A 56,350-nucleotide genomic window follows, 5' to 3' on the forward strand; every position below is an offset into this window, starting at 1 on the left:
CTACTTACCATGCGACCACTAAATGAAGATACAACATGGGGAGCAAAATCAAAAAAGGAATATATCCTTGATGAAAACGGAGAAAAAGTAAAACTCAAAAACGGCAATTACAAAACAAGGAAAATAAATGCAGTAGATTGGAACGAACAAGACAAAGCAGAGCATTGGCGAAAAGCATGGGCAGATATTACAAACAAATATCTTGAAGAAAACAGCATACAGGAAAAAGTAGATCACCGTTCTTATCAAAGACAGGGCATAGAACAAATACCGACCATTCATTTAGGCGTATCAGCCACCCAAATGGAAAAGAAAGGCATAACTACCGACAGGGGAAATATCAACCGAGAAATCAAACATCAGAATAAGATATTAAAAGAGATTGCAAGAAGAATAAAAGCCTTACTAAATTGGATAAGAGGAATAGGAAAAGAAGAAAAGACAGAAACTGATAATCTCAAATCTACCCTCCCATCCAAAGAAAATTTGCTATCCGTTTTTAAAAATCTTATCCGTAAAAATGCAGATAACCATAATACAGATTTAGAAAAATACATCGAAAGCTATCAATTCTTAAAAGAGAAAAACATTATTTCCTTATCTGGACTGAAAGAAAGTATAGTTACTTTAAGAGATAAGAATTACAAGACCACAAGAGCCATTAAAGATACTGAAAAGAAAATAGATGGTAAAGTACAGCTTATCGACCACGCCGAAAATTATTTGAAGTATAAAGACACCTATAAAGCCTATATCAAGCTGAAGAAAAACAAACAAGATATTTTCTACAACGAACATACGGCAGAGATTATTTTATTTGAAAGTGCCAAGAAATATCTCAAAAAGCATTTAGGAGAAAGCAAGACCTTAAATGTATCCAAATGGAAATCGGAAGTTGCCAATATGAAGAAAGAGAAAAATAGCCTATACAATCAAATACTAAAGATACGAGAGAAAGTGGAACAGGCTGAAAAAGTTAAGACCTGTATAGAGCAGTTACAGGAACAAGAAAAGCAACTAACACAGGTAAAGAGGAATGAGTTAGAAATATAATTTGCGTAAAGGAAACTTGACAACGAGGGTGGTAGTGGATATAATGATAATGTAAAGGAAACTTGACGAAAGGAGAGCGGTGCGTTTGAAAAACAAATTAGATGAATTAAGAAAGCTTAACGGCATAACTCAAGAAGAATTTGCAAAAGAATTAAGAGTTTCAAGGCAGACTATTAGTGCTATAGAAAATGGTAAATATAATCCGTCTTTAGACTTAGCATTTGAGATAGCACTATATTTCAACATGACAATAGAAGAAGTCTTTATTTATGAAAAGGAGGAAAATTATGAAAAAAAGTAATCTAATTTATGGTCTGATTTATACTATCTTGGCTGGAATATTTTTGTATTTGGCTATTACATTTGATAATAAAATATCGGGTATATTTTATGGAATGACAGGCGCTTTAGGAGCCAACGGTATCTTTATAATAATTCGATATTTTTATTGGCAAAAGAATAAGGAAAAGTATCAAGAAAAATTAGAAAGTGAAGAAATTGAACAGAATGATGAATTAAAACAAAAACTAAGAGATAAAGCAGGAAAATATACTTATTGGATTGGAATGCTGATTATAGCTCTATCAATTATGGTTTATTCTGTGCTTGGTGTTTTGAATATTATGGATACAGAACATATTGTAATTTATTTAGGAGCATATTTGATTAGCCAAGTGTTTATCGGAGTAATAGTTTTCAATCATCTATTAAAAAAATACGACTGATAAATCCCTATATTAAAATTATCTTTTATAAACAGTAAATCGAAAAAGGTTTGCTGTTTTTTCTTTGTCTAAAAGTGGAAAGGAGGACTTATGGAAGAAGAAAAAAGAGTAAGAGAAGAACCACAACATAAACAGTTAATAATGGATATTGGAAAGACAAAATATACTGTAAACCTGCATTTCAAGCAAGGTACAGGGGAAACATACAAGGATAAAATACTAAAGCTAATCAAAAGAGAAACAGAAAAGATATAAATTTATCAAAGAAATTTTGTTTATGTCCTTGACAAATCTTTCCAAATGGGTCGAGCAGGTTGTAGTGTTCAAGGTCATCAGGGAACAGCTCGATGCTGAAACTCGTGGTCTTCTGTTCGATATGGTCTCTGATACTTTGCAAAATTGGTAAAGTGGCACTCATCGATGCGCTCCTTAATAGCCCGACAAATCCAATTTCTGTGGCGCACGGGCTTTAAACTTTAAGGCGGACGGCAAACTGTCGTCTGCTTTTTCGCCAACTTCGAGCAAGCCCAAATGCAATTTGCCATCAGCAATACGTTCTAAATCTTTTAACGCTTGGGCGTGGGCATCTTTCACATTGGGCGGAAAGCCTTTGCCGTCAGGACGGCGTGAATAGAGCCAGTAGCGAGCCAACTGTAAGCAGATGTTGCGAACTAAGGTCGGCACTTGATTTAACGGCAGCCGATAACGCGAGCGAAGATAGCCATCCACGGTTTCGGTGGCGTATTCGCACGCTTTGGCAATCACAGCTTGGTTCGCTTCTGTTGCTCTGCTGTTATCGGTTGAAAGTTGTCTTAACGTGATTTCGTCCATCACGTCCGTTAAATCTTGTGCCTGAATGTACATTATTCTTTGCCTTCGCCTTTGTCGTTTTTATTCGCTTTTTCCGCTTCTTTACGGGCTTTTTCTTCAGCAGCTAAACGTGCTTTTTCTTCCGCTTCAAGACGAGTTTTTTCCGCTTCAGCTTCTGCTTGTTTGCGTTTTTCATCGTCTTCATCTAACTGCACATAAAGTGCAATGCGTTCGGCTTCTTCGTCGGTCAGTTCTAGCTTGTCGCCTTGCTCATAGCGTTGGTTGTTGTGGTAAATTGCCATTGCGCTAATAACAGCATAGAGTTTGGTCTTGTCCATTACTTTCTCCTAGTGAAACGGTGTTACATCTTTAACAAATCTCCCCTAACCCCTCTTTACTAAAGAGGGGGATTTTCAGGGATTACAAGCAGCCTTTGATTAAGTAACCTGCGGCACTGCCAACAAGGTGTGGTTTGTGAATGTCGGTGGTGCGAATGACTTCGAGTTTGCCGCCGTTTTCTTTGTAGGTGTCCACAAATAAACCGTTATGGCGACGCACGGTGTAGCCGTAAGATGGCTCGTAAACTGTGCCTTTGCGTTCTGCTGAACGTGGGGCAACGTAAGCAAGTACAATGGCATCGCTCCAAATGTCTTTGAGTTGTGAGCTTTCTTCATACACCGCCTCACCGATTTTCACGGTATCGATACCAATCAATTTAGCTAAGACTTCAGGTGTTACAATCGCTACCTGTGAGTATTTGAGTTTTTCAACCACCGCAGGGTGTTCTTTCAGTGCTGCCCACACATCGCTTGCAATCACGCATACATTCGGCTTGCGACCAATCGCACGTTTTACCGCACGAATGCCTGTGTCGAACATGGCAAAAATGTCTGCTTGTTTGCTAGTAATTTTCGATGTACCGCTTAAGGTCACTTTGTTGCCTGCATCGTATTTGCTTTCATCAAGGGCAAGGGTTGCCACTTCTTTTTCACGCCCTAATGCAATCACATCTTGGGTAGTATTTAAGGCAAATTGACGGAGCGAGAAAATCGCTTCGTTTTCTTCTCGGTAGTCGATGGCGTATTCCACATCGTGCTCTTCCAACGCCACGTCGATTGCCGTGATGTCTTCAGGGTCTAAGCGGTTTGAGGTGCCGCGTAAGTTACGCACCGTGCTAGGCAAGCGGAACGCAAGACGACCGAATTTTGGAATTTTGCCCGCTTCTTTGTCGATTTCGACAGTTGGCATTAAGACTTCACTCACTAATTCAAGGTTGTGATAGCCCTGAGCCAAGTTGGTTAAAACAGGATCTTGCACGCGAAGTGCTTGAAGATTGTGTGCGGTCATAAGTTTTCCTTATATTGATAAATAGCATTAAATGCAGCTTTGTAGCTCACATTGTGTTCTTTGGCATAGGCACGGATTTTTTGGTCTGCTTCGATGCTGGCTGGGTTTGTGCCTTCGGCATATTCCACTGTGTCATTTTGTGCGGTTGCCGCTTTTTCTTTGGTTGCCACCTCAGAGAAATTTACGACTTGAGGTTGAGCATCCAAAAAGGCTTTGAGTTTGCTGTGTAGGCTTTCGCCTTCGCCAAACTCAACCACACCGCCTTGCATTGTGGTGGAAGCGTAGTTCAACAAATCCACTGCTTGCTGTTTGGCAATCGGGGCGAGTTTGCCTGCTTTCACTAAACCTTCAGCAAAGTCGGCATTTTCGGCTTTGGCTTGGTTGAGCGCGGTTTCAGCTTTTTCGGCTTTCAATTTTTCGTTTTCTGCCTTGAGCTGTTCAATTTCTTCAGGTGTCATTTCAAGTTCTCCTTCGGTTGATTGAGCTGGGTCTGAAGTTGGGTTATTCGGTTCATTAAAATTCGGCACCGGAAAATCTGCTTCATCTTGTTGATACCGTTTCAAATCATTGCGGATAGATTCTTCTACCACGCTATTGACTAAATAATCAGGCAATGCTTTGTCGGCTTCATCTTGTCCGTGTTTGCCAATCAGCCATTCACGCAAACGTCGCCACAAACCTGCTTCCGCCCAGTCGGAAAAATCCACTACGCCTTGTTCGTTTTCGGCAAATTCAGGGTTACGCAAGCCTTTTACGGCGGGTGGCATTGCCCCTAAGAAACCGACGTGGCGTAAGTACAAACTGCCCGGGCAAGGATTGTTTGGGCTATCGGCAAGATAGAACGAAGACGACACTTTCTTAAATCGTCCTTTTTCCACCATTTCGGCAAATTCAGGATCCACTTGGTCGAACTCGGCTTTGAGTACATCACCGTCCAACTCAAGGCGTTTTACCCAGCCATAGGCAGGTGCATTGTGTTTTGGGTGTCCAACTACCGCGGGGGATTCGTGAAAGTTTACGTCGTAGGCATTGACGGCTTGTTGCAAATCATCGATGGTAATTTCCACTTCTACGCCATTTGCATCTAGTCGTTTGCCGGCTTTAAAAATTTCAATCAGGGTCATTTGGTTCTCCTTGTGTTGGCAAACATCATAGAAAAAACGACCGCTTGTTACTTTTAAACTGGTTTAAGGAATGAAAATGGGAAAGAGAAAACGAAAAGGGAGTGAATGGGGTGTTTTGGCGTGTTTATCGGTGTTTATAAACACGCTCAAGGTGATTTAGGCGATAATTTATCGAATGGGATTTAAAACGCCACAATGGGCGTTTTATGCGTTATTTTTGAAAATTGGGCGATACTATAGATTTTGGTCGATTTGGCGTTGTAAAACAGCCTTTGCTTTCTCTAATAATTTTTGCTCATTTTGTGAATTAACACCTAACCACGGACGAGCAGGAATTTTTGACTGTTTAGCGAAGACGGCATTGTCGCCTTTACCAAATTTTAATCGCTTGCCTTTCTTCGGTTTAATTACACCACCGAATTGGTGCAATCTGGCATACTTGGCATCTGAACCAAATTCAACGCCGTTGTCATCGTAGTTGTAAGCCGTTCTCTCAGATAAATAGCCTCGATGTTTTAAGATTTTGTCGTTGCCTTTTATCTCTTGGGTGATTGGTGAAAGAGGTTTCCATTTGTTACCATCAGGATCAACTTCCTGCTTAAAGCGTTCTGCGTGGATTTTCTTCAAGGTTTCGCCCAGCACGCCATAGAGTTTACGAGGCTGTTTGAGTTGGCTTGCAATACGGTGGAGTTTTTCCACCGCTTGCGTGTCGTTAAGACTGATTTTAATCATAGCTAAAAGCCAGCGAGTTTATTTTTCAATACATAGCCTTCAAGTTGCCATAATTTATTGAAGGCATTTTCAAAAGCAATACGTTCACCAATTTCTTGGTTATAGGTTGCTGGTGAAACGCAAGCAGACTCGCCTGTTACTGTGAACCCATTGCGTAAGGTTAAAACACAGATGGTGAGGGTTTCAGTTAAGCGGTGGAATTTTTTATCGGTAATAATAGATTCCAAATGTTCTTGGGTAACACGTTCAGTCATATTTATTCTCCTATTGATTAAAAAATAAGTTGGGCGTATAGTATTTCTAACGGTGGGGGTTTCCTACTGGAAAGGTTGCGGTTCCGCCCGTATTATCCTGTTCGAATCAGGCAAACCACCGTTAGTCTAAGCTCCCCCATAAAAGCTCATACGCATTTTTTAAATTTCCCCATTCTTTTGTCGGTTCAATTAAACTTGCCGTTCTTACTAAATTGATTTTGTGTGTCAGTTTTTTCTTGCTTAATTCGTCTTTGAGCTTTACTTCGTAATCCATTTTGATTGCTACTTTACCTTGCTCGATTTCATACACAAAAATCAGCGTAGGTAATTTCTGATCACGTTCCAACAAGATTGCCTTTGGATTTCTCAACTTCTCTGGCAACTGCTCCCAAAACTCAATCGGCAGGTTAATGCCTTTAGCTTGCTTGGTATCACGGAGGGCATGCAGTACATCTTCATCACGTACAGCAATCACGGCAGATTGTGGGGCTTTCTCAAGATCGTTTAATTTATCAATCACTTTGGCAGGAATTACGCCTACGTTTTTGATTTGCCCACGAGCCAGTTTTTCGCTGGCGACGGTATCAACCATCGACTTCATCGCCCCATTTAGCAACATCATCGCACGCGGATTTTGTAACACGTTTTCAATTAAGAGGCTTGCCAGTTTCGGTTCAGCGGTGACGGCTTTGTTGAAAAGTAGCTGATCTACGTTGGCATTTCGCCCTGCCGTCAAACGCTCAAAATTGTGCGGCTGAAACCCCACGTCATAGCCTTTCGGCACACGCACCATTCTTGGATTGCCTGAACGTGTGCCGACTAATTTTTCTTCCCACTCAATTTCAGGCGAGGGGCTGACGGTTCTACCCATTTCCTTGAGGTCATCCTCATCGTGGGCGGTCACGGTGCAGTGGCAGCCATAGGCTTTAATGGGGTAGTAATAACGCCAAAATGGATCGCTGGCGGGCAAAATCGTGCAGTCCAAATCAATATGTTCTTGACGTGGGTGGGCGTTGTCGTGGTGATGGTATTCCCAATAAGGCATTACATCAGCCAAATCTAAATGCTGCTGTAACCGTCCGCGATTGTAAGCCGCATAAACGTTGGTGTCGTAAATAATACGCGTTCGCCAATTTCTGCCGCCTTTGTAATCCCAGCCTGTGTGAGCCACAATTTCATCAAACTGCTTGCGAAAGCCCTCCAGCGTTTCGCCGTTGTTAATCGCTTCATCTACCGCTTCGCGAAAGGCAAGTAGCACTTCGTTGCGGTTAGCTCCTGCGACCATAAAAAAGTAGTCGTGTTCTTCGCCTAATACATCCAAATAGCTGTTAGTCGATAGGTTGAGTTTTTTCTCAAAGTATTTGACTTGATTTTCAAAAGTGAATTTCATTGACAAATCTCCCCTAACCCCTCTTTACGAAAGAGGGGGACTTGGCACGCTCATCTTCTACAGATTGTTGCCCTGCAAACTGTGCCGCAGTTGAACCCCACGCCAGCAGTTCGCCATATTCCGCATAGCTCAATTCAGGGATAAGGCTATCAAGCTGGTTGCGGAAATCTTCCAAACTCTCCGCTTGACCTAAACGGTCGCGAATATCTTGTAGCCAATGTTCAACGTGGGCTTCGCCTTCCATTTCTAACTGTTCGCCAATGGTTTCAATCACGCTTTTCGGGATATGTTCGGCAAAATCGACTTTATCCGTCCCCCTCTTTTGTAAAGAGGGGTTAGGGGAGATTTCTTGCATCACAATATCACCGTCTTCAAAACCATAAGTGCGGTGGATATATTGCTCGGTAAAACTCACGCCGATTTCGGTCAAAATCTTGTCGCGTTCAGCTTGCAGCTTATCAATGCTTTCTTGCTCGAATAGCTCAAAGGCTGGCAAGGTTTCTACGTTGAAATTCAGCTCACAAATCCACGCCAGCAACTGATTGAACACGCCTTCCACAAGGCTGGCATCGTCGTTGCGAATATCACGCGTGACTTCTAGCCCTGCGGTCGCACTGGCTCGGTTGGCTTCCGCTTCGGTGGTTTGGTTTTGTCCGAGTAATGCGATGGCAATTTCAGATTTGCAGTACTTGATAAAGTTATCAAAGGCTTCTGATGAGCCGCTTTTATCAGCACCTTCCACCAAGCCGATTGAGCTGTCGTCAGGAATGGCGGCAACAGCCGTGCCAAGCATTGCTTCCATACTGTCGAGCAAGTCTTCCACTTCATGAATTTGCGCTTGTCGCGGATGTTTCCCCACTAGCCAAGGCGAGCCGTATTTTTCGGTAAATTCCAACCAATACTTAAAGCCTGCTTTCTTAAAAGTCGCTGCCCAAAAGCAGAGCGAGAGATCGCCCAAGCCATACGGGTTGATGTAAGTCGCATTTTGGGTGGCAAGCAACATTCGATAAGGCGGCAGTTCTTCGCCGTTGAAGTTCTCTTTGGTACGAAGTTTAAGCTGGTTTTCTTCATCGAAGATGAACCACTCTTGCGGTTTGCCTACGATTGCCGTTGGCAACAGTAAGCCGTTTTCGCTTTCCCACATCACTTCTAACGCTTGATAACCAAACAGTGTGGCATCAAGTATTTCACTGATGATTTGGCTCATCGGCAAGCGGTCGAAAAGTGCGGTTAAAATCTCGTCCGTTTTTTCATTGCCTGTGGGCGTAATTCGCCATTCCAGCCCTTTAATGGCTGCTTTTCTACGGCGAACACAGCCCCCAACGTGGCTGTCGGATAAAATTTCACGGTAAGCCGAAATATCCTTGCCCATTTTCTTTAGCACAGGATCAGGGTTCGGCAGGTAGTGCATAAACGCCCAATAGTCAATGGCGTTGGCACGGCTGGCGATGACGCGGATTAGGTCTTGTTTTTTTGGTGTCATTGGCTTTCCTTATTTTTCATAATCCACAAAGGCGGCAAGCAATAAAAATACCCACCAAAACGGTTTGTCGTAAAAAATCAGCACAGCGACAGAAATGGTTAAAGTTACAAATGCGATCATGGTTAATATCCTTGCGTTAATTTTCGGCTGGCTCTTGGTTTGCGACTGTGGGCTTTAACCGGCAACTGCACCAACTGACGGCTAGCATAATGAGCAAGCAATAAAGAAATTGCGGTGTCGCCGTGGCGTTTGTTTTTGCCGTCTGCACTTTTGGTTCGTTTATCGGGAATGCGTGGCACGCCTTTCACCACTTGGAACGAACGCAAATCGGCAAGAATATCGGCATCTTTGGGAATGCTGTCGAGTTCACCATCTTCGAGTGCGGCTTTAAATGGGGCGGTGTGTTCGCGATACCATTTTTCCGATAACTGCACGCAATCCACCAATGAGCCGAAGGCATCACGAGCAGCTTCAGCTAAATAGCCCCCATTCCCACGCGCATCAAAAGCTGCACCGGCGAAGCGTGGCAAATGCTTGAAAATAAACAGCACAATTTGTTCTTGTTGCTTGTAAGGCATATTGCCCAGCTCCACAATCAACCGAACGCTTTTGGTTAAGTTTTGCTGTTGTGCTAACACCACAAAGGACGTCATATCGCCACTGCGTGCAAAGTCTTCGCCTAAAAAATGTAATTGCGTTTCATCTAAGGTTTGCAAAATCGGCTGAAGCGTGGTTTCACACCAATCCTGCATTTCCTGATAGCGTGTCGGTTCAGGCACAAGGCTAAAGCCATCTTTTGCCGTCATTCGGATTACGGGCGTGCTTTCGCTCATTTGACGTTCAATCAACGCACGCGAGAGCCATAAGCCTGTGCCGTTTTTCGGCACGCAATAGTATTCTTCTTCCGCATCTTCTTTGGTTGCCGTGTCATTGAGTAGGTTTTCTTTCCACTCTGCTTCTTTTTCGGCTGTCCATTCTTGCTTGCTGACTTGGCAAATACGTTGGTATAACCCTTCAGCACAGGCATCATCAAGGGTAATCGTATGCACTGAGTAGCGTTTTCTGCCTGCCCGACTGTCTAAGATCAGCTCATTGAAAAGGTTGTCCGCGCCGTTGTGGGTAGAAATCAACCGCACTTTCGCACCCCACATTGTCAGCGCGAGCGCGGCTTTCAATACTTCAGCAAGGTATTCATGGAAGGCTGCTTCATCAATCACCACCACGCCTTGCATACCACGCAAGTTTTTCGGGTTGCTGGAAAGGGCTTTCACTTTGAAGCCTGATGCAAAATAGATCACATAGGTCAGAATGTCCTTGTCTTCATCTTGCAATACTTCTTCTTGAATTTCGCCTGCTGCATAGTTAAACGCCCTTGCCCACATTGCCACCGCGTCAATAAATTCGCGTGCCATTTCCTTGTTTGACCCAATGTAGAACACATCAGAGCCACCGTCTTTTTTGGCAAGGCTAGCAATCAAAGCATCATCAGCAGCTTCTGCCCACGTCAAACCTGTTCGACGAGATTTTTCAGCGATTTTGAGTTGGGATTTATCGGCTATCCAACGTTTTTGGTAGCCCAACAGTAGCTCGTTTGGGTCAAAGGGAATGATATCTTTCACTATGCAATACCTAAAATTTGCTGTTTGATTTTGTCTGCGGTTTCTGCCGATAAGCCCGCCTGAATAACAATTTTTTCCGTTTCTTCTGCGGCAAGTTCCGCTCGTCTTTTCACGTCCGCTTGATAGACTTTCAGCTTGGTGCTGGCTTGGATAAGCGACGCCACGTTTTTGCCTGCAAAACTCAAGGCTTGGAATTTCTCCATCGGGGTCATCTCATCATCTTTGGCTTCTTCAATATCGACCAACGCATCAAACAAAGACGACTGCAACATCCCCATTAAGGCTTCACTACGTTTGTCTTCCTTATCTTCTGCTCCTTCGGCAATAATGCGAGCCGCTTCAGTACTGTCCTTGATTGCCTTAAAACGGCGTTCAATCTTCTGCCCATAGCGATGAATCGCCGATTTGCTGATGGAATAGCCTTTCTCACGTAATAGTGTTTCCAATTCCACATAGCCCGAAAAGCCATTCTCAGTTAAGGCACGCTCCAACCAGCGGCGGACATCTTCGGGCAGTTTTTCGATACTTGAACGGGGAGCCATACCAGTTCCCCCCTACGCCCAATACTTTTCAGGGCGGGCGATACCAGCTTGGCAGTCGATGGTGTATTCCACAATGTCCACGCCTAGGCGGTTAATATCGGCAAACCACACGCCGTGCGGTTGTTTGGTCAGTTCCACCAGTTTGCGGTCGGAAAGATATTCCAACTGCTGACGGATTTCATGCGGTGTTACATTTGGGTAAATGCCTGCCATCACATCACGCAAAAATTGTTCGCTGGTGGTGTATGGCATAGCTTTGTGTAAAGTATTGAGCAAGTGCCAACGCATACCTTCTCGGCGGGCTTTTTCCATCATTTTGCACTCTCCATTTTGTATAAATCACTTAAGGTTTTGTGTAGGGCATCCATTTTGGCTTCCAGCACTGTTTGTCCGCGAATGTAGTCATCACGCAGGACATAAACGAGCGGCAGGCTCGACTGCATTTGGTTGAATTGCTTTTCCAATTCTTCCACTTTGTCGTTTACTTTGAGCTGGTTTTGGTGGCGTTCACTCAAACTGTTTTGAAACTGCGATACTAAAATCTTGGCAAAGCCAAAACAGCAACCAAGAAACGACAACAACAACCCGACCAAATGCCAAAATTCCACGTTAATGGTCATCGTTCGTCTCCTTGCAAATCTCCCGATAGGTCGCGTTATGCACCGCAATTTGACGGAGCGTTTCGGTGGTGTCTTGACGGCTTGCCTTGATTACACCAAAGCCTGAACAGCTCGGGTTAATCACGGAGATCACCTTGCTGTTGCAGGCGGTCAATAAGCCCATTACGATTAGAAGTGCGGTTGTTTTCTTCATTCTTTTTTCTTGTTTCAAAATGTTGGACTTGGGTTTGAGCTACTGCTTTTTCGTTTTGCAGTTGCTCATTTTGCTTAGACAAGCGGTCGATTTCTTGTCGAGATTTGCGGATTTTATAGCCAGCCATCATTGCTCCTACCAGACCCACTACAACAAAGCCTAAAATCAGATAAAAAATCATTCTTCACGCCCCCGATTATTTAATGCATTAGCAAAGCCTTTTGTAGCTGCGCCACCTGCAGCAAAAATGGCGAAGGTCATAAAGAGTTCTGGCACATAAGGGCGGTCTAAATACACACAAAAGCATAAGATGCCCGCCATCAATAAAGCCCCGAAAAATTGGATAAAGGCGGTAGTGCTGAGCCTGCCGTTATCGTTGGTGATGAGTTCTTTGATTGCCATTAGTAACTCCAACGTAAATAAAACCATTGAGCAACCGTGCGACCCTTGTTGATTGCACGGTTAATTTGAGCGTTATTGCTTAATTTTTTCATTGTGTTCTCCGTATTCTTCAAATCTCCCCCAGCTCATCTTTTCTAAAGAGGGGGCTGTTTTTTTCCGTTTTACCGTTCCCCTCTTTTGTAAAGAGGGGTTAGGGGAGATTTATTTAAATAAATGCTCAACATTCACGACTTCTTCGCTATCCAGCCAGCTCCACACATCAAAGCACGGGCAGTCTTTAATCCATTCATTAGGCGTGATTGTTCCATCGCCATTTAGGTCTGGGCTTAAATCACGATGTCCACAAATGCGAGCGCTGGGATATTTGGCTTCTAATTGGCGAAGCAAGCGGTGCAGGGCTTTCCATTGGGCTTCCGTATATTCGCCGTGATTGCGTTTGTCTTTAGTAATACCGCCGACTAAGCAGATGCCAAGGCTGTTTAAGTTATGCCCTTTAACGTGTGCGCCCGTTTCGCCTTCAGCACGTCCCGTTTCGACTGTGCCATCGGTGTCAATCACAAAATGGTAGCCAATATGTTGTAAGTGCAGATTGAATTGCTTGTAATTGCCTGCTAAACGTTGAAAACCACGTTGTTTGTGCCAATCGTCGATACGTTGTGCCGCGGTTTGGGTGGTAGTGTGTAACTGCTTGCCGTTTTGAGTAGCTGAGCAGTGGATCACGATTTTGGTGATGGTGGGATTAGCCATAAAAAAACTCCAGTTATTAGGTTTGACTGATAACTGGAGTTTACTTAATGCTTGTAGGAACTGATTTTAAACTGGTTTAATGATTAATCAACAGTCTTGTCTAATTGAATATATTCTAAGACTAATTTTTGTTTTTCTTCTAAAAATTTTTCTTTTTGTTCTTTTGAGTATTGTTCATTATTTATCTGTAAATCAAGAAGATCCATTCTATCTTTCATCTTCTCCTTTACTGCTATTTGTGCCGCAGATTGTCGTTTTTTATTTAGAAAACTAAATATCCAAACGCCCAATATTGGGCTTATAGCCGCAGAAATAGTCAAAGAATTTTCAATATATTCCGCGGGTACAAACATTCTAATGAGTGCTGCCAATATTGCTGCAAAAGCACCTGCATAAGTAGCAGGGTTATTAGAAAAAGATGACTGTTCGGTCGGTTGTTTATCGCTCATTTCCTTTCCTTGTTTTTAGTTCTGCATCAATACGTTCTAATTGAGCGATAATGGGTTCTGGAGACGTCAAATCTAATTCCCCATATCCAATAATTTGTTCATTGTGCCAACGACGAATTTTTACTTTTTTTATAGGAAATAGCATTAAACGAATTTTTTGCCCTAACATTTCCCCAATACGAACAAACATAGGGATAGCCATCACTAACCCTATAATCAATATTGTATATGTTAAAATATCAGCATTATTCATCTTCGTTCTTAACTAATTGCCGGTCTTCGGTGACCAAATGTTCTAAAACCTCGGTTATTATATAGGACGTTTTTGTCGAATTACCAAAAGTTTTTACAATATCTAACTTAACTTTTAACCAATCACCTTTACGGAAACTAGCTTGATTTGCATTAATTTCTTCAATAAATGCCTCGTCTTGCAGCTCAACCGCTCGCTCTTTACCATCATAACGCATTTTCCACCCTGTTTTGCCAGAGTAGAAATTTAGCTGGGTAATCATAATCATTGCTTCTGGTTCAGTTTTCTTTTCAGGTTCTTGTGCAATGGTTTCGGATAATCGAGTAAGGGTATCAATCTCTTTCAGACTTTCAATTTTAACCGTTGTCTGTTCTTGTACCTCAACTTTACCGTCTGTATTTTCGACTTTTTCAGTACGTTGAATTTTAAATACAGCATCTTTTTTATTTGCCAAAGGTGTTACAGTCAATTTTTTAATTGCTTGGCGAATTTGATCATCTTGCATCAGAATAGCGGTTTCTTTTGTTGTAGTGACTTTGGTGTTTTCTGTCAAAACCTCTACTTTATCAGACCCATCTTGAGTCTTTACGTCAATTACAGGTTCGCCTTTGGTAAGCAAAATATCTTTAAATACGCCATAACTGACGGCACCGGTCGGAATACTAATACCCAATGTAGCCATTACATCTTTGGTGTCTATGGTTGTGACCACATCTTTGACAGTACAAATATAATCAAAGATTTCCATAGCAAATGGAAAGGCAATTGATCCCTCTTTTACAATGGCATTTCCATTTGGAGCTTGAACGTATAGCTCAACAGTTTTTTGTTTACCATTGAGTAGTTTATCACTTCTTTCAACCAAATCTATCATGTCTTTCACCACTTCAACCAAATTACGTGCGTTTATTTTGTGGTGAGCATATTCTTCATCTGTGGCATCATAAGAAACCGTAAAATGCTCTACAGTTCTAAGTTTTCGTTCAATTTGTTTTTTTACTTTTGTTTTCTTTTCAGTTGTCATCTTAATTCCTTAATTCCTTAGTTCCTCAATTATTTATTTTTCTTCCCACCACAAATACTTTCACAAGGTACGCCGTCTTTATCGCGGTTGAAACTGCTCATATCGCATTGTTGTAACTTTACTCATATTGTCTGAAATAATCCAAGTTAAACATTGGACACCAGTCAACATTGTTTTCAACAGCCAATGCCTGAATTTGTTCTTTCCAAGAACCAAAGTGTTCTCCTCGCTCTATTGGGTGATTTTCTAATTTTTTGCAAGGAATGACATATTGAGTTTCTTTCTGCTTTGTTTTTTCATCAGAGAAAATAGATAAGGATAATCCTTGAGAATAGTAAACATCTCTGAACAATCTGTTAGTTAAAGATAAACAATGTGACTTTGCATTTAAGCATTGGCAGGCATTTTGATAGCATTCTAATATAGAGCCTAAGCTATAATAGCCAGAACCAGTATATAGTTTTCCAGCAACAAAAATTTGTTTTGTTGTCCAACCATCAACGTAACGTAGTAATAAAAGAGCTCTAGCCGCTTGTTCAGGCGTTTTATCGAAAGTACAAGTGTAAATTATATCTTTGTCTAACTCATAAGATGAGAATTTAAAAGCTCCTGTGGCAATAGATAATGCCATTTTAAAATAAGGACTTTTAGTCTTGGCAAAAACGATTACAAGTAAATTATTTTTTGATAATTCAATAGGATCATCATATTGCTCACTTTGATTTTTTAATTCCGTAATTTCGGATTTCTTTTGTTGTTCAGTTGTCATTTTAATTCCTCGGTTCCAATCTCTTTAATTTCTTTTTCCACGTGTTGCCCAGCTTTGTTAAAGCCCAACGCCAAAGAACCTGCGACAAAAAACACGAAATAACCCACAGGGTGCAGGCTGCCTAAATACAGCCCCAGCAAGCAAATTACAAAGCCTACGAGCGTGAATATCACTAATCTTTGGCTTTTCTTTTGCAATAAGGCTTTGCGGTGTTGTTCTTTTTCGTACCATTCTTGATAGTCAAAATACTGCTTAATCCCAAAGGTGCATTTGCCGTTGTAGCAGTATTCATTGAAGCGGTAGCTTTCGCCGCCGCACTGTGGGCAAATGACGATGTGTGGGCTGTTTTTATCAATTACTTTTTCTGGCTGATGAAAGTGAGCTTCATTGATGTTGTTAAGCTGCTCAACATTGTCAATTTTAAAATCCATTTATTTCCCTTTCTTAAAATGAATACCACCTTCAAGGTGTTCGATGTTGTTTTGTTGCTCTACGTTGCCAATGTGCATTTTTGTAGCGAAATTGCCTTGTGTTGTGTTAGCCTTTGCCGCCATTTTGGCAACATTCAAAATCATTTCTTTGCCTTCCTTACCAGCGGTGCGGAAATACTGCAAAAGCAGGTTCTCGGCTGGCATTAAATTTTCCATTTCTCGGTTTGGGTCAAAGCGTGGCTCATCAGTCTTAGGCATATCTTTTAACATTTCCTGTTCTATCGCTTCATAGGTTTCACGGCGATGTCCAAGCAAGATGTAATCCATATCAAGGTTTAATTCTGGACATTTGGCTTTTAGGGCGAAAAGCTCTTTTTCGGGGAAGCTGTTTCGGCTTTTTCTTGCACTAAAAGCTTTAACACCAAAGCCCAACATTTCAGCAATATCTTTATCGTCTTTTATTTTTAGTTCATTTTTTAAGCGAAATAGCTTTTCTTGAAAAGAATCCATAAAATTCCCCTTGTAATTCTACAAATATAGATTATTCTACAAATGTAGATTAAGTTATATCAATTTACCGAAATTATACCACAACAACAGGAGCTAAATAATGAACAATGAAGCAAAAACACCCGATCAAATTCGATTGGAGTTTTATCGAAATGGGCAAACTTTTCAGCAATGGGCGATTGAAAATGGCTATCACCCTGTGTTGGTAAGTAAGGTGCTAAATGGTGCAGTGAAAGCCAATCGCGGAAAAGGTTTGGAAGTTGCCGTGAAATTGGGCTTAAAAGCCGCTTAAAACTTCTTTTGCTCTTTAACAATTTGGAAAAAACAGCGAAAAATCGACCACTCTTTAACGGACGAAAGTCCACTATTTATAGGAGAGAAAAATGAATGAAAAAGAACTGATTGAATTATTGAAAAAGCCGCAGGTAAGAGCGGCTTTGAAAGAGATTACACTTCCGTTTCAGGCGGTGAATATACCGACCAGAAAAAACGCCCTTCAAATTCACGAAACGTTTGTAGATACGCTACGCCGCGATAATCAGCTGTATCAAGAAGTGTTGGATGAGTGGCGTGAAAATCCGTCAAGCTTTTCACCATTTCATAAATACTCATACGGGCTTCATCGGGCAGCTTTGTGGCTATATAGTCAATTAAATTCAGACAAGCTTCATAACGACCATTGAGTTCTTCAATGTGTTGCTCAAGCTGAGCAATTTTATCTTCTAAATCAGCCAAGCGTTTTGCTGGCAATTTAATTACCGTCATAGGGTTTCCTTTTGGAAGTTGAGAGAGCCAATAGGATACCACAGGGAGAAAAATCAAATGAAAATGTTAGAAAAATTATGCTTATGGTATTTGAAAAAATACTGGAACAGTCAAGGTTATAAAAAAGTGGTTGCGCTTGAGCAACAAAAACAGGCGGAAAACTTACCGCAGTTTATGAAATCAGGGCAAGCCAAATGAAAGAAAAAATTAACAGCACGCAGCGTGCGTTGCGGATTTTAAAAGCCCTGAAAGGGCGAACGATGGACGGCTTAAGCAATAAGGATTTGTGCGAAGCGATTGATGAAACGCCGGTGAATATCACGCGAGCCACGGCGATTTTAGAAAGTGAAGGCTTTTTGCGAAAACTTCCCACAGGCAACTGGACGCTCAGTTTTGCCCTGCTCAACTTGGCAGTGTGTTATGAGCAGGATATGCAGGCAGTGAATGAACGATTTAATGAAATGCGACACCGTGTGGCAACAGGCGGTTTTTAGGAGTAAGCGATGACAGATTTAAGATTAAGTGAACAGCAAGATGCGGTGGCGTTAGCCGCAAAAGCAATGACCCAAGATATTGCAGAAGCCCACGAAGCTATGGGTATGGTTAGAGCGTTTGGCTTTGTAAACAAACTGCTGACCGTCGGCACTCTTAAAGTTATGAGAGAAGTTAAAGAAGCCAAGAAATACAAAGGGTTAGTAACCTACATTGACGGAGAACTGACGACGGTCGGCAGTTGGGAAGAGTTTTGTAAAGCTTGCGGATTAACTAGACAAAAAGTTGATGAAGATTTGCAAAACCTTTCTAAATTCGGAGAAGAATTTTTAGAAACCAGCCACCGCCTCGGCTTAGGCTACCGCGAAATGCGAAAACTTCGCCAACTGCCTGAGGAAGCTCGTGCGGAGATTGTGGAGGCAGATTATTCGGAAGCGACAGATAAAGAAGATTTAATTGAGAAAATCGAAGATTTAACCGCAAAACACGCCAAGGAAAAAGAAGCCTTGCAAGCCCAGTTGAAACGCAAGTCGGACGATTATGAAGCGCAAGCGAAAGTGCTTGCCACCAAAAACGAGCGGATTAACCACTTAGATTTGGAGCTAGCGAAGAAAACTAAAGCGATTGAAACCCAAACGCCTGAACAACGCGGTGGCGTATTACGCGAAGAAGCGGCTGCGATTTCTTACAAAGCAGAAGCCGTGCTACGCGGACAAGTTTTCCAAGCCTTTGAAGCCTTAACCGCTCACACGGAAGCCACAGGCATTGACCACAAGCAGTTTATGAGTGGCGTACTTGCCGAGTATCAGTTGATTTTGTCGGAACTTAAATTCCACTTTCAGCTTGATGATGTGCCAAGTGGCTCGAATGTGCCTGAATGGGCAAGACCTGATTCAGAATGGGCAGATAAATCTGAAGAGATAGATCCTGCGTTAGCCGCGATGTTAGATAACGCGGTTGAAGCAGACATTGTGGAGTAAGGAAATGCAATGGCAATTTTACCGAGCGTTCTCGCCAAATATGCCGAACGTGTGGAGAAAGCAGGCTTTGGCGAGAAGGAGAAAATTATTGAAGAAGGGCGCAACAAAACGGGCTTAAGCCGTGCAACCTTTCTGAAACAAATCAAACCGTTTCGACCGGCAAGCGGTCGTAAAGTGCGGTCGGATAAAGGCAAGCATCAACTTGAATTTAAAGAGTTGCAAACGATTAGCTCGGCTTGGTTACATATCCGCCGTAATAACGGCAAAACAATGATGACATTGGAGCGCATTATGAAGATTTTGAGAACCAACGGCAAAATCAAGGCGGAATTTACCGATGAGAATACGGGAGAAATTCGCCCTTATTCGACAAGTTCGGTGGAGCGGGCGTTGCGCAATGCCAATCTTCACCCCGACCAGCTTTTACGCCCTGCCCCTGTGGTGCAGTTGCAAAGCCGTCACCCCAACCACGTTTGGCAAATCGACCCATCTTTGTGTGTGCTTTATTACTTGAAAGAAACAGTCAAAGGCAATGGGTTGTGTGTGATGGAAGCGGAACAGTTCTATAAGAACAAACCGGCAAATGTGGCGAAAGTGGAACCGCAACGAGTGTGGCGGTATGTAATCACCGACCACGCGAGCGGGGTGATTTATGTGGAATATGTGTATGGTGGCGAGACGGCGGAAAATGTCAGCCAATGCTTTATCAACGCTATTCAACCGAAATCCAATAAATCAGAGCCGTTTTTTGGTGTGCCAAAGATTTTGATGTTTGACCGTGGTACAGCCAATACTTCGCAAATGTTCACGCACTTGCTGAACCAGTTGGACGTGAAAATTGAAGTGCCGAAAGCTCACAATGCTCGAGCCAAAGGGCAAGTGGAGAAAGGCAATGATATTGTGGAGCGCCAGTTTGAAAGCGGTTTGAGGTTTATGAATGTGAACGGGCTTGATGAGTTAAATCAACTTGCCCACCAATGGATGCGCTATTTCAACAGCACAGAAATACATTCACGCCATCATAAAACACGCTATCAAGTATGGCAAACCATCAAGTCTGATGAATTACTTTTCCCACCGAGCCGTGAAATTTGCCAAGAGCTGATGATTACCGCACTTACCGAACGATTGGTGACCGATAAGTTGGAAATCAGCTTTGAAAATCGCCGATATGATGTGCGTGATGTACCTGATGTGAAAATCGGCGAAAAAATCACAGTGGGCAAAAATCCGTACCGCCCTGAATGTGTGCAGGTGCAGTGCTTTGAGCAGATTTTTGCCGATGACGGCACAGTAAGCCTGAAACCTTACTGGGTGGTGCTGGAGCCGATTGAAGTGAATGAACTAGGCTTCCGTGTGGACGCGGCAATCATCGGCGAAGAATACAAATCCCACCGCAAAACGGCGTTTGAAGCAAATAAGGAACAGGCGGAGCAACTGGCTTATGGCGTAGAAACCGAAGACGAGTTGAAGCGAGCCAAGAAAGCCAACGCACCGTTATTCAACGGCGAAATCAACCCTTACAAACACATCGAAGAGAGCAAGCTAATGTGGTTCTTACCGAACAAAGGACAAGAACACAAACTCACCACTAACGCCCGACGGGTGGAGCAAAAACCGATGTCGGTGGTGGAATTTGCCAAAAATGGCAAGGCTCGCTGGGGTGAGTTGTGGAACGGTGAGTGTTATCAATGGGTGAATGGCAGATACCCACAAGGCGTGCCGCCACTTGAAGCGGAACGGCTGTTGAGCTTAGGGTTTGAAGATTTTAAAGCGGAGTTTGTGGCACCCGAGCCTACACGCTCTCACTTGAAACTATTAGCGGCGTAATCGCCCTAAAATCTCCCCTAACCCCTCTTTACAAAAGAGGGGAACTTATTGAAGGAGCATTTTATGCTGAAACTAAAACAGGTACTGATTGACAAGGGCGTGAGCTTAAGGCAGTTGGCACAGATGATGAATGTGTCGCCTGCGACCATTTCTCAGTTGATAAACCATAATCAACGGGTCCGGGAGTGGGCGGCATTTGAGAAGAGTTTAATAGCGTCTTTGCAAAAGATTGGGATAAACCAACCGCTTGCAACGCTATTGAGACAGGAAGCGACAGGGGAAAGTTTGGTGACCGAGCCTGCCGCTTCCGCCCTTAAAACCAAACGAGAAATTAAGGACGAGATTATGTTACTCGCAAAACAGGCTTTATTTCCAGCCACTAAGAAACATTTTTTATTACCGATTGACCCTTTTTCCGTCGATATTCGCTCGGCTGATGAAGTTTTCGCCACCAGCGACATTCGTTATGTGCGGGAGTCGCTTTATCAAACCGCCAAGCACGGTGGTTTTATGGCGGTGGTGGGTGAAAGTGGTGCAGGTAAATCGACCTTGCGCCGTGATTTGATTGACCGCATTCGTGCCGAAAACGCCCCGATTGCGGTGATTGAGCCTTACATCATCGCAATGGAAGACAACGACATCAAGGGCAAAACGCTCAAAGCAGCCCATATTGCCGAAGCGATTATTTCCACCCTTGCCCCACTGCAAAGCGTGAAACGTTCACCTGAAGCACGTTTCCGCCAGTTACACCAAGTGTTGAAAGAAAGCTGTAAATCGGGCTATTCGAACGTGCTCATCATCGAAGAAGCGCACTCCTTGCCAATTCCGACGCTTAAACACTTGAAACGCTTTTTTGAGTTGGAAGATGGCTTTAAAAAGCTGATTTCCATTGTGTTGATTGGTCAGCCTGAGTTAAAGCTGAAACTTTCCGAACGCAACACCAAAGTCCGCGAAGTGATGCAACGCTGTGAAGTAGTGGAACTCGCGCCCCTTGATGCAGAGTTGGAAAACTATGTGGCGTTCCGCTTGGCTAAAGTGGGCAAAAAACTCAGCGATATTTTTGAAGAAGACGCGTTTTTAGCAGTGCGGCAACGCTTAACGGCGGTGGGCAGAAACAAAACTACCACTAGTTTGCTTTATCCGCTCGCAGTAAACAACTTGCTCACGGCAGCGATGAACTTGGCAGAAAGTTTAGGCGTGCCGAAAGTGAACGGCGATGTGGTGATGCAGGTTTAGGGGGCGATATGAGAAAAACAACCTTAATTTTGACCGCATTTTTGTTGGCTGGCTGTGATGACGGAATGATACAAAAGCAAACGTGGGCGTATGCCGAGCTTTGTATCAGCGGTGTAGTTTACCTCCGCTCGCCCAACGGCAGCCTAACCCCAAAAATTAACGCAGATTTTTATCCTTATACTTGCCAAAAAGGAGTAACAAACAATGGCTAAAATAAAACCTATTACTAGTAAAGATCCTGAAAATTTCCTGATTTGCTGTAAAGCCTTAGCAAAAGCACTCGTAGATGACCGAGATGGCATTACACAGGCGTTATTTGGCGGTATCACACATTTTAATGGTTCAGTAAATGACAATGAAACGATACTGGAAGCCGTGTTAGGCAAGAAATGCGGAAAAATCAAACTCACAATCAGTAAGGAATTAAAAAATGGCTAAACGCGCAACAAGAGTAAAAAGCGAAGTACAAGAAATTGCCTTGCAAACCCAAGATGAAGTGGCGCTGGCGATTAAACAAATTGGTGATTTGGAGCGTGAGCAGGTGAGATTGACCACCCTGCAAGCGGATGAGAAAGCGGCGGTTGATGAAAAATATACGGCAGAATTGACCGCTCTTAAAGAGCAGGTGAAGCCATTACAAAAGGCGGTACAAGCGTTTTGTGAAAGTCGTCGTTTAGAACTCACTAACAGAGGCAAACAGAAGACGGCTTACTTTACCACCGGCGAAGTACAATGGCGTGCCAAACCGCCTGCAGTGGTTGCCAAAGGCATTGACGGCATTTTAGAAAGCCTGCGCAATTTGGGGCTGTTTCGCTTTATTCGCACGAAAGAAGAGCTCAATAAGGAAGCGATGCTTGCCGAGCCTGATATTGCACGCTCTATTTCGGGCGTAACTATTCGAGAAGGCGTGGAAGAGTTTGTGATTAAGCCGAATGATGAAGAGGTGCGGAAATGAGTCGAAGACCAAAGATCGACCGCGATGTGCTAGAAGAAGCCTATCGCGAAGCAACAGAAGTCGCAGCAGAAATGGAGCGTTCTGGCAATTATGCCCGAGCTAGTGAATTGTGGGGAGAAGCAGCAAAGCAAGCGGTAACACTCAAACAACGTGAGTGGTGCAACACGCGCAAAATCTACTGCAAAACATGGCAAGGTAAACGGGAGAAAAAACAATGATTTCCACACTAGACGCCTTAAAAATGCAACTTCGCCAAGCGATTATTCAGCTGGAACAGGCAGAGAAATCGCTGGATAAAGAACAAATGGAATACGCCAAAGTGTATGTAAGTAATGCGAAGGGGATTTTGATGAAACTCGGCATTACTTTTTAAGATAAATCAAACCGCCTTCGGGCGGTTTTCTTGTATTAGGAGAACCGAAAATGAAAGTGAAATGTAGTGCGTGCGGAGCGTTGCATTCGTTGGATGCGTTAATTGCCAATCAAGCAGCGAGCGAGGCGCTAAATGCGGCATTGATGGTGAGTGGTGAACTAGGTGAGGCGTTGATTCGCTATTTGGGGCTGTTCCGCCCTGCCAAAAGTTCGCTCACCTTTGACCGTGTTGCTACGTTATTGAGCGAGCTTACACCGATGATTCAGGCAGGCAAAATTAAGCGTGATGGCGTGGAATGTGATGCCCCTGTGGAGGCGTGGATTTATGCGATCAATCAGATGATGGCAAATCGGTCGGCATTGAAATTACCGATGAAGTCGCACGGTTATTTGTTGGAAATTATTGCGAGCCATAAGCCTGCTGGCACATCGGTGGTGCAAAATTCCGAGCAAAATCGCCCGCTTGCAAGCAATAAAATGAACGCAATTAAAGGAGCGTTGGAATGGGGCAAAACAATCAATGGCTAAAGCCCGTACTGGCGCAAGGTGTAGCAATGTTGTTGCTGTTACGTCTGAAAAATTCACCGACGGAAGAGGTAATTCAGCCTACGTTGGAAGCGTGGTATCAGGTAATTACTTATAAAAAGTCGTGGGATATGGAGTTGGATAAAGTGCGGTTTGAGACGGCATTTATGACACTTGGTCAGACTTGCGATTGGTTTCCTACGCCAAAACAACTGCTAGAGGCCTTGCCAAGCCGTGAATATCCTGAACTCCCGCCACCACCGCCGAAAAGTGCGGAAGAAATGGCACAGGAAAAGGCGCAAGTGGAAAGTAATTTACAAAGATTGAAAGCAATTTTAAGGGGTAAACGATGAGAAAACGATTATTGCAGCTGGTGCATATTGGGAAAAGCCAGTTGGGAATGGACGATGAGACGTATCGAAGTCTATTATCTCAACAATTCTACCAAAATTCTGCAAAAAATATAAGCTATTCAGAGCTAGTGAAACTGGTCAAAATATTGCAACAAAAAGGTGCGAAAATTCGCTTGCCGCGTGATACACCGAAACTTTCAGCCGTTCAGCGGAAATTGTGGGCGGTTTGGAAAGCGACAGCCGATGAAAGCACGTCTGCAGCGTTAAATGCGTTTGTGGTTCGCTATTATGCCGAGATTGCGGACTGGCGAGAACTCAATAGCGAGCAAACAGCGGCTATTATTGAGCAGTTAAAACAGTGGAAAAAACGAGTAGGTAAATAATGATTGATGCCAAATTTGACAATAATGACTTTCAAACCAAAGCCCCCGATTTATTGGCAGATTTGGCAAAATATACGGTAATGGCGGTGCGTGAATGTTACCCTGAAATGGACGCGGAAACCGCGGAAAATATCGGCATGATTGTGGCATTGAAGACGGGCTACAACTGGGGTGGTTTGAATGTGTATGTGCCGAAATCAATGTCGCTTTTTGCCTGTGAACGTGAAAAGCAGATTTTCAACGAGTTCACCGGCAATAATCACGCCTATCTTGCTAAGAAGTATGGTTTATCTTTGCAATGGATCTACAAAATAGTGAAACGTGTGCAGAAGGAAGAAATTGCCAAACGACAGTTTGATATGTTCGCTCAATCCTAAAAAAATAAACCCAGTGACCGTAAAAGTCGCTGGGTTTTCTTTTTCTCTATGTGTAACTCTATTTCATTTCGCCTTTTTCATTTCTTCCCACTTCATCCAAATTTTTCCCATTTATGTTGGATTATGTGTGAGGGTTATGTTGGGTGAGTTTATTCAGGATTTGTCGGGCGTGCGATGGAAAGACTAATTGATGGCTATTATACTATTAGCGATCAAGAAATGTATGATTTACTTAGTTTATTAAATAAAACAGAAAATATTAAGTTAGAGCCATCGGCATTATCAGCTATGGTAGGTGCTGTTCGTATGCAAAATAAAGAATATTTACAGCGGATGCAATTTTCTGAATCTCAATTAAAGAATGGGACTCATGTTGTTTGGGCAACTGGTGGTGGAATGGTTCCTGAGGATGAAATGAAAAAATATTTAAGTTTGGGAAACTAAAAATTTTCTAAAAACTAACCGCACGTTAGCTAAAATTGAGGAAAATAAGGTGTGGTTTTTATTAAAATTTTAAGTAAAACGCTTTAGTGAGCTGAATAAACTCCTCCGTATATTGATTTTGTTCATCATAAATAGTCAATTGACTCATTTTAGTTTCACAATGTTGCGGAGTAAAGGATAGTAGTAATCGATTTGGCTTTTTCCCTTTTTTCGTAATTACTTCACAACAAGCCGCACAATAAAGTGCGGTTTGTTTTTGTAAAATTTTTCCTTCTGTATAAGGTAATATAAAATGAATCAGTCCATTTTTATTTAATAAGTTATGACAATGTTCTAACCAACTAAGATGATTGAGTGTTGATGTATAACGGGCAGTCTTACGTTGTTGATCACGACAGTCTACACCTTGTTGAAAGTACGGCGGATTAGAAACAATAACATCAAATTTTTGTGAACAGGTTTTATCAAAGTGAATGAGATCTTGATGAATCACTTGAATTTTTTCATGCCAAGGTGAACTTTGAACATTTTCTATTGCTTGTAAATAAGCTGCTTTATCGATTTCAATTGCAGTAACTCGAGCATCTTGGGAGCTACGCTGAGCAAGCATAATTGCCACCAATCCAGTACCAGTCCCTACATCAAGAAATTGTGTTCCTGATAATTTTGCCCATGCGCCTAATAAAATCCCATCGGTACCGACCTTCATGGCACAATGATCATGATTGATATAAAATTGTTTAAAAGTGAAATCTGGTTTTTTCGTCATCATCCGGATTAGTTATTAAAAAGAGAAAAGATATTTTAAAAGATTATTGTCTGAGCGCCAAATTCTTATTTATTCCGTAAAAAATCTACTGTTAACTGCATAATTTAATATGAAAGATCAAAATTAAATGCTACAATCACGCGTTCAAAAAGATGTCCTAAATTTTTAAATTGGATTTATGAGTTAATTATGGCTTTAGAAATCGAGAAAAATAAGAAAAATGCTCCTGAACAAGTTGAGCAACAATCAAAAGGGTTAAATACTCTTTTATGGGTGGCTGTAGTTGTTGTAATTATCGCAGCGGCAATCGGTAATGTCTATTTAGCAGAACAATTTTCAACAGCAATCCGTGTGGTTGGTGTGGTTGTTTTATTAGCGGTTGCATTAGGTTTAGCTGCGTTAACCAGCCAAGGTAAAAAAGCATTAGCATTCTTCAGTGAGTCACGAACAGAATTAAGAAGAATCGTGTGGCCTACACGCCCAGAAGCAATGCAAACAACATTAATTGTGATTGGTGTTACGGTACTAACTTCACTAATTTTATGGGGATTCGATAGTATTATCGTATCAATCATTAATTTCTTAACAGATTTGAGATTCTAAGATGACAGAAACAGCTACACCTAAAAAACGTTGGTATGTGTTGCAAGCGTTTTCAGGCTTTGAAGGTCGTGTTGCAACCACATTACGTGAATATATCAAGCTAAACCAAATGGAAGATCAATTTGGCGAAGTATTAGTTCCAACTGAAGAAGTTGTTGAAAATGTTGCTGGTAAGCGCCGTAAAAGTGAACGTAAGTATTTCCCAGGCTATGTTTTGGTTGAAATGGAAATGAATGATGATACATGGCATTTAGTGCGTAGTGTTCCTCGTGTTATGGGCTTTATTGGTGGTACACCAGATAAACCAGCGCCAATTACAAAGCGTGAAGCTGATATGATTTTAAATCGCTTAGAACAAAATAGCGATAAGCCACGTCCAAAAACTACTTTTCAGCCTGGTGAAGAAGTTCGCGTTACTGAAGGTCCATTTGCAGACTTTAATGGTACGGTTGAGGAAGTTGATTACGAGAAAAGCCGTGTTAAAGTGTCAGTTTCAATTTTTGGTCGAGCAACGCCAGTTGAGCTTGAATTTGGTCAAGTTGAAAAAGCAAATTAATTTTGTGACGTACTATGTATGATATTTCATATAAAGTGCGGTGAAAAATTTTGGAGTTTTGAATATTCAAAGCTTGAAAAATAGGCAGTATTTAATTAAAATGCAGCCCTTTTTATACGAAAGTAAACAGGGGAGCTAGATTTCTAGCGATATTACCCATTCATTAAGGAAACTAAAATGGCAAAAAAAGTACAAGCCTACGTTAAGTTGCAAGTTGCAGCGGGTATGGCTAACCCATCACCACCAGTTGGTCCTGCATTAGGTCAACAAGGTGTGAATATCATGGAATTCTGTAAAGCATTCAACGCAAAAACTGAAAGCATTGAAAAAGGTTTACCAATTCCTGTAGTTATCACAGTTTACGCTGACCGTTCATTCACATTTGTGACTAAAACTCCTCCAGCAGCTGTATTATTGAAAAAAGCAGCAGGTGTTAAATCTGGTTCAGGTAAACCTAACAAAGATAAAGTGGGTAAAGTAACTCGTGACCAAGTTCGTCAAATTGCTGAAACTAAAGCAGCTGACATGACTGGTGCAACTATCGAAACTAAAATGAAATCTATTGAAGGTACTGCGCGTTCAATGGGTTTGGTAGTGGAGGACTAATCAATGGCTAAACTTACCAAACGTATGAAAGCAATCCAAGCTGGTGTTGATTCAACTAAAGCATATGAAATCAATGAAGCTATTGCAGTATTAAAACAATTTGCAACAGCTAAATTTGACGAAAGCGTAGATGTAGCGGTTAACTTAGGTATTGATCCTCGTAAATCAGACCAAAACGTTCGTGGTGCAACAGTGCTACCAAACGGTACAGGTCGTACAGTGCGTGTTGCGGTATTTACACAAGGTGCTAATGCAGATGCTGCTAAAGAAGCTGGTGCTGATTTAGTCGGTATGGAAGACTTAGCTGAACAAGTTAAGAAAGGTGAAATGAACTTCGATGTTGTTATTGCCTCTCCAGATGCAATGCGTGTTGTTGGTCAATTAGGTCAAGTATTAGGTCCACGTGGTTTAATGCCAAACCCTAAAGTTGGTACAGTAACTCCAAACGTTGCTGATGCAGTTAAAAATGCTAAATCAGGTCAGATCCGTTACCGTAATGATAAAAATGGTATCATCCATACTACTATCGGTAAAGCAAGTTTCTCAGCTGAAGCATTAACGCAAAACTTACAAGCGTTATTAGCAGCATTAAATAAAGCTAAACCAACGACAGCTAAAGGTATTTTCATCAAGAAAGTAAGCATCTCTACTACTATGGGTGCTGGCGTACAAGTTGATCAAAGCAGCTTATAATTTGCGTTAAACCTTTACAAAGGCATAGATTATACTTATAATTCTGTGCCTTATTTTGCGAAAGTTCGCAAAACAATTTTCTGGTTGGTGCTTGACCTTATTCAAGCCCCGTCCAAGACCGTAGGGGAATGTAGTCGTTCTTAATTATCCTACGTAGATGGTGAACAGACAGAGTAAGAAATTTTCTGCTTCTGTACACCGAAGTCGTCCTAATATGCAGTTTATATTAGGTAATTTAATTCTGAGAAATCAGAGTGTATTCAGGAGCTAAAAGCCAATGGCATTAAATCTTCAAGACAAACAAGCAATTGTTGCTGAAGTAAATGAAGCAGCCAAAGGTGCCCTTTCAGCAGTAATCGCAGATTCTCGCGGTGTGACTGTTGATAAAATGACTGAGTTACGTAAAACAGCTCGTGAAGCTGGCGTTTCAATGCGCGTTGTTCGTAATACTTTATTACGTCGTGCAGTTGAAGGTACAGAATTCGAATGTTTAAAAGATGCGTTTACTGGTCCAACACTTATCGCATTCTCTAACGAACACCCAGGTGCAGCAGCACGTTTATTATCTGCGTTCGCTAAAGAAAACGATTTGTTTGAAATTAAAGGTGCAGCCTTTGAAGGTAAAATCCAAGATGTTAATTTCTTGGCTACATTACCAACTTACGACGAAGCGATTGCACGTTTAATGGGTACAATGAAAGAAGCTGCGGCTGGCAAACTTGTACGCACTATTGCGGCATTACGCGACAAATTACAAGAAGCTGCTTAATTTTTAATAAGCACTTCTTAACTCGTTTAACTTTATTTACATTAGGAATTGATTGTCATGTCATTAACTAACGAACAAATCATTGAAGCAATTGCTTCTAAATCAGTGTCAGAAATCGTTGAATTAATTACAGCGATGGAAGAAAAATTCGGTGTTTCAGCAGCAGCATTAGCAGCAGCTCCAGCAGCAGGCGGCGCAGCAGCAGAAGAAGAAAAAACTGAATTCAACGTAGTTCTTAAAGCAGCTGGTGCTAACAAAGTTGCTGTAATCAAAGCAGTACGTGGTGCAACAGGCTTAGGCTTAAAAGAAGCTAAAGACTTAGTTGAATCAGCTCCAGCTAACTTAAAAGAAGGCGTTTCTAAAGAAGAAGCTGAAGCATTGAAAAAAGAATTAGAAGAAGCTGGCGCAGAAGTAGAAATCAAATAATTTTTGATTTAGCTTTTTGCCTGATTTCAGGTCTAGATAAGCCCCGATGGAGACATTGGGGCTCATTTTTTAATATATTTGCTTCTGCAAAAAAATCTGGTTTTTTATTGATAAAAATTAACCAAACCGTTATAATTAACGACCATTTAAAAAATGATGCTGATAATGAAATATTATCGGCATTTTGTGTTCTCTTAAAAACACAAAATCACCGTTTGATTGCAAAAAAATTAAGCTAAATTAAGCTGTTAGCTTAATGCAATCCGCTCATCAGAAGTAAGGTTCAGAGTGCGGTATCTAGCAAACGGATCAAAACATTGATATAAAATTTTCTGGATTTAGACCGCACTTTTTTTGTGTGGTGGAAATTTTGTGTCAAATCGGTCTCACTAAAAATTACAGAGGAAAACCAATGGGTTACTCCTATACTGAGAAAAAACGTATCCGTAAAGACTTTGGTAAACGTCCACAAGTTTTGAACGTACCTTATTTATTAACAATTCAATTAGATTCTTTTGAAAAATTTATTCAAAGAGATCCTGAAGGTCAGCAAGGTTTAGAAGCTGCATTTCGTTCAGTTTTTCCTATCGTCAGTAATAACGGTAGTACTGAATTACAATATGTGAGCTATAAACTTGGTGAGCCTGTATTTGATGTTCGTGAATGCCAAATTCGTGGCACAACATATGCGGCACCATTGCGTGTTAATTTGCGTTTAGTAAGTTATGATCGTGATGCTGCACCTGGTACCATTAAAGATATTAAAGAACAAGATGTTTATATGGGTGAAATCCCATTAATGACAGATAATGGTACCTTTGTGATCAATGGTACTGAGCGAGTTATCGTATCACAATTACATCGTAGTCCTGGTGTATTCTTTGATTCTGACAAAGGTAAAACCCACTCTTCTGGTAAAGTGCTTTATAACGCACGTATCATTCCTTATCGTGGTTCTTGGTTAGACTTTGAATTTGATCCGAAAGATAACTTATTTGCTCGTATCGACCGTCGTCGTAAATTACCTGCAACTATTATTTTACGTGCTTTAGGCTATACGACTGAAGAAATTTTAGATTTATTCTTCGAAAAAATTTCATTTGAAATTCAAGATAACAAATTATTAATGGCATTAGTGCCTGAGCGTTTACGTGGTGAAACCGCATCATTTGATATTGAAGCAAATGGTAAAGTTTATGTAGAACGTGGTCGCCGTATTACTGCGCGTCATATTCGTGCATTAGAAAAAGATAATGTTACGCAAATTGATGTGCCAACTGAATATATCGTTGGTAAAGTATCTGCTAAAGATTATGTTGATTTAGAATCAGGTGAATTGATTTGCCCTGCTAATATGGAGATTTCTTTAGAAATTTTAGCAAAATTAGCACAAGCTGGTTATACATCAATCGAAACATTATTCACGAATGATTTAGATTTTGGTCCGTACATTTCTGAAACTTTACGTGTGGATCCATCTAATGACCGCTTAAGTGCACTAGTTGAAATCTATCGTATGATGCGTCCTGGTGAACCACCTACGAAAGAAGCTGCAGAAGCATTATTTGATAACTTATTCTTCTCTCAAGAACGTTATGATTTATCTGCGGTAGGTCGCATGAAATTTAATCGCTCTTTAGATATTGATGAAGTTGCTGGATCCGGCGTGTTAAGTAAAGAAGATATCGTAAGTGTGATGAAAAAACTTATTGATATTCGTAATGGTCGTGGAGAAGTGGATGATATAGACCATTTAGGTAACCGTCGTATTCGTTCTGTTGGTGAAATGGCAGAGAACCAATTCCGTATTGGTTTAGTTCGTGTTGAACGAGCAGTTAAAGAACGTCTATCTTTAGGTGATTTAGATGCAATTACACCGCAAGATTTAATCAATGCGAAACCTGTTTCAGCTGCTGTGAAAGAATTCTTTGGTTCTTCACAACTTTCACAATTCATGGATCAAAATAACCCATTATCAGAAGTAACACATAAACGTCGTATTTCTGCATTAGGTCCAGGTGGTTTAACACGTGAGCGTGCTGGTTTTGAAGTTCGAGATGTACACCCAACTCATTATGGTCGTGTGTGTCCAATCGAAACGCCTGAAGGTCCAAATATTGGTTTGATTAACTCACTTTCTGTGTATGCGCGTACCAATAACTATGGTTTCTTAGAAACACCATATCGTAAAGTGGTGAATGGCCAAGTTACAGAAGAAATTGAGTATTTGTCTGCAATTGAAGAAGGTAACTATGTAATTGCACAGGCAAATTCAAGTTTAGATGATGAGCTTCGTTTTACTGATGCGTTTGTTACTTGTCGTGGTGAACATGGTGAGTCAGGTTTATACCGACCAGAAGAAATCCATTATATGGACGTTTCTCCACAACAGGTTGTGTCTGTTGCCGCGGCGTTAATTCCGTTCTTAGAACATGACGATGCTAACCGTGCGTTAATGGGTGCGAACATGCAACGTCAAGCAGTTCCAACATTACGTTCGGATAAACCATTAGTTGGTACTGGTATGGAAAAACCAATTGCACTTGACTCAGGTGTAGCGGTTGTTGCTAAACGTGGTGGTACTATTCAGTATGTTGATGCTTCACGTATTGTAGTTAAAGTTAATGAAGACGAAACTATCCCAGGTGAAGCAGGTATTGATATTTATAACTTAATTAAATATACCCGTTCAAACCAAAATACTTGTATCAACCAAATTCCTTGTGTGAACTTGGGTGAGCCGATTGGACGTGGGGAAGTACTTGCTGATGGACCATCAACAGACTTAGGTGAACTTGCACTTGGTCAAAATATCCGCGTAGCATTCATGCCTTGGAATGGTTATAACTTTGAAGACTCAATGTTAGTGTCAGAACGTGTTGTACAACAAGACCGTTTTACCACCATTCATATTCAAGAATTATCCTGTGTAGCTCGTGATACTAAACTTGGTGCAGAAGAAATTACCGCAGATATTCCAAATGTGGGAGAAACTGCATTAAGCAAACTTGATGAATCAGGTATTGTGTATGTAGGCGCTGAAGTAAAAGGTGGGGATATCCTTGTAGGTAAAGTCACGCCTAAAGGTGAAACACAATTAACACCAGAAGAAAAATTATTACGTGCAATCTTTGGTGAAAAAGCATCTGATGTAAAAGATTCTTCGTTACGTGTACCAAATAGTGTTTCAGGTACAGTTATTGATGTTCAAGTGTTTACTCGTGATGGCGTAGAAAAAGATAAACGCGCGCTAGAAATCGAAGAAATGCAATTAAAAGAAGCGAAGAAAGACATTGCTGAAGAGTTAGAAATCTTAGAAGCTGGTTTGTTCTCTCGTGTTCGCAATCTTTTAATTGATAGCGGCATTGATGCTAAAAGCTTAGATAATATGGCTCGTGTACAATGGTTAGAACAATCATTATCAGATGAAGCTAAACAAAATCAATTAGAACAACTTGCAGAACAATACGAAGAATTACGTAAAGACTTCGAACATAAATTAGAAGTTAAACGTGGCAAGATCATTCAAGGTGATGATTTAGCACCAGGTGTATTAAAAGTTGTTAAAGTGTATCTTGCGGTGAAACGTCGTATTCAACCAGGGGATAAAATGGCAGGGCGTCATGGTAACAAAGGGGTTATCTCAAAAATTAATCCTGTTGAAGACATGCCATACGATGAGAATGGTCAACCAGTTGAAATCGTATTAAACCCATTGGGTGTACCTTCTCGTATGAATATCGGTCAGATCCTAGAAACTCACTTAGGTTTAGCTGCTAAAGGTATCGGTGAACAAATTAACCGTATGCTGAAAGAAAAACAAGAGATTGAGAAACTTCGTGGATACATCCAAAAAGCATATGACTTAGGTGGCGGTTCACAAAAAGTTGATTTAAATACCTTCACAGATGAAGAAGTAATGCGTTTAGCACAAAACTTACGTAAAGGTATGCCTCTCGCAACACCAGTATTTGATGGTGCAGAAGAGCAAGAAATTAAAGGCTTATTAGAATTAGGTGGCTTGCCGACTTCAGGTCAAATTACCTTATATGATGGCTGTACAGGTGAAAAATTTGAACGTCCTGTAACTGTTGGTTACATGTACATGCTCAAATTAAATCACTTAGTTGATGACAAAATGCATGCTCGTTCAACTGGCTCTTATAGTCTTGTTACACAACAACCATTGGGTGGTAAAGCACAATTCGGTGGTCAACGTTTCGGTGAGATGGAGGTATGGGCATTAGAAGCATATGGTGCTGCATATACATTACAAGAAATGTTAACTGTAAAATCCGATGATGTGAACGGCCGTACGAAGATGTATAAGAACATTGTGAGCGGTACTCACCAAATGGATCCAGGTACTCCAGAATCCTTCAATGTAATCATGAAAGAGATTCGTTCATTGGGTATCAATATTGACTTAGATGAAGATTAATTCACCTCTAAATCAATAAGTGAAAGTAAGTGCAAGTGCGGTAAAAATTTCTTAATTTTCTACCGCACTTGAATAAGTTTAACTCCGACAGGAGCAAATCTGTGAAAGACTTAGTTAAGTTCTTAAAAGCACAATCAAAAACTTCAGAAGATTTTGATGTGATTAAAATTGGTTTAGCATCACCAGATATGATTCGTTCATGGTCTTTTGGTGAGGTTAAAAAACCAGAAACTATCAACTACCGTACATTCAAACCTGAACGTGACGGGCTTTTCTGTGCACGTATTTTCGGGCCAGTAAAAGACTATGAATGTTTATGTGGTAAATATAAACGTCTAAAACATCGTGGTGTAATTTGTGAAAAATGTGGCGTTGAAGTCACTCAAACCAAAGTACGTCGTGAACGTATGGGACATATTGAATTAGCTTCACCCGTAGCTCATATTTGGTTCTTAAAATCACTTCCATCCCGTATCGGTTTATTATTAGATATGCCGTTACGTGATATTGAGCGTGTTTTATATTTTGAATCATATATTGTTATCGAACCAGGGATGACTGATCTTGAAAAAGGTCAATTATTAACTGAAGAACAGTTCATGGATGCCGAAGATCGTTGGGCAGATGAATTCGATGCAAAAATGGGTGCCGAAGCAATCCAAGCATTATTACGTGACATGGATTTAGCACATGAATGTGAAACATTACGTGAAGAATTACAAGAAACCAATTCTGAAACTAAACGTAAAAAAATCACTAAACGCTTAAAATTATTAGAAGCATTTTTACAATCTGGTAATAAACCAGAATGGATGGTGATGACTGTATTACCAGTATTACCACCAGATTTACGTCCATTAGTACCATTAGATGGTGGTCGTTTTGCAACTTCTGATTTAAATGACTTATATCGTCGTGTAATTAACCGTAATAACCGTTTAAAACGTTTATTAGACTTGGTTGCACCAGATATTATCGTACGTAATGAAAAACGTATGTTACAAGAATCTGTAGATGCATTATTAGATAATGGTCGCCGTGGTCGTGCGATTACAGGTTCTAACCGTCGTCCATTAAAATCTTTGGCTGATATGATCAAAGGTAAACAAGGTCGTTTCCGTCAAAACTTGCTTGGTAAACGTGTTGACTATTCAGGTCGTTCAGTAATCACTGTAGGTCCATACTTACATCTACATCAATGTGGTTTACCGAAAAAAATGGCATTGGAATTATTCCGCCCATTTATTTATGCTAAATTAGAAAGCCGTGGTTTCGCTTCAACCATTAAAGCTGCGAAGAAGATGGTGGAGCGTGAAGATGCTATCGTATGGGATATCTTAGCTGAAGTTATCCGCGAACATCCAATTTTATTAAACCGTGCACCAACACTTCACCGTTTAGGTATTCAAGCGTTTGAACCTATCCTAATCGAAGGTAAAGCAATGCAATTACACCCACTTGTTTGTGCGGCGTTTAATGCGGACTTCGATGGTGACCAAATGGCGGTTCACGTACCATTAACACTTGAAGCTCAATTAGAAGCTCGTGCGTTAATGATGTCAACTAATAACGTATTATCTCCTGCAAATGGTGATCCAATCATCGTTCCATCACAAGACGTGGTATTAGGTATCTACTACATGACACGTGAAAAAGTGAATGGCCGTGGTGAAGGTATGTTATTACAAGACCCACGTGAAGCAGAAAAAGCTTATCGTACATGTCGTGCAGAATTACATTCACGTGTAAAAGTTCGTATTACTGAATATGTGAAAAATGCAGCAGGTGAGTTTGAATCTCAAACAACCTTAACGGATACCACTATTGGTCGTGCAATCTTATGGATGATCGCACCAAAAGGTATGCCATTTAGTTTATTCAACCAAACTCTTGGTAAGAAAGCGATTTCTAAATTAATCAACGAATGTTACCGTCGTTTAGGTGTGAAAGCGAGTGTTATGTTTGCTGACCAAATTATGTATACTGGTTTCGCCTATGCTGCTCGTTCAGGTTCATCAGTTGGTATTGATGATATGGTTATCCCAGAGAAGAAATATGAAATTATTTCTGCTGCGGAAGCTGAAGTCGCTGAAATTCAAGAACAGTTCCAATCTGGTTTGGTAACTGCTGGTGAACGTTATAATAAAGTGATCGATATTTGGGCAACAGCTAATGAACGCGTTGCAAAAGCCATGATGGAAAATCTTTCTACGGAAGAAGTTATCAACCGTGAAGGCAATCCAGAAAAACAAGCATCATTTAATAGCATCTTTATGATGGCAGACTCTGGTGCTCGTGGTTCTGCAGCTCAGATTCGTCAGCTAGCTGGTATGCGTGGTTTGATGGCTCGTCCAGATGGTTCAATCATTGAAACACCAATTACTGCAAACTTCCGTGAAGGTTTGAACGTTCTTCAGTACTTTATTTCAACCCACGGTGCTCGTAAAGGTTTGGCGGATACCGCATTAAAAACAGCGAACTCAGGTTACTTAACTCGTCGTTTAGTTGACGTTGCACAAGACTTAGTGATTATTGAAGATGACTGTGGTACACACGAAGGTATTGTGATGACTCCACTCATCGAAGGTGGTGATGAAAAAGTTTCACTTCGTGAATTAGTATTAGGTCGTGTGGCAGCAGAAGACATTTTAAAACCAGGTACAGAAGAAGTATTGATCCCTCGTAACACTTTATTAGATGAAAAAGTGTGTGACATCCTTGACGATAATTCAGTGGATAGTGTGAAAGTACGTTCTGTTGTAACCTGTGATACAGATTTTGGTGTCTGTGCGAAATGTTATGGTCGTGACTTAGCTCGTGGTCACTTGATTAACCAAGGTGAAGCGGTAGGTGTTATTGCTGCACAATCAATCGGTGAACCAGGTACTCAGTTAACCATGCGTACATTCCACATCGGTGGTGCAGCATCTGCAGCAGCAAAAGAATCAGGTATCCAAGTTAAAACAACAGGTACTGTACATTTAACTAATGCTAAATTTGTTACTAATACTGAAGGTAAATTAGTATTAACTTCTCGTAACACAGAATTAACAGTAACAGATACTTTTGGTCGTACCAAAGAGCATTATAAAGTCCCTTATGGTGCGATATTAACCAAAGGCGATGAAGCTCAGGTGAGTGCAGGAGAAACCATTGCAAGTTGGGATCCACATACTATGCCAGTTGTTTCTGAAGTTGCTGGTTTTGTGAAATTTGTTGATATTGTTGATGGTTTAACGGTTACTCGTCAAACTGATGAATTAACAGGTTTATCTTCTATTGTGGTACAAGACGTGGGTGAACGTGCAACGGCAGGTAAGGATTTACGTCCAGCAATCAAATTAGTTGATGCGAAAGGTAATGACATTATCGTTCCTGAAATTGAAGTCGCTGCACAATACTTCTTACCAGGTAAAGCAATTGTAACTTTAGATGATGGTGCTGAAATTCATGTAGGTGAGCCATTAGCTCGTATTCCACAAGAATCTGTAGGTACGAAAGATATTACTGGTGGTCTTCCACGTGTTGCTGATTTATTCGAAGCTCGTAAACCTAAAGAGCCTGCAATTCTTGCAGAAATCACAGGTATCGTATCATTCGGTAAAGAAACGAAAGGTAAACGTCGTCTTGTAATCACCCCAACTGAAGGTGAAGCATACGAGGAAATGATTCCTAAATGGCGTCAATTGAACGTATTCGAAGGCGAAATGGTTCAGCGTGGTGATGTGATTTCTGATGGTGCAGAAACACCACATGATATCTTACGCTTACGTGGTGTTCGTGCAGTAACTGAGTATATTGTGAATGAGGTTCAAGATGTTTACCGCTTACAAGGGGTAAAAATCAATGATAAACACATCGAAGTTATCGTACGTCAAATGTTACGTAAATGTGTGATCACTAAAGCTTATGATTCAGAATTCTTAGAAGGCGAACAAGCTGAAGTAGCACGTGTGAAAATTGTGAACCGTAAACGTGCAGAAGAAGGTAAACCATTAGTAGAGTTCGAACGCGAATTACTCGGTATTACTAAAGCTTCATTAGCAACTGAGTCATTTATCTCAGCCGCATCGTTCCAAGAAACCACTCGTGTGTTAACTGAAGCTGCGGTTGCAGGTAAACGTGACGAATTACGTGGCTTAAAAGAAAATGTAATCGTTGGTCGTTTAATCCCAGCAGGTACAGGTTTTGCATACCATCAGAATCGTGTGAAAAACCGTAATCTTGTGCAATCAGAAGAAGTTGCAGTAAAATTCTCGGCAGCAGATGAAGCTGAAATTGAAGCAGAATTTAATATTGTAGCTGAAGATCCAACTGCAAGTTTAGCTGAAATGTTAAATATGGCAGATGAAGCAGAATAAGCACTAGATTAGTGAATTAAATTTAAAACCCTTAATGTAAAAACATTAAGGGTTTTTTATTGGAAATTTTCTAAAATTTCACCGCAGTTTTAGGATTAATTAGATTAATAGCCCTCGCTAATTTAAATAACTGCTATAATGTTTTATATCGCTAAGATTCAATAATTATTTTGGCAGAGACCAAGTGACGGATAAAGATGACACAAACCTATTTCAATTTAGATATCCCTTCTCAAGCAAATGATCATAAAATTATTGGTAATGTGATAGCAGGTTCAGACAGTTTAGCTATTGCAGAAATTGCCAGTGAGCATAAAGGTCTCACACTAGTGGTCACTAACGATACTAAAAGTGCGGTAAAATTAGAGAAAATTTTACAGGATATTAGCCCTCATGAAGTGCGTTATTTCCCTGACTGGGAAACCTTGCCTTATGATAGTTTTTCACCTCATCAAGACATTATTTCTACTCGTTTAAGTACCTTATTTTACTTACAAAATGCAAAACAAGGGATCGTGCTATTGCCAATGACCACTTTGATGCAACGAGTGTGCCCTCCAAGTTATTTGCAACATAATGTCTTATTAATTAAAAAAGGTGATCGTTTAGTTATTGATAAATTACGTCTGCAATTAGAGAATGCAGGTTATCGTGCTGTAGAACAAGTATTGGAGCATGGCGAATATGCTGTTCGAGGTGCTTTACTTGATTTATTTCCAATGGGAAGCAATGAACCTTATCGTTTAGATTTCTTTGATGATGAAATTGATACCATTCGTACCTTTGATGTGGATACGCAGCGGACTATCGCAGATATTAATTCTATTAATTTATTACCTGCACATGAATTTCCAACAGATGATAAGAGTATTGAATTCTTTCGTAGCCAATTCCGTGAAACTTTTGGTGAAATCCGTCGTGATCCAGAACATATTTATCAACAAGTGAGTAAAGGCACTCTAGTCTCTGGCATTGAATATTGGCAGCCACTTTTCTTTGAAGAAATGGCGACTTTATTTGATTATTTACCTGCGAATACATTATTTGTGGATATGGAACAAACCCAAATCCAAGCAGAACGTTTTTATCAAGATGCTAGCCAGCGTTTTGAAAGTCGTCGCGTGGATCCTATGCGCCCATTGTTACCACCAGAGCGTTTATGGTTACGAATTAATGAAATCAATAAAGCTTTAAAAAATTATCCTCGTATAAGCTTTAAAGTTGAAAAAGTGCGGTCATCTGCGAGACAAAAAAATCTATCCGTACAAGCGTTACCTGAATTACAGATCCAATCACAACAAAAAGAACCTTTACAAAACCTTCGTCAGTTTATTGAGAGATTCAAAGGACATATTGTCTTTTCTGTGGAAACAGAAGGCCGTCGTGAGACTTTATTAGATTTATTATCACCAATTAAATTACGTCCGCAGCAGATAGAAAATCTCTCGCAAATAGAAGGATTAAATTACAGTTTACAAATTAGTTCATTAGATAATGGTTTTATTATTGAAAGTGAAAATAATGAAGCTATTGCGATTATTTGTGAGACAGAGTTATTAGGTGAACGAGTTCAACAACGTAGTCGTGATAAACGTAAATCGGTGAATCCAGATACCCTGATTCGTAATTTGGCGGAACTCAAAATTGGTCAAGCGGTTGTTCATCTAGAACATGGTGTGGGTCGCTATGGTGGATTAGTGAGCTTAGAAAATGGGGGCATTAAAGCGGAGTACTTACTACTGACTTATGCGAATGAAGCAAAATTATATGTCCCCGTTGCTTCATTACATTTAATTAGTCGTTATGTAGGTGGTTCAGATGAAACTGCACCACTGCATAAATTAGGCAGTGATGCATGGGTGAAAGCTCGTCATAAAGCGGCTGAAAAAATTCGTGATGTGGCAGCAGAATTGTTAGATGTTTATGCTCAACGAGAAGCACAGAAAGGTTTTTCTTTTAAATATGATCGTGATGAATTTATGCAATTTTCTGCAACTTTTCCATTTGAAGAGACTTATGATCAAGAACTCGCAATTAATGCAGTTATTTCTGATATGTGTCAACCAAAAGCCATGGATCGTTTAGTTTGTGGCGATGTGGGATTTGGTAAAACTGAAGTAGCGATGCGAGCCGCATTTTTATCTGTCATGAATCATAAGCAAGTAGCGGTATTGGTACCTACAACCTTACTTGCTCAACAGCATTATGAAAATTTCCGTGATCGTTTTGCTAATTTGCCTGTGAATGTGGAAATGGTTTCACGTTTTAGAACGGCAAAAGAACAAAAGCAAATTTTAATCGATTTAGCTGAAGGTAAAGTGGATATCTTAATAGGTACACATAAGCTGATTCAGTCCGATGTAAGATTCAAAGATTTAGGATTGCTAGTGATCGATGAAGAACATCGTTTTGGTGTACGTCAGAAAGAAAAAATTAAACAATTACGTGCGAATATCGATATTCTTACGTTAACAGCAACCCCCATTCCTCGTACTTTAAATATGGCGATGAATGGTATTCGTGATTTATCTATTATTTCAACGCCACCTGCGCGCCGACTTACGATTAAAACTTTTGTACGTCAGAATGATGATTTGGTGGTACGTGAGGCTATCCTGCGTGAAATTTTACGTGGTGGACAGGTATATTATTTACACAATGATGTGGCAACTATCGATCGTTGTGCAGAAAAATTAGCTGAGCTTGTCCCTGAAGCTCGAATAGTGGTAGGGCATGGTCAAATGCACGAACGTGAGCTAGAGCGTGTGATGACGGATTTTTATCATCAACGTTTTAACGTATTAGTTTGCTCAACCATTATTGAAACTGGGATTGATGTACCTACCGCCAATACGATTATTATTGAACGGGCGGATAATTTTGGTTTAGCGCAATTGCATCAATTACGTGGACGTGTTGGTCGTTCACATCATCAAGCTTATGCTTATTTATTGACTCCACCGCCGAAATTAATGACTAAAGATGCTCAGAAACGTCTAGAGGCGTTAGAAAGTTTAGATAATCTCGGAGCTGGCTTTATTCTTGCTACTCATGATTTAGAAATTCGTGGTGCAGGAGAATTATTAGGCAGTGAACAAAGTGGACAAATTGAAAGTATTGGTTTCTCTTTGTATATGGAATTGCTAGAAAGTGCAGTGAAGGCGATGAAAGAAGGGCGTGAGCCATCTTTAGATGAACTAACTCAACAGCAAGTAGAAATTGATTTACGTATGCCAGCATTATTACCTGAAGATTACTTGGGAGATGTAAATATGCGTTTATCTTTTTATAAACGTATTGCAGGTGCGGAAAATAAAGCTTCCTTAGATGAATTAAAAGTAGAATTAATCGATCGCTTTGGTTTATTACCTGAAGCAACAAAAAATTTAATGCAAATTGCCGAGCTACGTCTTATGGCAAAACAGCTGGGTATTATTCGTATAGATGGTACTTTACATGGTGGCTTTATTGAGTTTTCACCTACTGCAGATTTGGATCCGATAAAATTCCTTAATCTGATTAAACAACAGCCAGCGGTGTTTAAATTTGATGGGCCTACTAAGTTCAGATTTACTTGCAATTTAGAAGAAAATACTAAACGCCTTGAGTTTATAAGCCAGTTGGTTGAGTCCTTACTAAACTAAACATAAGTAAAAGTGCGGTATTAAAATATTTATTTTTGAATATTGGTTATATCAATCACCCTAATTGAATGCACAATTGGTTATGTGAGTTGTGAATACTTTTTACAATAATTATTGTCTAAATGTTACTTGATTGGATATTTGGCATAGATTAAATAGATATGATGTTATACAATCAATCTTACGACTTTTAACTAAAGTACGTTGATTTTTTACGTATTTTCAAAGAGGAACATATTCATGTACTTAGATCAAATTAAAGCTGAATTAAATGAAGCAGCAGATGTATTAGATAAATTCATTAAAGATGAAAATAATATCAAATTAATTCAAGAAGCAGCGTTAATTTTAGCGAATAGCTTCAAACAAGGAGGAAAAGTACTCTCTTGTGGTAATGGTGGTTCACATTGTGATGCAATGCATTTTGCAGAAGAATTAACGGGTCGTTATCGTGAAAATCGCCCAGGTTATCCTGCTATCGCAATTTCAGATGTGAGTCATTTAAGTTGTGTAAGTAATGACTTTGGCTATGACTATGTGTTCTCCCGCTATGTTGAGGCTGTAGGGCAAAAAGGTGATGTGCTATTTGGTTTATCTACTTCAGGTAATTCAAAAAATATCTTAAATGCAATTAAAGCAGCTAAAGAAAAGGGCATGAAAGTTATTGCGATGACGGGTAAAGATGGCGGTAAAATGGCGGGTCTTGCGGATGTTGAGATTCGTGTACCTCATTTCCGTTATGCAGACCGAATTCAGGAAGTGCATATTAAAGTGATTCATATTTTAATGATGTTAGTTGAATTTGAAATGGCTAAAGAAGCTTAACTATTTATAGTTTGTATAAAGTGCGGTTAGAATTTTAGAAATTTTAACCGCACTTTTTTTATTCGTTATTCTCACAAATATAATTGCATAATTATGCAAAAAATATTAATATTATTTCAATATTTGGCAAATATAGAGATTGTATTAAAAATGACCCTTAGTGTTAAAAACTTAAATTTCTTTTATGGATCATCTCAAGCGTTATTTGATATCAATTTAACCGCTGAAGATGGCGATACTGTAGTTTTGCTTGGACCTAGTGGTGCAGGTAAAAGTACGTTAATTCGTACCTTTAATTTACTTGAAATACCACAATCAGGTGAATTAAATGTCACGGGTAACCAATTTGATTTATCACAAACTGCTGATGCAAAAAAAATGCGTCAGTTACGTCAGGATGTTGGAATGGTGTTCCAACAATATAATTTATGGCCACATTTTACTGTGGTGGAAAACCTCATTGAAGCACCAATGAAAGTGCTTGGTTTAAGCGAATCAGAAGCTAAGAAAGAAGCGATGGAATTATTAGTTCGTTTACGCTTAGAAGAACACGCAGATCGTTTTCCACTACAGCTTTCAGGTGGTCAGCAGCAACGTGTAGCAATTGCTCGAGCTCTCATGATGAAACCAAAGGTTTTGTTATTTGATGAGCCAACAGCGGCGTTAGACCCTGAGATTACTGCACAAGTCGTTGCGATTATTCAAGAATTACAGGAAACTGGCATAACTCAAGTGATCGTAACTCACGAAGTTGGTGTAGCACGTAAAGTGGCAACTAAAGTGGTTTATATGGAAAGTGGTCGTATTGTGGAAATGGGGAATGCAAGTTGTTTTGAAAACCCAAAGACAGAAGAATTTAGACAATATCTGTCACATGACTAATAAAGGTGAACACAATGAAAAAATTACTTTTAGCAACACTTTTTGCAAGTACAACATTTGCCACACAAGCACAAGATATTACTTTTGCCTGTGAACCATCATATCCACCCTTTGAATTAACTAATGCAAATGGTGAAATCGTAGGTTTTGATGTGGATATCGCACAAGCAGTTTGTAAACAAATTAATGCAAATTGTACTTTTAAGAATCAATCATTTGATGCCTTAATTCCAAGCTTAAAAGCAAAACGCTTTGACGCTGCGATGTCTGCGATTGATATTACTGAATCTCGTGCAAAACAAGTATTATTCTCTGATCCTTACTATGATAGTTCTGCAAGTTTCATTGCAGTGAAAGGTAAAGCCGATCTTAATACAGCAAAAAATATTGGTGTTCAAAATGGTACTACATTCCAACAATATGTTGTTGCTGAAGCGCCTCAATACACGCCAAAATCTTACGCTTCATTACAAGATGCGATCTTAGACTTAAAAAATGGTCGTATTGATATTATGTTTGGTGATACTGCAGTATTAGCGGATATGTTAGCAAAAGAACCTGAGTTAGCATTTGTTGGCGATAAAGTCACTAACAAAAAATACTTTGGTAATGGATTAGGTATTGCCGTGCATAAAAGCGATAAAGCTTTAGTTGATAGCTTAAATAAAGGGTTATCTGCAATTAAAGCAAGTGGCGAATACCAAAAAATTTATGATAAATGGATGACAGCTAAATAAGCATTATGTTCTTTGATTATCTTCCTTTAATGACTACCGCAACCCTTATGACTTTAGGGTTAGCGGTTGCTTCGTTGTTAGTTGGTCTAATTCTTGCTATTTGTTTTGTGGTATTAGAGACTAATAAATTTGTTTGTATACGTAAACCAACTTCGGTGATTGTAACCTTATTACGAGGTTTGCCAGAGATCTTGGTAGTATTGTTGATCTATTTTGGTTCTACCGAAGTAGTAGAAAAACTAACAGGTGAATATATTGAATTTAGCCCATTTTTGTGTGGTGTGCTGGCATTAGCGATTATCTTTGCCGCATATGCCTCTCAAACTTTACGTGGTGCAATTCAAGCGATTCCATTAGGTCAATGGGAATCTGGTGCTGCCTTGGGACTTAGTCGTAGTTATACATTCTTACATATTATCATGCCACAAGTTTGGCGTCATGCATTACCAGGTCTAAGTAATCAATGGTTGGTGCTATTGAAAGATACTGCCTTAGTGTCATTGATTGGTGTTGATGATTTAATGCGTCAAGCAAGCTTAGTAAATACTAATACTCACCAACCATTTACTTGGTATGGGTTTGCTGCCTTGTTATATTTGGTGATTACGCTTGTTAGCCAATTTTTTATTCGTAAATTGGAAGTGCGTTTCACTCGTTTTGAAAGAGGAGTGAGATAATGTTCCAAGAATATTTTGCAGAAATTGCTAAAGGTATTCCAACCAGTTTATTGCTTACTGTGGTTGCTTTAGGGGTTGCATTTATTTTGGCGTTAGTTCTAACTTATTTATTATCAGCAGGTAATAAATGTGTAAGAATTGGTATTAATGGTTATTTAACTTTATTTACTGGCACACCATTACTCGTCCAATTTTTCTTAATTTATAGTGGCCCAGGTCAGTTTGAATGGATTGTTAATAGTGCATTATGGCCATTGCTGTCTAATGCTTGGTTTTGTGCTATGTTAGCTTTAGCGTTAAATAGTGCGGCTTATTCTACACAATTATTCCATGGTGCAGTTAAAGCTATTCCAAAAGGTCAATGGGAAAGTTGTTCAGCACTCGGTTTAAGTAAAGGGCAAACCTTAAAAATCCTTATTCCTTATGCCTTAAAACGTGCATTGCCTTCTTACAGTAATGAAATTGTATTAGTTTTTAAAGGTACGTCATTAGCTTCAACAATTACCATTATGGATATTATGGGCTATGCAAGACAGCTTTATGGTACAGAATATGATGCTTTAACTATTTATGGTATCGCCGGGATCATTTATTTAGCTATTACCGGTATTGCAACTTGGTTGTTACGTAAGTTAGAACATAAAGTTTTAGCCTTCGAAAGATTAGAAGTAGAAAAAGTATAATAGAGAATAATAAGGAAAGGTGGGTTTTTATATCCACCTTTTTTATTGAAAATAGCCTCTGCTGTGATAGATTATAAGCTATAATAATTTACAATTTTAACATTTATATTGAGATTTTTATGGCACAAATTGCACAAAACCCACTTGTTTTAGTTGATGGTTCTTCTTATTTATACCGAGCTTTCCATGCATTTCCACCTTTAACTAACTCCCTAGGTGAGCCTACAGGAGCAATGTATGGGGTGATGAATATGCTGAAAAGTTTGATTGCTCAAGTGCAACCAACCCATATTGCTGTGGTATTTGATGCTAAAGGTAAAACATTTCGTGATGAATTGTTTGAACAATATAAATCTCATCGTCCACCGATGCCTGATGAACTTCGTAAACAAATTCAACCACTACATCATATGATAAAAGCATTGGGCATTCCCCTGCTTTCTATCGAAGGTGTTGAAGCGGATGATGTCATCGGCACGCTTGCCACACAGGCTTCACAAGCGGGTAAAAAAGTGTTGATTAGTACAGGCGATAAAGATATGGCACAGTTGGTGGATGATAACGTGATGTTAATTAACACTATGAATAATAGCTTACTTGATCGTGAAGGTGTGATTGAAAAATATGGCATTCCTCCAGAGCTAATTATCGATTATTTAGCCTTAATGGGCGATAGTGCGGATAATATTCCTGGTGTTGCTGGCGTAGGTGAAAAAACAGCATTAGGGCTATTGCAAGGGATTGGTAGTATGACGGAGATTTATGCCAATCTTGATAAAGTTGCTGATTTACCTATCCGAGGTGCCAAAAAGTTAGGTGAAAAACTTGAGTCAGCAAAAGCAGATGCAGAACTTTCTTATATCCTCGCAACGATTAAAACGGATGTGCAATTATCGGTAAATCCCGATCAATTAACTATTGGTAAAGCTAATAATGATCAATTAGTAGAATATTTTGGTCGTTACGAATTTAAACGTTGGTTAACGGAAGTGATGAACGGTACAAGTTCAGTGACTAACCCACAAGAACAAGCAGTGAAAGTGAATAATTACCAAGTCACTCCTATGCCTTCTGGAGAACCCGCCACACCTAAAAATTTTGTCAAAATAGACCGCAGTTTATATGAAACTGTGGATAGCCCAGATAAACTTGCGATGTGGATAGCAAAAATTAGTGAAGCTAAATTAGTTGCCGTGGATACCGAAACCAATTCTTTAGATCCGATGGTGGCAGACCTAGTTGGGATTTCATTTAGCTTAGAAAATGGAGAGGCTTGTTATATTCCATTGGCACATATGCACCAAGTGAGTACAAATTCAACTGGGCTGCAAGGTGATCTTTTTGCTGAAACTGAAGCTAGTGATGAACTTACTTGGGCGCCTATTCCAAATCAATTAAATAAAACAGAGTGCTTGCAGCAGTTAAAAGCAATTTTGGAAAACCCTGAGATTCAAAAAATTGGTCAAAATATTAAATATGATCTTAGTATTTTTGCTAATAATGGCATTGAGCTACAAGGTGTTGCCTTTGATACAATGTTGGAATCTTATGTGCTAAACAGTACAGGTCGTCATAATATGGATGATCTTGCTGCTCGTTATTTAGGGCATAACACGATTGCTTTTGAAGATATTGCAGGAAAAGGTAAAACACAGCTAACATTCGATCAAATTGCCTTAAGCAAAGCCTCCGAATATGCCGCAGAGGATGCTGATGTTACGATGAAATTGCATCAAACCTTGTGGCAAGATGTTTCACAAAATGCCGAGTTAGTGAAATTATTTACAGCAATGGAAATGCCTTTGGTAGGCGTGCTTTCTCGCATGGAACGTAATGGCGTATTGATTGATAGCCAAGCGTTATCTACTTATTCTGAAGAAATTACGCATAGATTAGCTGAACTTGAAGCTCAAGCGCATGAAATGGCAGGTCAACCATTTAACCTTGCTTCAACCAAACAGTTGCAAGAAATTCTGTTTGATAAATTGGGATTACCAATTTTGAAAAAAACGCCTAAAGGTGCGCCTTCAACTAATGAAGAAGTATTAGAAGAACTTACTTATGATCATGAATTACCTAAATTATTGGTAGAACATCGTGGCTTAAGCAAATTGAAATCCACTTATACAGATAAACTGCCTCAAATGGTTAATCCTAAAACGGGTCGAGTGCATACCTCTTATCATCAAGCAGTGACGGCAACGGGACGTTTATCTTCAAGTGATCCTAATTTACAAAATATCCCCGTGCGTAATGATGAAGGTCGTCGTATTCGTCAAGCTTTTATTGCTCGACCTGGGTTTAAGGTGATAGCCGCAGACTATTCACAAATCGAATTGCGAATTATGGCTCATCTGTCTAGTGATAAAGGGCTAATGACGGCATTCAGTGAGGGCAAGGATATTCACCGTTCTACGGCTGCAGAAATCTTTGGCTTAAGCTTAGATAAAGTAACCAGTGAGCAACGTCGCAGTGCAAAAGCAATTAATTTTGGGTTAATTTATGGTATGTCCTCTTTTGGATTATCTCGCCAGCTTGGGATTAGCCGTGGTGATGCACAAAAATATATGGATTTATATTTCCAACGTTATCCTGGCGTGCAAATTTTTATGACGGAAGTGCGCGAAAAAGCGAAATCTCAAGGATATGTAGAAACCTTATTTGGTCGCCGTTTATATTTACCTGAAATTAATTCAAGTAATGCGATGCGTCGTAAAGCAGCAGAACGAGTTGCTATTAATGCACCAATGCAAGGTACCGCAGCGGATATTATCAAGCGAGCAATGATTGATATTGATAAAGCCATTTTAAATGATCCCGATATTCTGATGATTATGCAGGTGCATGATGAATTGGTGTTTGAAGTGAAAGAAGAAAAAGTTGAGCATTACAGCCAATTAATTAAATCTTTAATGGAGAATGCCACACAACTTAGTGTGCCATTGATTGTTGATGTAGGTATCGGTGAAAATTGGGATGAGGCACATTAATTAAAGTTATTAGTGAAGTAATTTAATGATTATTCATATGTAATGATATTCAAGCAGTTTTAACTTTCATTCTATTTTAGAAGCACTAATCCTTAAATCTTATGAGCTTGCTATAAGAAGAAATAGCAAGGGGATTATTTTTTTCAATAAATTAAAGAAACAAGAGAATATAATTAATTTTATGTTTTCAAAAATGGAGTATTTATGAGCTTTTTACAGCAATTACGTGATTCAAGTACATTGAAAGCCCCTATTTTTGTGCCAACAGTTATTTTGGTATTACTTGTAACAATATGTTGTTCAGTTTTCCCTCAGCAAGCACAAGAGATTTTAAATATTGCTAAGCAGAGCATTTTTACCAATTTTAGCTGGTTTTATATTTTAGCAGGATCTATTTTCTTTTTATTTTTAATATTCATAGGCGTTAGTCGGTTAGGGGATATCCGATTAGGTGCGGAAACTGACGAACCTGAATTTAGCTTTGCATCATGGATTGCAATGTTATTTGCGGCTGGAATGGGAATTGGTTTGATGTATTTTGGTGTTGCTGAGCCTGTATTACATTATCTAAAGCCTGTTCAAGATGGGTTAACTGAATCGGAACGTATGAAAGAAGCCATGATGACAACATTTTATCATTGGGGCATTCATGCATGGGCGATTTATGCGGTTGTTGCACTGGCATTAGCCTATTTTGGCTTTCGTTATAAATTACCACTGACAGTGCGTTCAGGCTTTTACCCTTTATTGCAAAATAAAATATCAGGTTTCTGGGGGCATTTGATTGATATTGTCGCTTTATGTAGCACAATTTTTGGTTTAACCACAACCCTTGGCTATGGAGCAATGCAAGTTAATGCAGGGTTTAATTTCTTAGGGCTAGTAGAGGGAAATAGTTTCATTATTCTAGCCATTATTATGATGGTAGCAATGGCACTTGCCGTGATTTCTGCAATTTCTGGCGTAGGAAAAGGCGTTAAAATTCTCAGTGAAATCAATTTAGTGTTAGCGGGCTTATTGTTATTGTTTGTTATTGCTGTCGGACCAACCTTAGGGCTATTTTCAGAATTAACCGAAAATTTGGGTTATTATTTTAGTTCATTAGTGGAGCTTAGTTTCCGTACTTTCGCTTATGATGCTTCAGCTGAACATAAAGATTGGTTAAGTAGTTGGACGATTTTATATTGGTCTTGGTGGGCCTCTTGGGCTCCTTTTGTAGGTACCTTTATCGCTAAAATTTCAAAAGGACGTACAATTCGTGAATTTATTTTAGGGGTTTTATTTGTCCCTTCATTATTTAATATTTTATGGATGACCAGTTTTGGTGGCTCAGCCATTTGGATGGATCAACAAACACAAGGCGCATTAGCTGCTATTAGCGACAATGCAGAAGCTTTATTATTTGGATTTTTTGAGCATTTGCCTTTTGAGATTATTTCTTCAACTGTTGCTGTGATTGTTATTTCTATCTTTTTCGTGACTTCTGCCGATTCTGGTATCTTTGTTTTGAATAATATTGCCTCACAAGGTAATGAACAGGCACCAAAATGGCAAAGCATTTTCTGGGGAGCTTTATTAACGGTGCTTGGTTTGTCGCTCCTTTATTCAGGAGGATTGGCATCACTTCAATCTATGACATTGATAATAGCTCTTCCATTTATGGCAATTATGTTATTGCTTTGTTTTGGTCTATGGAAAGGGTTAATGATTGATACTCAGTATTCTAATAAAAAGTTTACACCAGGTAGTAATAATTGGTCGGGTGAAAATTGGCGTGAACGATTAGAACAAATTGTTAATCCAACTAAATATCAGGATGTTCGACGCTTCTTTATGAAAGTTGTGAAACCTGCATTTAAAGAATTAGTGGAAGAGTTTGAAAGCCATGGATTGAAAGCTCAATGGCATTTCATTGAGGAGCAAAACCCAAAAATTGAATTTGAAGTGGTGAAGGAAAATTTACGTAATTTCCTATATGGGGTGGAATGCCAATCAAGAGAGCTTTCAGATTTAGTGATTACGGATGATCATGTGCCTAATATGGATGAAAGCCAAGTTTATGAGCCGATAACTTATTTCTTTGATGGGCGTCAAGGATATGATGTTCAATATATGACAAAAGATGAATTAATTACTGATGTTTTAAAACAATATGAACGTTTTATGAATTTAGCGATGGATGAAGCACATAATTTAATGACCGCTGATGTTGAGGGAATGTCAGATATTAGTGAAACTTAAGTTTTGTTAGGGGCTCGCTCAAAGTGCGGTAAGAATTTTTCAAATTTCTACCGCACTTTTTTCATGTTATTAAGCGGTCAGTGCTTGTTTTAATTTACCTTGATGTTGTGCTAATAATTGCGTTGCAGCCTGTTTATCAAGATTGCCTAAAATCATCATAATTGCTATTTTTGCATTATTTTCAGCGATTTTTAACGTATTTTCAGCCACTTCCTTTTTACATTCAGTGGCTTGCATAACAATGCGAACAGCACGAGCTTTTAACTTTTCATTACTCGCTTGTACATCCACCATTAAATTACTGTAACACTTGCCCATAAGCACCATGCTGGAAGTTGTGAGCATATTTAACACGAGCTTTTGTGCCGTGCCCGATTTCATTCTGCTTGAACCCGTTAAAACTTCCTGACCAACAATAGTTTCAATGGCAATATCAGCAATTTGTGCCATCGCTGAGTTAGGGTTACTAGCAATAGAAATGGTTGTTGCACCAAGGGATTTTGCATATTCTAATGCACCAATGACATAAGGTGTGCGCCCACTTGCAGCAATCCCTACAAGCGTGTCTTTGGCAGTAAATTGAATATTTTTGAGATCATTTATCGCCATTTCTTTGTTATCTTCAGCACCTTCAATCGGATGGCGTAAAGCATGTTCTCCACCTGCAATTAATCCTATCACCATATTATTTGAAACCCCATAAGTAGGCGGACATTCGGAAGCATCTAATACCCCTAAGCGCCCACTTGTGCCTGCACCAATATAGATTAATCGTCCTCCTTGTTGAAAACTCTCTACAATACGCTCAATTGCTTGGGCGATTTGTGGTAAGCATTTTTCAATGGCAATAGGTACTTGTTTATCTTCATTATTAATAAGCGTAACTAATTGCAATGCGGAAAGATTATCTAATTGCATGGAATTTGGATTGCGTTGCTCGGTAATCATTTGCCCAAGCGAGTTTAAAAGGTTTTTTTCTATCATCTGGTTGTCCATTTATTTAGGATAAATTACGCCTAAGCTGACCAGCTTGCTTGCCCCAGTTACACTCGGTAAGTTGCTGGCTAAATTATGCATACGTCGATAAGCCAACCAAGCGAAAGCCGCTGCTTCTACATAATCAATATCTAAACCAAATTCAGTGGTTGTGGAAACTTGCCATGTCGGTAATAATTCAATTAAACGTTGCATAATGAGAGGATTCCTTGCTCCACCACCACAAACTAGCAGTAAATTAGTGCGGTCTGTTTTTTGTAAATTTTTTAATTCATTGGCGATACTGACCGCAGTAAACTCAACCAAAGTACGTTGAACATCTTCAGCTGCTAAAAGTGCGGTGAATTTTGCTAATTTTTTATTCAGCCATGCTAGGTTAAAAAGTTCACGTCCCGTACTTTTGGGCGGAGGTTGTTGGAAGTAAGGTTCATCTAATAATTCTGTTAATAATGATTCATTCAATACGCCTGATTTTGCCCATTCAGCATTTTTATCATAGCGTTTACCTTGATGAAATTCGATCCAAGAGTCGAGTAATGCATTGCCCACACTAACATCATAGCCAATGGTAGGCTGATTAGGATCTAAAACTGAAATATTACTAATACCACCAATATTTAATACGAGAGTCAATCGATCATTAGCAGAAAACATATCTTGATGAAATGCAGGTACTAAAGGTGCGCCTTGTCCGCCTACGGCTATATCACGACGTCGGAAATCAGCAATAGTCGTGATGCCCGTTTGTTCCGCAACAATATTCATATCACCGATTTGCATAGTAAAAGGATATACTGAATTAGGAGAATGCCAGATAGTTTGTCCGTGACAACCGATAGCAACAATTTTTTCAGAATCTAACCGCACTTTTTGTAGAAATTGATTAATGCTTTGTGCATAAAGTTTTCCTAATTGGTGATCCAGTTCGCCTAATTTCTGCAAACTTGTCTCACTTGAATGTAAAAGTGCGGTTAGATTTTGTCGAATTTCTTCTGGCATAGGAGTAAAGTCAGAAGCGATAAGTTTTGCAGGATTTTGAGCAAAATCCATTAAGGCTAAGTCCACTCCATCAAGGCTAGTACCCGACATTACACCAATATAATATTGACTCATAGACATTCCGTAAGCTGATAAATAGTCAATATTATAGCATTGGATAGGCAATTCTAAAGGAATAAAATATTGATTAGTGATTACTTGAATATGGTGTAAAATACGAAAATTTTATGATGATTAAAAAAGAGAACAATTATGTCAAAACTTAGTGTTGTTATTCTCGCTGCGGGTAAAGGAACTCGTATGTACTCTGATTTACCGAAAGTACTCCATAAAGTAGCAGGTAAACCCATGGTTAAGCATGTGATTGATACTGCAAAACAGCTGGCAGCAGAGAATATTCATTTAATTTATGGTCATGGCGGCGAATTATTAAAAGCACATTTAAGTGATGAGCCTGTAAACTGGGTGTTCCAAGCGGAGCAGTTAGGGACTGGTCATGCTATGCAACAAGCTGCACCATTTTTTAAAGATGATGAAAATATTTTAATGCTATATGGTGATAGCCCCTTAATTACGAAAGAAACATTAGAAAGATTAGTGGCAGCAAAACCTGAAAATGGCATTGCATTATTAACCGTGACCTTGGAAAATCCGACTGGCTACGGTCGTATTATTCGTGAAAATGGCTCTGTAGTTGCTATTGTTGAACAAAAAGATGCTACGCCTGAACAATTAAAAATTAACGAAGTGAATACAGGTGTAATGGTGTCTAATGGGGCAAGTTTTAAACAATGGTTATCTCGTTTAGAGAATAATAATGCCCAAGGTGAATACTATATGACTGATGTAATTGGTTTCGCAAACCAAGATGGCAACCAAGTGGTGGCTGTATCTGCAACAGATCCGATGGAAGTTGAAGGTGCGAATAACCGTTTACAATTAGCCACATTAGAACGTTATTATCAACGTAAACAAGCTTCTCGTTTATTATTAGACGGCGTGATGTTAATTGATCCTGAACGCTTTGATTTACGTGGTACATTAGAACATGGTAAAGATTGTGAAATCGATGTAAATGTGATAGTTGAAGGTACAGTAAAATTAGGCAACCGTGTAAAAATTGGTGCAGGTTGTGTACTTAAAAATGTAGTCATTGGTGATGATGTAGAAATCAAACCTTATTCTGTATTTGAAGATGCTGTTGTGGGTGAAAAAGCACAAATTGGTCCATTCTCACGCTTACGTCCAGGGGCCAGATTAGCTAAAGAAACTCATGTCGGAAACTTTGTTGAAATCAAGAAGGCTGTTGTGGGTGAAGGTTCTAAAGTTAATCATTTAACCTACGTGGGTGATGCAGAAATTGGTACAAATTGTAATATTGGTGCGGGTGTTATCACTTGTAATTATGATGGTGCAAATAAATTTAAAACAATTATCGGCAATAATGTATTTGTTGGCTCTGATTCCCAATTAGTGGCACCAGTTACCATTGCTGATGGTGCCACTATTGGTGCTGGAGCAACGATTACTAAAGATGTTGCCGCTGGTGAATTAGTGACAACAAGAGTACCACAACGTCATACGGCAGATTGGGTGCGTCCAACTAAGAAGAAATAATAGATTACTGTTTTGATTATTTAGGCTCCTATTGGAGCCTTTTTTTGGGATTCTGACCGCACTTTTTTCTATATTTATCTGGTTATATTAGAGATAAATTATGTATAAAAGTTGATAAAAAAATAAGGTTAATTTTTTATACAAAATAACCTTAATTTATTGTTTTTATTAGTAATAATTATCATTTATGCAAGTGTAGCTTAACTCTTTATAGGTAGTGTTTTTCGATTGGATCAATAAAATTATAAATAGTAAAAACTTATTCTTTTGGTCGGTTTTTAAAAGTACTAAAATTCGCTCTAATTAAAGCTGACTAAATTAGTCGGATTATTTTTTTTTTATTTTTATTTAGGAGTACGTTATATGTATTGCGTTCAATGTGAACAAACAATGGTAACACCAGTCGGGAATGGTTGTAGTTTTTCTCAAGGGATGTGCGGTAAAACTTCAGAAACTTCAGATTTACAAGATTTATTGATTGGTACTTTACACAGTTTATCTGCGTGGGCATTAAAAGCTCGTGAATTTAGCATTATTATTCATGAAGCTGATGCTTTTGCTCCTCGTGCCTTTTTCTCTACATTAACAAATGTAAATTTTGATTCAGTTCGTATTGTTGGCTATGCTCAACAAGCCTTAGTTTATCGTAACCAATTAATCCAAGCCGTTCGTAAAGTTTCCCCAAATGCTGATATTGATCACCCATTAGCACATATGGAATTAAAAGGTATTTCTGTTGATCAACTTGCTGAACAAGCAAAAGAATTTGCATTAGATACTGACCGTGCAGAAATTGGTGAAGATGCACATGGTGTGCGTTTACTTTGCTTATATGGCTTAAAAGGTGCAGCAGCATACATGGAACATGCTTATGTATTAGATAAATTCGATAATGAAATTTATGCTGAATATCACGGTTTCATGTCATGGTTAGGTACTCAGCCAAGCGATATTAATGAATTATTAGAAAAAGCCTTAGCGATTGGCTCAATGAATTTCAAAGTAATGGCATTGCTAGATGCAGGAGAAACAGAACATTTTGGTAACCCTGTGCCTGCTCAAGTTAATGTACGTCCTGTAGCGGGTAAATGTATTTTAATTTCAGGCCATGATTTAAAAGATTTAAAAGAATTATTAGAACAAACAGAAGGTAAAGGCATTAACGTTTATACACATGGTGAAATGCTACCTGCTCATGGTTATCCTGAACTTAAAAAATACAAACACTTAGTGGGTAACTTTGGTTCAGGCTGGCAGAATCAACAAAAAGAATTTGCTCGCTTCCCTGGTGCAATCGTAATGACATCTAATTGTTTAATCGATCCAAATGTCGGTGATTATGCAGATCGTATCTTTACTCGTAATATCGTAGGTTGGCCAGGCGTAACACATTTAGAAGATCATGATTTTTCTCAAGTGATTGAGAAAGCATTAGCATGTGATGGTTTCCCATATACTGAATTAGAACACTTAATTACAGTGGGTTTTGGCCGTCAAACTTTAGTTGATGCATCAGATGCTGTGATTGGTTTAGTGAAAGCAGGCAAATTAAGTCATGTATTTGTAATCGGTGGTTGTGATGGTGATAAAGAAGAGCGCCATTATTATACAGATTTAGCATATGCTTTACCTCGTGATACTGCAGT

The 56,350-nt window shown here is 39.7% G+C and carries 63 protein-coding genes (2 of these 63 only partly in view); 38 read left to right on the forward strand and 25 right to left on the reverse strand.

The genetic code is table 11. The annotated features are described in order from the left end of the window. The 4 genes from mobQ to HMPREF1052_RS08510 all read left to right on the forward strand — a co-directional run. Nucleotides 1–1,053 carry the 3' portion of a MobQ family relaxase gene (mobQ, locus tag HMPREF1052_RS08495; protein ID WP_005761334.1) on the forward strand. It extends 408 nt beyond the left edge of the window, so the window shows 1,053 of its 1,461 coding nt (coding positions 409–1,461); its start codon lies off the left edge, out of view; the stop codon is at nt 1,051–1,053. An 85-nt stretch (nt 1,054–1,138) separates the two neighbouring features. Further along, entirely contained in the window at nt 1,139–1,354 is a 216-nt protein-coding gene (locus tag HMPREF1052_RS08500) for a helix-turn-helix transcriptional regulator (protein WP_006268153.1), read from the forward strand. Beyond that, nucleotides 1,341–1,778 carry a hypothetical protein gene (locus HMPREF1052_RS08505; RefSeq protein ID WP_005761336.1) on the forward strand — a complete coding sequence of 146 codons (438 nt, stop codon included), beginning with the start codon at nt 1,341–1,343 and terminating at the stop codon, nt 1,776–1,778. Before HMPREF1052_RS08500 ends, HMPREF1052_RS08505 begins: the two co-directional genes overlap by 14 nt. Nucleotides 1,779–1,868: 90 nt before the next feature. Further along, complete coding sequence (locus HMPREF1052_RS08510; protein WP_006268023.1) at nt 1,869–2,033, forward strand: transposon-encoded TnpW family protein; 165 nt, start codon at nt 1,869–1,871, stop codon at nt 2,031–2,033. Nucleotides 2,034–2,207: 174 nt separating this feature from the next. Here the strand turns inward: HMPREF1052_RS08510 and HMPREF1052_RS08520 are convergent, their stop codons facing one another. The 21 genes from HMPREF1052_RS08520 to HMPREF1052_RS08620 all read right to left on the reverse strand — a co-directional run bounded on the left by HMPREF1052_RS08520 (nt 2,208) and on the right by HMPREF1052_RS08620 (nt 16,477). Then, nucleotides 2,208–2,642 (reverse strand): gp436 family protein, encoded by a 435-nt coding sequence (locus HMPREF1052_RS08520; protein ID WP_005761351.1) that lies wholly within the window; start codon nt 2,640–2,642, stop codon nt 2,208–2,210. Then, complete coding sequence (locus HMPREF1052_RS08525; protein WP_005761382.1) at nt 2,642–2,926, reverse strand: hypothetical protein; 285 nt, start codon at nt 2,924–2,926, stop codon at nt 2,642–2,644. Before HMPREF1052_RS08525 ends, HMPREF1052_RS08520 begins: the two co-directional genes overlap by 1 nt. Nucleotides 2,927–3,008: 82 nt before the next feature. Next, a complete protein-coding gene (locus HMPREF1052_RS08530) occupies nt 3,009–3,935 on the reverse strand; it encodes a major capsid protein (RefSeq protein WP_005761328.1) in 927 nt (308 codons plus the stop codon). Next, on the reverse strand, nt 3,932–5,059 hold the full coding sequence (locus HMPREF1052_RS08535; protein ID WP_005761410.1) for a hypothetical protein: 1,128 nt from the start codon (nt 5,057–5,059) through the stop codon (nt 3,932–3,934). The genes HMPREF1052_RS08530 and HMPREF1052_RS08535 overlap by 4 nt, the downstream gene beginning before the upstream one ends. Nucleotides 5,060–5,293: 234 nt before the next feature. Further along, entirely contained in the window at nt 5,294–5,791 is a 498-nt protein-coding gene (locus tag HMPREF1052_RS08540) for a phage virion morphogenesis protein (protein ID WP_005761332.1), read from the reverse strand. A gap of 2 nt (nt 5,792–5,793) precedes the next feature. Further along, nucleotides 5,794–6,045 (reverse strand): Gp49 family protein, encoded by a 252-nt coding sequence (locus HMPREF1052_RS08545; RefSeq protein WP_005661678.1) that lies wholly within the window; start codon nt 6,043–6,045, stop codon nt 5,794–5,796. Between the two features lie 121 nt (nt 6,046–6,166). Continuing rightward, nucleotides 6,167–7,435: a phage head morphogenesis protein gene (locus HMPREF1052_RS08550; protein ID WP_005761283.1), complete on the reverse strand. Its 1,269-nt coding sequence runs from the start codon at nt 7,433–7,435 to the stop codon at nt 6,167–6,169. 13 nt (nt 7,436–7,448) lie between these two features. After that, nucleotides 7,449–8,918 (reverse strand): DUF935 domain-containing protein, encoded by a 1,470-nt coding sequence (locus HMPREF1052_RS08555; RefSeq protein WP_005761317.1) that lies wholly within the window; start codon nt 8,916–8,918, stop codon nt 7,449–7,451. A gap of 122 nt (nt 8,919–9,040) precedes the next feature. Next, the gene (locus HMPREF1052_RS08560; protein WP_005761340.1) at nt 9,041–10,537 is read right to left on the reverse strand and encodes a terminase large subunit domain-containing protein; all 1,497 of its coding nucleotides are present in this window, start codon (nt 10,535–10,537) and stop codon (nt 9,041–9,043) included. After that, entirely contained in the window at nt 10,537–11,079 is a 543-nt protein-coding gene (locus tag HMPREF1052_RS08565; RefSeq protein ID WP_005708262.1) for a DUF3486 family protein, read from the reverse strand. Before HMPREF1052_RS08565 ends, HMPREF1052_RS08560 begins: the two co-directional genes overlap by 1 nt. Before the next feature lie 12 nt (nt 11,080–11,091). Next, on the reverse strand, nt 11,092–11,394 hold the full coding sequence (locus HMPREF1052_RS08570; protein WP_005661693.1) for a hypothetical protein: 303 nt from the start codon (nt 11,392–11,394) through the stop codon (nt 11,092–11,094). Then, nucleotides 11,391–11,699 (reverse strand): hypothetical protein, encoded by a 309-nt coding sequence (locus HMPREF1052_RS08575; RefSeq protein WP_005661694.1) that lies wholly within the window; start codon nt 11,697–11,699, stop codon nt 11,391–11,393. The genes HMPREF1052_RS08570 and HMPREF1052_RS08575 overlap by 4 nt, the downstream gene beginning before the upstream one ends. 116 nt (nt 11,700–11,815) lie before the next feature. Beyond that, nucleotides 11,816–12,073, reverse strand: coding sequence for a DUF2681 domain-containing protein (locus HMPREF1052_RS08580; protein WP_040596488.1), 258 nt, complete (start codon nt 12,071–12,073; stop codon nt 11,816–11,818). Beyond that, nucleotides 12,070–12,294, reverse strand: a complete 225-nt coding sequence (locus tag HMPREF1052_RS08585) for a DUF2644 domain-containing protein (RefSeq protein WP_005761294.1) — start codon at nt 12,292–12,294, stop codon at nt 12,070–12,072. The genes HMPREF1052_RS08580 and HMPREF1052_RS08585 overlap by 4 nt, the downstream gene beginning before the upstream one ends. 201 nt (nt 12,295–12,495) lie before the next feature. After that, nucleotides 12,496–13,041, reverse strand: coding sequence for an N-acetylmuramoyl-L-alanine amidase (locus tag HMPREF1052_RS08590; RefSeq protein ID WP_005761375.1), 546 nt, complete (start codon nt 13,039–13,041; stop codon nt 12,496–12,498). 83 nt (nt 13,042–13,124) lie between these two features. Then, complete coding sequence (locus HMPREF1052_RS08595; protein WP_005761342.1) at nt 13,125–13,490, reverse strand: hypothetical protein; 366 nt, start codon at nt 13,488–13,490, stop codon at nt 13,125–13,127. Then, nucleotides 13,480–13,692: a hypothetical protein gene (locus tag HMPREF1052_RS08600; protein ID WP_005761381.1), complete on the reverse strand. Its 213-nt coding sequence runs from the start codon at nt 13,690–13,692 to the stop codon at nt 13,480–13,482. Before HMPREF1052_RS08600 ends, HMPREF1052_RS08595 begins: the two co-directional genes overlap by 11 nt. Nucleotides 13,693–13,735: 43 nt before the next feature. Further along, complete coding sequence (locus HMPREF1052_RS08605; RefSeq protein ID WP_005761360.1) at nt 13,736–14,767, reverse strand: hypothetical protein; 1,032 nt, start codon at nt 14,765–14,767, stop codon at nt 13,736–13,738. 118 nt (nt 14,768–14,885) lie between these two features. After that, the gene (locus HMPREF1052_RS08610) at nt 14,886–15,536 is read right to left on the reverse strand and encodes a hypothetical protein (protein ID WP_005761258.1); all 651 of its coding nucleotides are present in this window, start codon (nt 15,534–15,536) and stop codon (nt 14,886–14,888) included. After that, complete coding sequence (locus HMPREF1052_RS08615) at nt 15,533–15,967, reverse strand: hypothetical protein (protein WP_005761282.1); 435 nt, start codon at nt 15,965–15,967, stop codon at nt 15,533–15,535. Before HMPREF1052_RS08615 ends, HMPREF1052_RS08610 begins: the two co-directional genes overlap by 4 nt. Next, on the reverse strand, nt 15,968–16,477 hold the full coding sequence (locus tag HMPREF1052_RS08620; RefSeq protein ID WP_005761376.1) for a helix-turn-helix domain-containing protein: 510 nt from the start codon (nt 16,475–16,477) through the stop codon (nt 15,968–15,970). A gap of 100 nt (nt 16,478–16,577) precedes the next feature. Between HMPREF1052_RS08620 and HMPREF1052_RS08625 the strand changes: the two genes are divergently transcribed. Then, nucleotides 16,578–16,769, forward strand: a complete 192-nt coding sequence (locus tag HMPREF1052_RS08625) for a DNA-binding protein (protein WP_005761365.1) — start codon at nt 16,578–16,580, stop codon at nt 16,767–16,769. A 155-nt stretch (nt 16,770–16,924) separates the two neighbouring features. On the opposite strand, the gene HMPREF1052_RS08630 is transcribed toward HMPREF1052_RS08625, so the two are convergent. Beyond that, nucleotides 16,925–17,242 (reverse strand): hypothetical protein, encoded by a 318-nt coding sequence (locus HMPREF1052_RS08630; RefSeq protein WP_005761359.1) that lies wholly within the window; start codon nt 17,240–17,242, stop codon nt 16,925–16,927. A 57-nt stretch (nt 17,243–17,299) separates the two neighbouring features. Between HMPREF1052_RS08630 and HMPREF1052_RS11400 the strand changes: the two genes are divergently transcribed. The 15 genes from HMPREF1052_RS11400 (at nt 17,300) to HMPREF1052_RS08695 (ending at nt 25,189) form a co-directional block, all read left to right on the forward strand. After that, nucleotides 17,300–17,440: a hypothetical protein gene (locus HMPREF1052_RS11400; RefSeq protein ID WP_005761296.1), complete on the forward strand. Its 141-nt coding sequence runs from the start codon at nt 17,300–17,302 to the stop codon at nt 17,438–17,440. Beyond that, complete coding sequence (locus HMPREF1052_RS08635) at nt 17,437–17,736, forward strand: helix-turn-helix domain-containing protein (protein ID WP_005761309.1); 300 nt, start codon at nt 17,437–17,439, stop codon at nt 17,734–17,736. Before HMPREF1052_RS11400 ends, HMPREF1052_RS08635 begins: the two co-directional genes overlap by 4 nt. A 9-nt stretch (nt 17,737–17,745) precedes the next feature. Then, complete coding sequence (locus HMPREF1052_RS08640) at nt 17,746–18,714, forward strand: hypothetical protein (protein ID WP_005761281.1); 969 nt, start codon at nt 17,746–17,748, stop codon at nt 18,712–18,714. A 9-nt stretch (nt 18,715–18,723) separates the two neighbouring features. Next, nucleotides 18,724–20,544: a DDE-type integrase/transposase/recombinase gene (locus HMPREF1052_RS08645; protein WP_005761363.1), complete on the forward strand. Its 1,821-nt coding sequence runs from the start codon at nt 18,724–18,726 to the stop codon at nt 20,542–20,544. A gap of 63 nt (nt 20,545–20,607) precedes the next feature. Further along, on the forward strand, nt 20,608–21,780 hold the full coding sequence (locus HMPREF1052_RS08650; RefSeq protein WP_040596491.1) for an AAA family ATPase: 1,173 nt from the start codon (nt 20,608–20,610) through the stop codon (nt 21,778–21,780). An 8-nt stretch (nt 21,781–21,788) separates the two neighbouring features. After that, nucleotides 21,789–21,992 (forward strand): hypothetical protein, encoded by a 204-nt coding sequence (locus HMPREF1052_RS08655; protein WP_005640647.1) that lies wholly within the window; start codon nt 21,789–21,791, stop codon nt 21,990–21,992. Then, a complete protein-coding gene (locus tag HMPREF1052_RS08660; protein WP_005761405.1) occupies nt 21,985–22,218 on the forward strand; it encodes a hypothetical protein in 234 nt (77 codons plus the stop codon). Before HMPREF1052_RS08655 ends, HMPREF1052_RS08660 begins: the two co-directional genes overlap by 8 nt. After that, entirely contained in the window at nt 22,211–22,735 is a 525-nt protein-coding gene (locus tag HMPREF1052_RS08665; protein WP_005761292.1) for a host-nuclease inhibitor Gam family protein, read from the forward strand. The genes HMPREF1052_RS08660 and HMPREF1052_RS08665 overlap by 8 nt, the downstream gene beginning before the upstream one ends. After that, the gene (locus HMPREF1052_RS08670) at nt 22,732–22,953 is read left to right on the forward strand and encodes an ANR family transcriptional regulator (RefSeq protein ID WP_005761345.1); all 222 of its coding nucleotides are present in this window, start codon (nt 22,732–22,734) and stop codon (nt 22,951–22,953) included. The genes HMPREF1052_RS08665 and HMPREF1052_RS08670 overlap by 4 nt, the downstream gene beginning before the upstream one ends. Beyond that, nucleotides 22,950–23,108, forward strand: coding sequence for a hypothetical protein (locus HMPREF1052_RS11405; RefSeq protein ID WP_005761406.1), 159 nt, complete (start codon nt 22,950–22,952; stop codon nt 23,106–23,108). Before HMPREF1052_RS08670 ends, HMPREF1052_RS11405 begins: the two co-directional genes overlap by 4 nt. 50 nt (nt 23,109–23,158) lie before the next feature. Beyond that, complete coding sequence (locus tag HMPREF1052_RS08675; RefSeq protein ID WP_005761337.1) at nt 23,159–23,635, forward strand: hypothetical protein; 477 nt, start codon at nt 23,159–23,161, stop codon at nt 23,633–23,635. Then, nucleotides 23,611–23,985, forward strand: coding sequence for a hypothetical protein (locus HMPREF1052_RS08680; protein ID WP_005761262.1), 375 nt, complete (start codon nt 23,611–23,613; stop codon nt 23,983–23,985). The genes HMPREF1052_RS08675 and HMPREF1052_RS08680 overlap by 25 nt, the downstream gene beginning before the upstream one ends. Continuing rightward, the gene (locus tag HMPREF1052_RS08685; RefSeq protein WP_005761278.1) at nt 23,982–24,368 is read left to right on the forward strand and encodes a regulatory protein GemA; all 387 of its coding nucleotides are present in this window, start codon (nt 23,982–23,984) and stop codon (nt 24,366–24,368) included. Before HMPREF1052_RS08680 ends, HMPREF1052_RS08685 begins: the two co-directional genes overlap by 4 nt. Beyond that, entirely contained in the window at nt 24,368–24,745 is a 378-nt protein-coding gene (locus tag HMPREF1052_RS08690) for a Mor transcription activator family protein (protein WP_005761315.1), read from the forward strand. Before HMPREF1052_RS08685 ends, HMPREF1052_RS08690 begins: the two co-directional genes overlap by 1 nt. Before the next feature lie 174 nt (nt 24,746–24,919). Beyond that, nucleotides 24,920–25,189, forward strand: coding sequence for a pyridoxal-phosphate dependent enzyme (locus HMPREF1052_RS08695; protein ID WP_005761396.1), 270 nt, complete (start codon nt 24,920–24,922; stop codon nt 25,187–25,189). 61 nt (nt 25,190–25,250) lie between these two features. Here the strand turns inward: HMPREF1052_RS08695 and HMPREF1052_RS08700 are convergent, their stop codons facing one another. Continuing rightward, nucleotides 25,251–25,958 carry a tRNA1(Val) (adenine(37)-N6)-methyltransferase gene (locus tag HMPREF1052_RS08700; RefSeq protein WP_040596514.1) on the reverse strand — a complete coding sequence of 236 codons (708 nt, stop codon included), beginning with the start codon at nt 25,956–25,958 and terminating at the stop codon, nt 25,251–25,253. A gap of 189 nt (nt 25,959–26,147) precedes the next feature. Here HMPREF1052_RS08700 and secE point away from each other — a divergent pair, with 189 nt between their 5' ends. The 16 genes from secE (at nt 26,148) to HMPREF1052_RS08780 (ending at nt 51,092) form a co-directional block, all read left to right on the forward strand. After that, nucleotides 26,148–26,561 carry a preprotein translocase subunit SecE gene (secE, locus tag HMPREF1052_RS08705; RefSeq protein WP_005761393.1) on the forward strand — a complete coding sequence of 138 codons (414 nt, stop codon included), beginning with the start codon at nt 26,148–26,150 and terminating at the stop codon, nt 26,559–26,561. Nucleotide 26,562: 1 nt separating this feature from the next. Then, entirely contained in the window at nt 26,563–27,117 is a 555-nt protein-coding gene (gene nusG / locus HMPREF1052_RS08710) for a transcription termination/antitermination protein NusG (protein ID WP_005761323.1), read from the forward strand. Between the two features lie 177 nt (nt 27,118–27,294). Beyond that, nucleotides 27,295–27,723: a 50S ribosomal protein L11 gene (rplK, locus tag HMPREF1052_RS08715; RefSeq protein WP_005761367.1), complete on the forward strand. Its 429-nt coding sequence runs from the start codon at nt 27,295–27,297 to the stop codon at nt 27,721–27,723. A gap of 3 nt (nt 27,724–27,726) precedes the next feature. Continuing rightward, on the forward strand, nt 27,727–28,416 hold the full coding sequence (rplA, locus tag HMPREF1052_RS08720) for a 50S ribosomal protein L1 (RefSeq protein WP_005761354.1): 690 nt from the start codon (nt 27,727–27,729) through the stop codon (nt 28,414–28,416). A gap of 277 nt (nt 28,417–28,693) precedes the next feature. Continuing rightward, nucleotides 28,694–29,185, forward strand: a complete 492-nt coding sequence (gene rplJ, locus HMPREF1052_RS08725) for a 50S ribosomal protein L10 (RefSeq protein WP_005761285.1) — start codon at nt 28,694–28,696, stop codon at nt 29,183–29,185. A 57-nt stretch (nt 29,186–29,242) separates the two neighbouring features. Then, nucleotides 29,243–29,611, forward strand: a complete 369-nt coding sequence (gene rplL, locus HMPREF1052_RS08730) for a 50S ribosomal protein L7/L12 (protein ID WP_005761370.1) — start codon at nt 29,243–29,245, stop codon at nt 29,609–29,611. 412 nt (nt 29,612–30,023) lie between these two features. After that, nucleotides 30,024–34,052 (forward strand): DNA-directed RNA polymerase subunit beta, encoded by a 4,029-nt coding sequence (gene rpoB / locus HMPREF1052_RS08735; RefSeq protein WP_005761303.1) that lies wholly within the window; start codon nt 30,024–30,026, stop codon nt 34,050–34,052. A 101-nt stretch (nt 34,053–34,153) separates the two neighbouring features. Next, nucleotides 34,154–38,413, forward strand: a complete 4,260-nt coding sequence (rpoC, locus tag HMPREF1052_RS08740; RefSeq protein ID WP_005761268.1) for a DNA-directed RNA polymerase subunit beta' — start codon at nt 34,154–34,156, stop codon at nt 38,411–38,413. Nucleotides 38,414–38,610: 197 nt separating this feature from the next. Continuing rightward, nucleotides 38,611–42,057, forward strand: a complete 3,447-nt coding sequence (gene mfd / locus HMPREF1052_RS08745) for a transcription-repair coupling factor (protein ID WP_005761343.1) — start codon at nt 38,611–38,613, stop codon at nt 42,055–42,057. Between the two features lie 240 nt (nt 42,058–42,297). After that, nucleotides 42,298–42,882 carry a D-sedoheptulose 7-phosphate isomerase gene (gene lpcA / locus HMPREF1052_RS08750; protein WP_005761407.1) on the forward strand — a complete coding sequence of 195 codons (585 nt, stop codon included), beginning with the start codon at nt 42,298–42,300 and terminating at the stop codon, nt 42,880–42,882. A 150-nt stretch (nt 42,883–43,032) separates the two neighbouring features. Beyond that, a complete protein-coding gene (artP, locus tag HMPREF1052_RS08755) occupies nt 43,033–43,764 on the forward strand; it encodes an arginine ABC transporter ATP-binding protein ArtP (protein WP_005761277.1) in 732 nt (243 codons plus the stop codon). A 14-nt stretch (nt 43,765–43,778) separates the two neighbouring features. Beyond that, nucleotides 43,779–44,501 (forward strand): arginine ABC transporter substrate-binding protein, encoded by a 723-nt coding sequence (locus HMPREF1052_RS08760; protein ID WP_005761395.1) that lies wholly within the window; start codon nt 43,779–43,781, stop codon nt 44,499–44,501. Nucleotides 44,502–44,506: 5 nt separating this feature from the next. Then, nucleotides 44,507–45,178: an arginine ABC transporter permease ArtQ gene (artQ, locus tag HMPREF1052_RS08765; RefSeq protein ID WP_005761306.1), complete on the forward strand. Its 672-nt coding sequence runs from the start codon at nt 44,507–44,509 to the stop codon at nt 45,176–45,178. Further along, entirely contained in the window at nt 45,178–45,861 is a 684-nt protein-coding gene (artM, locus tag HMPREF1052_RS08770) for an arginine ABC transporter permease ArtM (RefSeq protein ID WP_005761305.1), read from the forward strand. The genes artQ and artM overlap by 1 nt, the downstream gene beginning before the upstream one ends. Before the next feature lie 119 nt (nt 45,862–45,980). Next, nucleotides 45,981–48,851 carry a DNA polymerase I gene (polA, locus tag HMPREF1052_RS08775; RefSeq protein WP_005761295.1) on the forward strand — a complete coding sequence of 957 codons (2,871 nt, stop codon included), beginning with the start codon at nt 45,981–45,983 and terminating at the stop codon, nt 48,849–48,851. Nucleotides 48,852–49,055: 204 nt separating this feature from the next. Further along, entirely contained in the window at nt 49,056–51,092 is a 2,037-nt protein-coding gene (locus HMPREF1052_RS08780) for a BCCT family transporter (protein ID WP_005761372.1), read from the forward strand. 69 nt (nt 51,093–51,161) lie between these two features. On the opposite strand, the gene murQ is transcribed toward HMPREF1052_RS08780, so the two are convergent. Next, nucleotides 51,162–52,076 (reverse strand): N-acetylmuramic acid 6-phosphate etherase, encoded by a 915-nt coding sequence (gene murQ, locus HMPREF1052_RS08785; protein WP_005761312.1) that lies wholly within the window; start codon nt 52,074–52,076, stop codon nt 51,162–51,164. A gap of 12 nt (nt 52,077–52,088) precedes the next feature. Further along, complete coding sequence (locus HMPREF1052_RS08790; protein ID WP_005761391.1) at nt 52,089–53,201, reverse strand: anhydro-N-acetylmuramic acid kinase; 1,113 nt, start codon at nt 53,199–53,201, stop codon at nt 52,089–52,091. A 138-nt stretch (nt 53,202–53,339) separates the two neighbouring features. On the opposite strand from HMPREF1052_RS08790, the gene glmU reads away from it, so the two are divergent. Both glmU and hcp read left to right on the forward strand, forming a co-directional pair. Then, on the forward strand, nt 53,340–54,704 hold the full coding sequence (gene glmU, locus HMPREF1052_RS08795; protein ID WP_005761366.1) for a bifunctional UDP-N-acetylglucosamine diphosphorylase/glucosamine-1-phosphate N-acetyltransferase GlmU: 1,365 nt from the start codon (nt 53,340–53,342) through the stop codon (nt 54,702–54,704). 363 nt (nt 54,705–55,067) lie between these two features. After that, nucleotides 55,068–56,350: the 5' portion of a hydroxylamine reductase gene (gene hcp, locus HMPREF1052_RS08800; RefSeq protein ID WP_005761380.1), read on the forward strand. It continues 373 nt past the right edge of the window; only the first 1,283 of its 1,656 coding nucleotides appear in the window; it begins with the start codon at nt 55,068–55,070; the stop codon falls past the right edge of the window.

Origin of the sequence: Pasteurella bettyae CCUG 2042, from assembly GCF_000262245.1 — a bacterium.
Classification (GTDB): Bacteria; Pseudomonadota; Gammaproteobacteria; order Enterobacterales; family Pasteurellaceae; genus Basfia; species Basfia bettyae.

Excerpts from the sequence above, each read along its gene's own strand:
- HMPREF1052_RS08505 (WP_005761336.1), top strand. The coding sequence starts at position 1,341 with ATGAAAAAAAGTAATCTAATTTATGGTCTGATTTATACTATCTTGGCT.
- HMPREF1052_RS08510 (WP_006268023.1), top strand. The coding sequence starts at position 1,869 with ATGGAAGAAGAAAAAAGAGTAAGAGAAGAACCACAACATAAACAGTTA.
- HMPREF1052_RS08520 (WP_005761351.1), bottom strand. The coding sequence starts at position 2,642 with ATGTACATTCAGGCACAAGATTTAACGGACGTGATGGACGAAATCACG.
- HMPREF1052_RS08525 (WP_005761382.1), bottom strand. The coding sequence starts at position 2,926 with ATGGACAAGACCAAACTCTATGCTGTTATTAGCGCAATGGCAATTTAC.
- HMPREF1052_RS08530 (WP_005761328.1), bottom strand. The coding sequence starts at position 3,935 with ATGACCGCACACAATCTTCAAGCACTTCGCGTGCAAGATCCTGTTTTA.
- HMPREF1052_RS08535 (WP_005761410.1), bottom strand. The coding sequence starts at position 5,059 with ATGACCCTGATTGAAATTTTTAAAGCCGGCAAACGACTAGATGCAAAT.
- HMPREF1052_RS08540 (WP_005761332.1), bottom strand. The coding sequence starts at position 5,791 with ATGATTAAAATCAGTCTTAACGACACGCAAGCGGTGGAAAAACTCCAC.
- HMPREF1052_RS08545 (WP_005661678.1), bottom strand. The coding sequence starts at position 6,045 with ATGACTGAACGTGTTACCCAAGAACATTTGGAATCTATTATTACCGAT.
- HMPREF1052_RS08550 (WP_005761283.1), bottom strand. The coding sequence starts at position 7,435 with ATGAAATTCACTTTTGAAAATCAAGTCAAATACTTTGAGAAAAAACTC.
- HMPREF1052_RS08555 (WP_005761317.1), bottom strand. The coding sequence starts at position 8,918 with ATGACACCAAAAAAACAAGACCTAATCCGCGTCATCGCCAGCCGTGCC.
- HMPREF1052_RS08565 (WP_005708262.1), bottom strand. The coding sequence starts at position 11,079 with ATGGCTCCCCGTTCAAGTATCGAAAAACTGCCCGAAGATGTCCGCCGC.
- HMPREF1052_RS08570 (WP_005661693.1), bottom strand. The coding sequence starts at position 11,394 with ATGATGGAAAAAGCCCGCCGAGAAGGTATGCGTTGGCACTTGCTCAAT.
- HMPREF1052_RS08575 (WP_005661694.1), bottom strand. The coding sequence starts at position 11,699 with ATGACCATTAACGTGGAATTTTGGCATTTGGTCGGGTTGTTGTTGTCG.
- HMPREF1052_RS08580 (WP_040596488.1), bottom strand. The coding sequence starts at position 12,073 with ATGATTTTTTATCTGATTTTAGGCTTTGTTGTAGTGGGTCTGGTAGGA.
- HMPREF1052_RS08585 (WP_005761294.1), bottom strand. The coding sequence starts at position 12,294 with ATGGCAATCAAAGAACTCATCACCAACGATAACGGCAGGCTCAGCACT.
- HMPREF1052_RS08590 (WP_005761375.1), bottom strand. The coding sequence starts at position 13,041 with ATGGCTAATCCCACCATCACCAAAATCGTGATCCACTGCTCAGCTACT.
- HMPREF1052_RS08595 (WP_005761342.1), bottom strand. The coding sequence starts at position 13,490 with ATGAGCGATAAACAACCGACCGAACAGTCATCTTTTTCTAATAACCCT.
- HMPREF1052_RS08600 (WP_005761381.1), bottom strand. The coding sequence starts at position 13,692 with ATGGCTATCCCTATGTTTGTTCGTATTGGGGAAATGTTAGGGCAAAAA.
- HMPREF1052_RS08605 (WP_005761360.1), bottom strand. The coding sequence starts at position 14,767 with ATGACAACTGAAAAGAAAACAAAAGTAAAAAAACAAATTGAACGAAAA.
- HMPREF1052_RS08610 (WP_005761258.1), bottom strand. The coding sequence starts at position 15,536 with ATGACAACTGAACAACAAAAGAAATCCGAAATTACGGAATTAAAAAAT.
- HMPREF1052_RS08615 (WP_005761282.1), bottom strand. The coding sequence starts at position 15,967 with ATGGATTTTAAAATTGACAATGTTGAGCAGCTTAACAACATCAATGAA.
- HMPREF1052_RS08620 (WP_005761376.1), bottom strand. The coding sequence starts at position 16,477 with ATGGATTCTTTTCAAGAAAAGCTATTTCGCTTAAAAAATGAACTAAAA.
- HMPREF1052_RS08625 (WP_005761365.1), top strand. The coding sequence starts at position 16,578 with ATGAACAATGAAGCAAAAACACCCGATCAAATTCGATTGGAGTTTTAT.
- HMPREF1052_RS08630 (WP_005761359.1), bottom strand. The coding sequence starts at position 17,242 with ATGACGGTAATTAAATTGCCAGCAAAACGCTTGGCTGATTTAGAAGAT.
- HMPREF1052_RS11400 (WP_005761296.1), top strand. The coding sequence starts at position 17,300 with ATGAAAATGTTAGAAAAATTATGCTTATGGTATTTGAAAAAATACTGG.
- HMPREF1052_RS08635 (WP_005761309.1), top strand. The coding sequence starts at position 17,437 with ATGAAAGAAAAAATTAACAGCACGCAGCGTGCGTTGCGGATTTTAAAA.
- HMPREF1052_RS08640 (WP_005761281.1), top strand. The coding sequence starts at position 17,746 with ATGACAGATTTAAGATTAAGTGAACAGCAAGATGCGGTGGCGTTAGCC.
- HMPREF1052_RS08645 (WP_005761363.1), top strand. The coding sequence starts at position 18,724 with ATGGCAATTTTACCGAGCGTTCTCGCCAAATATGCCGAACGTGTGGAG.
- HMPREF1052_RS08650 (WP_040596491.1), top strand. The coding sequence starts at position 20,608 with ATGCTGAAACTAAAACAGGTACTGATTGACAAGGGCGTGAGCTTAAGG.
- HMPREF1052_RS08655 (WP_005640647.1), top strand. The coding sequence starts at position 21,789 with ATGAGAAAAACAACCTTAATTTTGACCGCATTTTTGTTGGCTGGCTGT.
- HMPREF1052_RS08660 (WP_005761405.1), top strand. The coding sequence starts at position 21,985 with ATGGCTAAAATAAAACCTATTACTAGTAAAGATCCTGAAAATTTCCTG.
- HMPREF1052_RS08665 (WP_005761292.1), top strand. The coding sequence starts at position 22,211 with ATGGCTAAACGCGCAACAAGAGTAAAAAGCGAAGTACAAGAAATTGCC.
- HMPREF1052_RS08670 (WP_005761345.1), top strand. The coding sequence starts at position 22,732 with ATGAGTCGAAGACCAAAGATCGACCGCGATGTGCTAGAAGAAGCCTAT.
- HMPREF1052_RS11405 (WP_005761406.1), top strand. The coding sequence starts at position 22,950 with ATGATTTCCACACTAGACGCCTTAAAAATGCAACTTCGCCAAGCGATT.
- HMPREF1052_RS08675 (WP_005761337.1), top strand. The coding sequence starts at position 23,159 with ATGAAAGTGAAATGTAGTGCGTGCGGAGCGTTGCATTCGTTGGATGCG.
- HMPREF1052_RS08680 (WP_005761262.1), top strand. The coding sequence starts at position 23,611 with ATGGGGCAAAACAATCAATGGCTAAAGCCCGTACTGGCGCAAGGTGTA.
- HMPREF1052_RS08685 (WP_005761278.1), top strand. The coding sequence starts at position 23,982 with ATGAGAAAACGATTATTGCAGCTGGTGCATATTGGGAAAAGCCAGTTG.
- HMPREF1052_RS08690 (WP_005761315.1), top strand. The coding sequence starts at position 24,368 with ATGATTGATGCCAAATTTGACAATAATGACTTTCAAACCAAAGCCCCC.
- HMPREF1052_RS08695 (WP_005761396.1), top strand. The coding sequence starts at position 24,920 with ATGGAAAGACTAATTGATGGCTATTATACTATTAGCGATCAAGAAATG.
- HMPREF1052_RS08700 (WP_040596514.1), bottom strand. The coding sequence starts at position 25,958 with ATGACGAAAAAACCAGATTTCACTTTTAAACAATTTTATATCAATCAT.
- secE (WP_005761393.1), top strand. The coding sequence starts at position 26,148 with ATGGCTTTAGAAATCGAGAAAAATAAGAAAAATGCTCCTGAACAAGTT.
- nusG (WP_005761323.1), top strand. The coding sequence starts at position 26,563 with ATGACAGAAACAGCTACACCTAAAAAACGTTGGTATGTGTTGCAAGCG.
- rplK (WP_005761367.1), top strand. The coding sequence starts at position 27,295 with ATGGCAAAAAAAGTACAAGCCTACGTTAAGTTGCAAGTTGCAGCGGGT.
- rplA (WP_005761354.1), top strand. The coding sequence starts at position 27,727 with ATGGCTAAACTTACCAAACGTATGAAAGCAATCCAAGCTGGTGTTGAT.
- rplJ (WP_005761285.1), top strand. The coding sequence starts at position 28,694 with ATGGCATTAAATCTTCAAGACAAACAAGCAATTGTTGCTGAAGTAAAT.
- rplL (WP_005761370.1), top strand. The coding sequence starts at position 29,243 with ATGTCATTAACTAACGAACAAATCATTGAAGCAATTGCTTCTAAATCA.
- rpoB (WP_005761303.1), top strand. The coding sequence starts at position 30,024 with ATGGGTTACTCCTATACTGAGAAAAAACGTATCCGTAAAGACTTTGGT.
- mfd (WP_005761343.1), top strand. The coding sequence starts at position 38,611 with ATGACACAAACCTATTTCAATTTAGATATCCCTTCTCAAGCAAATGAT.
- lpcA (WP_005761407.1), top strand. The coding sequence starts at position 42,298 with ATGTACTTAGATCAAATTAAAGCTGAATTAAATGAAGCAGCAGATGTA.
- artP (WP_005761277.1), top strand. The coding sequence starts at position 43,033 with ATGACCCTTAGTGTTAAAAACTTAAATTTCTTTTATGGATCATCTCAA.
- HMPREF1052_RS08760 (WP_005761395.1), top strand. The coding sequence starts at position 43,779 with ATGAAAAAATTACTTTTAGCAACACTTTTTGCAAGTACAACATTTGCC.
- artQ (WP_005761306.1), top strand. The coding sequence starts at position 44,507 with ATGTTCTTTGATTATCTTCCTTTAATGACTACCGCAACCCTTATGACT.
- artM (WP_005761305.1), top strand. The coding sequence starts at position 45,178 with ATGTTCCAAGAATATTTTGCAGAAATTGCTAAAGGTATTCCAACCAGT.
- polA (WP_005761295.1), top strand. The coding sequence starts at position 45,981 with ATGGCACAAATTGCACAAAACCCACTTGTTTTAGTTGATGGTTCTTCT.
- HMPREF1052_RS08780 (WP_005761372.1), top strand. The coding sequence starts at position 49,056 with ATGAGCTTTTTACAGCAATTACGTGATTCAAGTACATTGAAAGCCCCT.
- murQ (WP_005761312.1), bottom strand. The coding sequence starts at position 52,076 with ATGATAGAAAAAAACCTTTTAAACTCGCTTGGGCAAATGATTACCGAG.
- HMPREF1052_RS08790 (WP_005761391.1), bottom strand. The coding sequence starts at position 53,201 with ATGAGTCAATATTATATTGGTGTAATGTCGGGTACTAGCCTTGATGGA.
- glmU (WP_005761366.1), top strand. The coding sequence starts at position 53,340 with ATGTCAAAACTTAGTGTTGTTATTCTCGCTGCGGGTAAAGGAACTCGT.